The 50,939-nt window shown below is 70.9% G+C and carries 44 protein-coding genes and 2 tRNA genes; 17 read left to right on the top strand and 29 right to left on the bottom strand.

What is annotated here, in order from left to right; all coding sequences use genetic code 11:
* Positions 1 to 427: 427 nt before the first annotated feature.
* The 3 genes from AB1K56_RS16560 to AB1K56_RS16550 are packed head-to-tail and all read right to left on the bottom strand — an operon-like array spanning position 428 to position 3,686.
* Positions 428 to 1,762, bottom strand: a complete 1,335-nt coding sequence (locus AB1K56_RS16560; RefSeq protein WP_371206548.1) for a glycosyltransferase family 2 protein — start codon at positions 1,760 to 1,762, stop codon at positions 428 to 430.
* Complete coding sequence (locus tag AB1K56_RS16555) at positions 1,759 to 2,748, bottom strand: hypothetical protein (RefSeq protein ID WP_371206547.1); 990 nt, start codon at positions 2,746 to 2,748, stop codon at positions 1,759 to 1,761. Before AB1K56_RS16555 ends, AB1K56_RS16560 begins: the two co-directional genes overlap by 4 nt.
* On the bottom strand, positions 2,745 to 3,686 hold the full coding sequence (locus AB1K56_RS16550; protein WP_371206546.1) for a WcbI family polysaccharide biosynthesis putative acetyltransferase: 942 nt from the start codon (positions 3,684 to 3,686) through the stop codon (positions 2,745 to 2,747). Before AB1K56_RS16550 ends, AB1K56_RS16555 begins: the two co-directional genes overlap by 4 nt.
* Before the next feature lie 67 nt (positions 3,687 to 3,753).
* On the opposite strand from AB1K56_RS16550, the gene AB1K56_RS16545 reads away from it, so the two are divergent.
* Genes AB1K56_RS16545 through AB1K56_RS16530 form a run of 4 tightly spaced genes read left to right on the top strand, consistent with a single transcriptional unit; the run spans position 3,754 to position 7,839 of the window.
* The gene (locus AB1K56_RS16545) at positions 3,754 to 4,893 is read left to right on the top strand and encodes a glycosyltransferase (RefSeq protein WP_371206545.1); all 1,140 of its coding nucleotides are present in this window, start codon (positions 3,754 to 3,756) and stop codon (positions 4,891 to 4,893) included.
* Positions 4,893 to 6,026 (top strand): glycosyltransferase, encoded by a 1,134-nt coding sequence (locus AB1K56_RS16540; protein ID WP_371206553.1) that lies wholly within the window; start codon positions 4,893 to 4,895, stop codon positions 6,024 to 6,026. Before AB1K56_RS16545 ends, AB1K56_RS16540 begins: the two co-directional genes overlap by 1 nt.
* Positions 6,023 to 7,027, top strand: a complete 1,005-nt coding sequence (locus tag AB1K56_RS16535) for a hypothetical protein (RefSeq protein ID WP_371206544.1) — start codon at positions 6,023 to 6,025, stop codon at positions 7,025 to 7,027. The genes AB1K56_RS16540 and AB1K56_RS16535 overlap by 4 nt, the downstream gene beginning before the upstream one ends.
* A complete protein-coding gene (locus AB1K56_RS16530; RefSeq protein ID WP_371206543.1) occupies positions 7,024 to 7,839 on the top strand; it encodes a glycosyltransferase family 2 protein in 816 nt (271 codons plus the stop codon). The genes AB1K56_RS16535 and AB1K56_RS16530 overlap by 4 nt, the downstream gene beginning before the upstream one ends.
* A 67-nt stretch (positions 7,840 to 7,906) precedes the next feature.
* Here the strand turns inward: AB1K56_RS16530 and AB1K56_RS16525 are convergent, their stop codons facing one another.
* From AB1K56_RS16525 to AB1K56_RS16505, 5 genes are read right to left on the bottom strand one after another with little or no spacing between them, the layout of a single operon-like run.
* Positions 7,907 to 9,064 carry a serine hydrolase domain-containing protein gene (locus AB1K56_RS16525; RefSeq protein WP_371206542.1) on the bottom strand — a complete coding sequence of 386 codons (1,158 nt, stop codon included), beginning with the start codon at positions 9,062 to 9,064 and terminating at the stop codon, positions 7,907 to 7,909.
* A complete protein-coding gene (locus AB1K56_RS16520; protein WP_371206541.1) occupies positions 9,061 to 10,020 on the bottom strand; it encodes a glycosyl hydrolase family 32 in 960 nt (319 codons plus the stop codon). Before AB1K56_RS16520 ends, AB1K56_RS16525 begins: the two co-directional genes overlap by 4 nt.
* Before the next feature lie 30 nt (positions 10,021 to 10,050).
* On the bottom strand, positions 10,051 to 10,875 hold the full coding sequence (locus tag AB1K56_RS16515) for a carbohydrate ABC transporter permease (RefSeq protein ID WP_264632241.1): 825 nt from the start codon (positions 10,873 to 10,875) through the stop codon (positions 10,051 to 10,053).
* Complete coding sequence (locus AB1K56_RS16510) at positions 10,872 to 11,843, bottom strand: carbohydrate ABC transporter permease (protein ID WP_371206540.1); 972 nt, start codon at positions 11,841 to 11,843, stop codon at positions 10,872 to 10,874. Before AB1K56_RS16510 ends, AB1K56_RS16515 begins: the two co-directional genes overlap by 4 nt.
* On the bottom strand, positions 11,843 to 13,195 hold the full coding sequence (locus tag AB1K56_RS16505) for an ABC transporter substrate-binding protein (RefSeq protein ID WP_136587427.1): 1,353 nt from the start codon (positions 13,193 to 13,195) through the stop codon (positions 11,843 to 11,845). Before AB1K56_RS16505 ends, AB1K56_RS16510 begins: the two co-directional genes overlap by 1 nt.
* Before the next feature lie 178 nt (positions 13,196 to 13,373).
* On the opposite strand from AB1K56_RS16505, the gene AB1K56_RS16500 reads away from it, so the two are divergent.
* Positions 13,374 to 14,396 (top strand): LacI family DNA-binding transcriptional regulator, encoded by a 1,023-nt coding sequence (locus AB1K56_RS16500; RefSeq protein WP_136587426.1) that lies wholly within the window; start codon positions 13,374 to 13,376, stop codon positions 14,394 to 14,396.
* A gap of 164 nt (positions 14,397 to 14,560) precedes the next feature.
* On the opposite strand, the gene AB1K56_RS16495 is transcribed toward AB1K56_RS16500, so the two are convergent.
* Genes AB1K56_RS16495 through AB1K56_RS16480 form a run of 4 tightly spaced genes read right to left on the bottom strand, consistent with a single transcriptional unit; the run spans position 14,561 to position 19,479 of the window.
* Positions 14,561 to 16,243 (bottom strand): glycoside hydrolase family 13 protein, encoded by a 1,683-nt coding sequence (locus AB1K56_RS16495; RefSeq protein ID WP_371206539.1) that lies wholly within the window; start codon positions 16,241 to 16,243, stop codon positions 14,561 to 14,563.
* Positions 16,244 to 16,274: 31 nt separating this feature from the next.
* A complete protein-coding gene (locus AB1K56_RS16490) occupies positions 16,275 to 17,258 on the bottom strand; it encodes a carbohydrate ABC transporter permease (protein WP_371206538.1) in 984 nt (327 codons plus the stop codon).
* Positions 17,255 to 18,169, bottom strand: coding sequence for a carbohydrate ABC transporter permease (locus tag AB1K56_RS16485; RefSeq protein ID WP_264632236.1), 915 nt, complete (start codon positions 18,167 to 18,169; stop codon positions 17,255 to 17,257). Before AB1K56_RS16485 ends, AB1K56_RS16490 begins: the two co-directional genes overlap by 4 nt.
* Entirely contained in the window at positions 18,166 to 19,479 is a 1,314-nt protein-coding gene (locus AB1K56_RS16480) for an ABC transporter substrate-binding protein (protein ID WP_371206537.1), read from the bottom strand. The genes AB1K56_RS16485 and AB1K56_RS16480 overlap by 4 nt, the downstream gene beginning before the upstream one ends.
* A 111-nt stretch (positions 19,480 to 19,590) precedes the next feature.
* Between AB1K56_RS16480 and AB1K56_RS16475 the strand changes: the two genes are divergently transcribed.
* Positions 19,591 to 20,820 (top strand): ROK family protein, encoded by a 1,230-nt coding sequence (locus AB1K56_RS16475; RefSeq protein WP_371206536.1) that lies wholly within the window; start codon positions 19,591 to 19,593, stop codon positions 20,818 to 20,820.
* A gap of 71 nt (positions 20,821 to 20,891) precedes the next feature.
* Complete coding sequence (locus AB1K56_RS16470; RefSeq protein WP_371206535.1) at positions 20,892 to 22,175, top strand: alpha-amylase family glycosyl hydrolase; 1,284 nt, start codon at positions 20,892 to 20,894, stop codon at positions 22,173 to 22,175.
* Between the two features lie 122 nt (positions 22,176 to 22,297).
* Here AB1K56_RS16470 and AB1K56_RS16465 read toward each other — a convergent pair whose 3' ends face one another.
* Both AB1K56_RS16465 and AB1K56_RS16460 read right to left on the bottom strand, forming a co-directional pair.
* Positions 22,298 to 22,948, bottom strand: a complete 651-nt coding sequence (locus AB1K56_RS16465; protein ID WP_264632232.1) for a response regulator — start codon at positions 22,946 to 22,948, stop codon at positions 22,298 to 22,300.
* Positions 22,945 to 24,627: an ATP-binding protein gene (locus tag AB1K56_RS16460; RefSeq protein WP_371206534.1), complete on the bottom strand. Its 1,683-nt coding sequence runs from the start codon at positions 24,625 to 24,627 to the stop codon at positions 22,945 to 22,947. Before AB1K56_RS16460 ends, AB1K56_RS16465 begins: the two co-directional genes overlap by 4 nt.
* Positions 24,628 to 24,742: 115 nt before the next feature.
* Here AB1K56_RS16460 and AB1K56_RS16455 point away from each other — a divergent pair, with 115 nt between their 5' ends.
* Positions 24,743 to 26,269, top strand: a complete 1,527-nt coding sequence (locus AB1K56_RS16455) for a CitMHS family transporter (protein ID WP_371206533.1) — start codon at positions 24,743 to 24,745, stop codon at positions 26,267 to 26,269.
* A 359-nt stretch (positions 26,270 to 26,628) separates the two neighbouring features.
* Here the strand turns inward: AB1K56_RS16455 and AB1K56_RS16450 are convergent, their stop codons facing one another.
* The 7 genes from AB1K56_RS16450 to AB1K56_RS16420 all read right to left on the bottom strand — a co-directional run bounded on the left by AB1K56_RS16450 (position 26,629) and on the right by AB1K56_RS16420 (position 38,714).
* Positions 26,629 to 31,269, bottom strand: coding sequence for a family 43 glycosylhydrolase (locus AB1K56_RS16450; RefSeq protein WP_371206532.1), 4,641 nt, complete (start codon positions 31,267 to 31,269; stop codon positions 26,629 to 26,631).
* 133 nt (positions 31,270 to 31,402) lie between these two features.
* Positions 31,403 to 32,416 carry a LacI family DNA-binding transcriptional regulator gene (locus AB1K56_RS16445; protein ID WP_371206531.1) on the bottom strand — a complete coding sequence of 338 codons (1,014 nt, stop codon included), beginning with the start codon at positions 32,414 to 32,416 and terminating at the stop codon, positions 31,403 to 31,405.
* Positions 32,409 to 33,941 carry a sugar ABC transporter ATP-binding protein gene (locus AB1K56_RS16440; protein WP_371206530.1) on the bottom strand — a complete coding sequence of 511 codons (1,533 nt, stop codon included), beginning with the start codon at positions 33,939 to 33,941 and terminating at the stop codon, positions 32,409 to 32,411. The genes AB1K56_RS16445 and AB1K56_RS16440 overlap by 8 nt, the downstream gene beginning before the upstream one ends.
* A gap of 53 nt (positions 33,942 to 33,994) precedes the next feature.
* Positions 33,995 to 35,014 carry a sugar ABC transporter permease YjfF gene (locus tag AB1K56_RS16435; protein WP_136587417.1) on the bottom strand — a complete coding sequence of 340 codons (1,020 nt, stop codon included), beginning with the start codon at positions 35,012 to 35,014 and terminating at the stop codon, positions 33,995 to 33,997.
* On the bottom strand, positions 35,014 to 36,057 hold the full coding sequence (locus AB1K56_RS16430) for an ABC transporter permease (protein ID WP_371206529.1): 1,044 nt from the start codon (positions 36,055 to 36,057) through the stop codon (positions 35,014 to 35,016). Before AB1K56_RS16430 ends, AB1K56_RS16435 begins: the two co-directional genes overlap by 1 nt.
* A complete protein-coding gene (locus AB1K56_RS16425; protein ID WP_371206528.1) occupies positions 36,054 to 37,661 on the bottom strand; it encodes a sugar ABC transporter ATP-binding protein in 1,608 nt (535 codons plus the stop codon). Before AB1K56_RS16425 ends, AB1K56_RS16430 begins: the two co-directional genes overlap by 4 nt.
* A gap of 72 nt (positions 37,662 to 37,733) precedes the next feature.
* A complete protein-coding gene (locus AB1K56_RS16420) occupies positions 37,734 to 38,714 on the bottom strand; it encodes an ABC transporter substrate-binding protein (protein ID WP_264632225.1) in 981 nt (326 codons plus the stop codon).
* 249 nt (positions 38,715 to 38,963) lie between these two features.
* Here AB1K56_RS16420 and AB1K56_RS16415 point away from each other — a divergent pair, with 249 nt between their 5' ends.
* Entirely contained in the window at positions 38,964 to 39,524 is a 561-nt protein-coding gene (locus tag AB1K56_RS16415; RefSeq protein WP_136587413.1) for a flavin reductase family protein, read from the top strand.
* A gap of 75 nt (positions 39,525 to 39,599) precedes the next feature.
* Here AB1K56_RS16415 and AB1K56_RS16410 read toward each other — a convergent pair whose 3' ends face one another.
* Entirely contained in the window at positions 39,600 to 40,490 is an 891-nt protein-coding gene (locus AB1K56_RS16410) for a DUF808 domain-containing protein (RefSeq protein ID WP_371206527.1), read from the bottom strand.
* Between the two features lie 161 nt (positions 40,491 to 40,651).
* Here AB1K56_RS16410 and AB1K56_RS16405 point away from each other — a divergent pair, with 161 nt between their 5' ends.
* The 4 genes from AB1K56_RS16405 to AB1K56_RS16390 all read left to right on the top strand — a co-directional run bounded on the left by AB1K56_RS16405 (position 40,652) and on the right by AB1K56_RS16390 (position 42,726).
* A complete protein-coding gene (locus AB1K56_RS16405; protein WP_371206526.1) occupies positions 40,652 to 41,242 on the top strand; it encodes a molybdopterin-dependent oxidoreductase in 591 nt (196 codons plus the stop codon).
* Positions 41,239 to 41,976, top strand: a complete 738-nt coding sequence (locus tag AB1K56_RS16400; RefSeq protein ID WP_371206525.1) for a ferredoxin reductase — start codon at positions 41,239 to 41,241, stop codon at positions 41,974 to 41,976. Before AB1K56_RS16405 ends, AB1K56_RS16400 begins: the two co-directional genes overlap by 4 nt.
* Entirely contained in the window at positions 41,976 to 42,236 is a 261-nt protein-coding gene (locus AB1K56_RS16395) for a DUF6510 family protein (RefSeq protein ID WP_136587389.1), read from the top strand. The genes AB1K56_RS16400 and AB1K56_RS16395 overlap by 1 nt, the downstream gene beginning before the upstream one ends.
* Positions 42,237 to 42,336: 100 nt before the next feature.
* Complete coding sequence (locus tag AB1K56_RS16390) at positions 42,337 to 42,726, top strand: DUF2510 domain-containing protein (protein WP_264632220.1); 390 nt, start codon at positions 42,337 to 42,339, stop codon at positions 42,724 to 42,726.
* Positions 42,727 to 42,769: 43 nt separating this feature from the next.
* On the opposite strand, the gene AB1K56_RS16385 is transcribed toward AB1K56_RS16390, so the two are convergent.
* Both AB1K56_RS16385 and AB1K56_RS16380 read right to left on the bottom strand, forming a co-directional pair.
* Positions 42,770 to 42,858, bottom strand: a tRNA-Ser gene (locus tag AB1K56_RS16385).
* A 100-nt stretch (positions 42,859 to 42,958) separates the two neighbouring features.
* Complete coding sequence (locus AB1K56_RS16380; protein ID WP_371206524.1) at positions 42,959 to 44,260, bottom strand: LCP family protein; 1,302 nt, start codon at positions 44,258 to 44,260, stop codon at positions 42,959 to 42,961.
* A gap of 166 nt (positions 44,261 to 44,426) precedes the next feature.
* Here AB1K56_RS16380 and AB1K56_RS16375 point away from each other — a divergent pair, with 166 nt between their 5' ends.
* Positions 44,427 to 44,567 carry a hypothetical protein gene (locus tag AB1K56_RS16375; protein ID WP_371206523.1) on the top strand — a complete coding sequence of 47 codons (141 nt, stop codon included), beginning with the start codon at positions 44,427 to 44,429 and terminating at the stop codon, positions 44,565 to 44,567.
* Here the strand turns inward: AB1K56_RS16375 and AB1K56_RS16370 are convergent.
* The 3 genes from AB1K56_RS16370 to AB1K56_RS16360 form a co-directional block, all read right to left on the bottom strand.
* Complete coding sequence (locus tag AB1K56_RS16370) at positions 44,555 to 44,821, bottom strand: type II toxin-antitoxin system RelE/ParE family toxin (protein ID WP_371206522.1); 267 nt, start codon at positions 44,819 to 44,821, stop codon at positions 44,555 to 44,557. The genes AB1K56_RS16375 and AB1K56_RS16370 overlap by 13 nt on opposite strands.
* On the bottom strand, positions 44,818 to 45,102 hold the full coding sequence (locus AB1K56_RS16365; protein WP_371206521.1) for a type II toxin-antitoxin system Phd/YefM family antitoxin: 285 nt from the start codon (positions 45,100 to 45,102) through the stop codon (positions 44,818 to 44,820). Before AB1K56_RS16365 ends, AB1K56_RS16370 begins: the two co-directional genes overlap by 4 nt.
* Positions 45,103 to 45,412: 310 nt before the next feature.
* Positions 45,413 to 45,497 (bottom strand) — tRNA-Ser (locus AB1K56_RS16360).
* A gap of 119 nt (positions 45,498 to 45,616) precedes the next feature.
* Here AB1K56_RS16360 and AB1K56_RS16355 point away from each other — a divergent pair.
* The gene (locus AB1K56_RS16355) at positions 45,617 to 46,897 is read left to right on the top strand and encodes a DUF2254 domain-containing protein (protein WP_371206520.1); all 1,281 of its coding nucleotides are present in this window, start codon (positions 45,617 to 45,619) and stop codon (positions 46,895 to 46,897) included.
* Positions 46,898 to 47,019: 122 nt separating this feature from the next.
* On the top strand, positions 47,020 to 47,259 hold the full coding sequence (locus tag AB1K56_RS16350) for a PLDc N-terminal domain-containing protein (protein ID WP_371206519.1): 240 nt from the start codon (positions 47,020 to 47,022) through the stop codon (positions 47,257 to 47,259).
* Between the two features lie 21 nt (positions 47,260 to 47,280).
* Here the strand turns inward: AB1K56_RS16350 and AB1K56_RS16345 are convergent, their stop codons facing one another.
* Together AB1K56_RS16345 and serS are read right to left on the bottom strand one after the other, a co-directional pair.
* Positions 47,281 to 48,174 carry an HAD family hydrolase gene (locus tag AB1K56_RS16345; RefSeq protein WP_371206518.1) on the bottom strand — a complete coding sequence of 298 codons (894 nt, stop codon included), beginning with the start codon at positions 48,172 to 48,174 and terminating at the stop codon, positions 47,281 to 47,283.
* Complete coding sequence (serS, locus tag AB1K56_RS16340) at positions 48,171 to 49,439, bottom strand: serine--tRNA ligase (protein WP_371206517.1); 1,269 nt, start codon at positions 49,437 to 49,439, stop codon at positions 48,171 to 48,173. Before serS ends, AB1K56_RS16345 begins: the two co-directional genes overlap by 4 nt.
* A 166-nt stretch (positions 49,440 to 49,605) precedes the next feature.
* Between serS and AB1K56_RS16335 the strand changes: the two genes are divergently transcribed.
* Positions 49,606 to 50,895 carry a diacylglycerol kinase family protein gene (locus AB1K56_RS16335; protein ID WP_371206516.1) on the top strand — a complete coding sequence of 430 codons (1,290 nt, stop codon included), beginning with the start codon at positions 49,606 to 49,608 and terminating at the stop codon, positions 50,893 to 50,895.
* The last annotated feature ends 44 nt before the right edge of the window (positions 50,896 to 50,939 follow it).

Raw genomic sequence — 50,939 nt, 5'->3', positions numbered from 1 at the left:
AAAGGAATTTCTCGCAATCCAACAAAAGTCAGACCGACGAGGAATAAATTGGCATTTGACAAGTGCACGCTGTTGAGTTCTCAAGGAACGGACGCACCCACAGAAACAGTCACCAAGACCTACCCGTGAGGCAGTTCACTACCTACACCACCCACGCACCACGAAACCCACTTCACAGAAGCAGAATCAAGGAGACGCGCCGAGCGGCAGAACCCCAACTGTAGACCAGAGAATCGAAACTCTCAACATCCGATGTCGGGGGCGGTCCGTCACGTGAGGGGCTGCGGGGCCTTCCGGCCGCTCCGCTCTCCCCTGTGGGGCGAACAAGTAATAACTTACGCGGGATCCGACCACCCGTCGAATCCACCCCACCACCCGGGCGTGTCGCGCGGCACCGCACGGCGACCGCGGAGCAAGGAACGGCCGGTCAGACGAACCGTTCGCGGCTCCCCCACCCGCCGACCCACGCCTCGACGTGGGGAGCCTCTCGCAGAGAGTGCATGCCCGCGACCGTCACTCGACGCTCGGCGAGGGTGCGCGTATCCGTCCATCGGCGCGCGCGGTGACGGGCCCGCCGGTTCCCCGCGCGACCGACGCGCACGCCTTCCGGTGAGAACAGCGCAAGCGTGCCCACCTCGGCCTCCCCCAGGGGGGCCAGCGCCTCCACGAACGCCTCGGGATCGAGGACGACGATCGCGGCATCGAGCTCGAGCGTCACGCGCGCATCGAGGGGGTCGGTTCCGGCGCGTACCCGCGCGTCGGCCGCGAGCGCGGTGCCGGGGGGCACGGCATCCATCGTCACCGTCGCCCGCGGGCACGCCGCGAGGATCGAGTCGACGCAGACGAAGGCCACGTCGGGGGCGAGCCCGCGCGGGACGACGACCTCGAGGTCGGGCGTGCGCGGCAGCAGACCGCGGCCCGCGGAGCCGTCGACGGGGATCAGCTGGGAGAGCCGAAGGGTCTGCGCATTCCCCTCCGCCGCCCGGTCGCGACTGTCTCGGCCCGCCCAGTCGGGACCGTCGTGCCACGCGACGGCCTCGGGCACGTGGGCCAGAACCGCGCCGGCCTGCCACGCGCGGTGGGCCCACTCCCAGTCCTCTCCTCCGTACGCGGAGAACGACTCGTCGAACCCGCCGACCTCGTCGAAGAAGGAGCGGGAGCAGGCGAGCACGGCGCTGATGACGTGTCGGTAGGAGCGATCGTTCGCGCGCAACAGGTTTCCGCTGGTCTCGTACGCCTCGCGCAGCCATCGCGGCTCCGGCAGTTCGACCTCCGGGGCGACGCGGGCGACCGGGGCATCGACGGGGATGCCGCGGAAGTCGGCGTGTCGGCGCCGACCGACGGTCACTGCCTCGGTGAGCAGGGCCGGAAGCCGCGTGAGGGCGCGCACGTATCCCGGCTCGGGAGCCGTGTCGGCGTCGAGGAAGCACAGGACGTCACCCGTCGCCACCGATGCGCCGAGATTGCGCGCCGCGGCGGCCCGGAAGCCGCGATCCTCCTGGCGGACGAGCCGGACGCCCTCGGGGACCTCGGGCGCGACGGGGGAACCGTCGTCGGCGACGACGACCTCGAGACGATCGGCCGGGTGGTCCTGCCCCGCGAGAGCGGCGAGGGTGCGGGCCAACTCGGTCGGCTGCGCGTAGTGGGTGACGATCACCGTGACGCGAGGGGGTTCGGGGTCGAGGTGCGCCAGCAGATCCCAGCGGTTGCCCGGGACCCACGGCATCCGGTCGGTCCAACCCTCGGGCACGGCCGCGCTCATCGGCTCACCCCCGACCACCAGCGCAGGTAGGCCGCGGTCGCGTCGGCCCGACCGGCCGGGAGCGCGGCGATGTCATGCCACGTCGTCGCCGCGTCGACCCGGGCCGCGGAGATCGCGGGCGCGAGCTGCTCCGGCTCGACGACCGAGAGCGTGCCGGGGCGCAGGGCCGCCATCTCGTCGACGTAACGGTTGCGCACGGCGACGGGGCGGCGCCCCCACCCGATCCACGACGTCAACGAACCGGAAGCGGACACGTGCCGGTGGGCAATCACGGGCACGGCCACGCGCGCCACGCGGGCCGCCATCTCGTCGTCGTCGAGCCACCCGGTCACCTCGACCTCGACGCCCGCGGCATCCGCCCGGCGCACGAACGCGTCGAGGTCGGCGGCATGCCCCTCCGACGCGCGCCCCAGGACGGTCATGCGCGACATCCCGGCCTCGACGGCGGCGTCCAGCGCCTCGTCGTGCCCCTTGCCGGGGTAGAAGTATCCGAGCACGCCGACGGCGTCGACGGAGGGGGACGGGGCGACGGGCCGCTCGTCGACGGGGAGCGGGATGACGGCGACGTCGCCGTGCCAGACGTCCACCTCGCGCAGCAGCTCGCGCTCGTGCGCGCTGTTCACGGCGACGGCTCGCGCCGCCGCGGTGACCTCGCGATAGAACGCGCGGCGACGCGGGCGGTTGCGTTCGCCGTCGGACGCCTGCGGCACGTCGTGCAGGGTGACCGTGAGCGGATGCCGCGCCGCCAGCCCCACCACGGCACGCGTCGCCTCCTCGGGCGAGGCGCCCCAGAGGCGGTCGGTGACGTGGGCGTGCACGGCCGTGCCGGCGGGGAGGGCGACCAGGGTGTCGGGGGTCGTGATCCGGGCGTCGGCGCGCACGCGCACGACCTCCGCGGCGATCTCGCGCGCGTACACCGCGACCCCGTGCGGGCCGGGATGGACGAAGAGGACCGGGGGCGCGGCATCCGGGAGGGGCGCGGTCATGCGGCGGCCGCCCACGTGGCCAGCAGCGGCGCCATGCGGTCGACGACCGCGGCGAGGAGGGCGGGACGCTCGGCGTAGTACGCGAGATGGGCCTCACGGACGACCTCGGCGGGGAGTCGTTCCCCGCCGACGGTCCAGTCGGGGCGGGGCGCGGTGTCCAGGCCCCAGGCCGCGACCACCCAGTCCTCAAGGGGGGCGCGCACCGAGGCGAGGATCGGCCGGCCGGGGTCGACCGCCCGACCGGGGGCGCCCAGGGCGGTCACGATGCGCTCCCCCAGCGGGAGGAACAGCGCATTCCCGGGATGGTTCACCGTGCGGGCGAGGTCGTCGACGACGGGGGCGAAGAGGTCGGATGCCGCGACGTCGAGACCGCGCGCCTCACGGCGCCGGAGCTCGGCACGGGACCCCTCGGCGATCTCGCGCACCGTCTCGGCCCCGAGGACGCGGGGCACGCGCAGGCCCGCGGCCTCGGCGACGGTGCGCACGTTGTGGTACGCCACGAGCGGCGGATCCTCGGGGAACGCGGGGAGACGCAGCACCGCCTGGAACGGGTGGAGCCCCGCGAAGCGGACGGCCGGGACGGTCACGACGCGCGCGCCGGGCGGCAGGGACGCCCGCAGCTGAGCGGTGCCCAGCGCGAGCCCCCGGTAATCGTCGCGGATGGGCTGGGCGACCAGGAACGAGGCGCCGCGCAGAAGAGCGTGCAGGCGCTCCGCGTCATCGGCGGACAGCTCGTGCACCGCGGGCACGCGCACCGCCGGCAGGGCGTCGGACGAGATGACCAGGCGCAGCGACTCCGCCTGGCAGTTGCCCACCACGACGCCGTATCCGGCGGGCGGCTCGGCCTGTCCGAAGAACTCGGCGTAGTGCGCCCGGCGCGCTATCACCGCCTCGCCGTGGTCCGCAAGGCTCTGCAGTCGCGCCGTCTCGCCACTCATGATGTGAACGTATCCGTCGGTGTCATCGTCGTCCCAACCGCCCCGTTGCATTGCGATGTGCCTGGCGATGCGGTACGCGCACCGCCATGCCCGCCTGCACGAGGAGGAAGAGAAGATCGTCGCCAGCACCGTCCCCCCGGTCCGGATCGCCGCCGTCCCCTCGGCGCATCCCTACGTCACCGCCGTCGCGGATCCCGCGAGCATGCGCCTGCTCGCCGATCCGCCGCCCCCGGGCGCTCCCGAGGGCCAGTGGTGGCCCCCGCAGGTGCTCCTCCCCGCGTGGCTGCGCGAGAACGCGGACGACTTCGACCTGGTGCACGTGCACTTCGGCATCGAGTCGTACTCCCCCGCGGAACTGGCCGAGACCGTCGCGGCGCTGCGGGCCCTGGGACGACCGCTCGTCTACACCGTGCACGACCTGGAGAACCCCCAGTTGCTGTCGCAGGACGCGCACCGGGAGTCGCTGGCCGTGCTGGCCGAGGCGGCCGACGAACTGATCACCCTCACCGGCACCGCGGCCGACGAGGTGCAGGCCCTCACCCGGCGCCGCCCCGCGGTCATCCCGCACCCCACGCTGCTCGACGACGCGGAGCGCCCCACCGGGACCTCCGACGGCGTCACGCGCGTGGGCGTGCACCTGCGCGACCTGCGCCCGAACATCGACGGGGTCGGGACGACGGCGACCCTCGTCCGCGCCGTCGCCGACCTCCGCGCGCAGGGTGCGCGCGTCGAGGGCGTGGTGCGGATGAACGACAGGGTGCGCGACGCCGAGGCGGCGGCATCCATCGATCTGCTCGCGCGCGACGCCGAGGGGGTCACCGTCGAACGCGGGGAGCGTCTCGACGACGACGCCCTCTCCCGGTGGCTCGCCGACCTCGACGCGTGCCTGTTGCCCTACCGGCACGGAACGCAGTCCGGCTGGGCGGAGCTCTGCTACGACCTCGCCGTGCCGGTCGTGGGCACGCGCGTCGGACACATCGCCGCGCAGCATCCCGACGACTTCCACCGCTTCGACGTGGGCGAGCCGCTCTCGCTCGCGCGCGCGATCGTCGACGCCACGGATGCCGCGTGGTCGACGCCCGGCTCCGCCGCGCGCGCGGCCGAGGTCGAGCGCCGACGCGTCGACCGGCTCGCCGAACGCGAGGCGGTGCGCGCCGCGCACCTCGCGCTCTACCGACGAGCGATGGCGAAGGAGGAGGCAGCGTGATGCGACCGCCCACGGTTCTGCGCGTCCTCGTCGTCGCCCCCTCGCGGTACGCGCTGCGCCAGCCCCACGCCGGGGGGCTCGAGGCGTGCGTGTGGGACCGGGTGCGCTGGCTGCGCGCGCGGGGCCACGAGGTCACCCTGTGCGCCGCCGACGGCTCGGACTACCTCGGCGACGTGCCCGAGTTCCGCCTGCCGACGCCCGAATGGACCCGCCCGGAGGAGTCCTCCGACACCGAATACCCGGCCGGCTACGCCGCCGCGGTCGACGCGGCGTACGACGCGGCGCTCGAACGCCTCATCGCGGACCGGCACCTGTACGACGTGGTCGACAACCACAGTCTGCATCCGGCCCCCATCCGGTGGAGTCGGGATGCCGGCATCCCGGTCGTGACGACCCTGCACACCCCTCCGCTGGAGCCGATGCTCGAAGCGGCGACCGAGGTGCGCGACAGCCCCCACCGCTTCGTCGCGGTGAGCCAGGCCACCGCACGCGCGTGGTCGGTCGAGGGCGTGGACGCGTTCGTGTTCCCCAATGGCATCGACACCGACCAGTGGACCCGCGGTGCGGGCGGAACGTCGTGGGTGTGGTCGGGACGCGTCGTGCCCGAGAAGGCTCCGCACCTCGCGATCGAGGCGGCGCGCGAGGCCGGGGCGCACATCGTTCTGGCCGGTCGCATCGGCGACGTCGACTACTTCGAGCAGGAGATCGTGCCGCGCCTCGGCGTGCACGCCCGCTACGTCGGTCCCCTGCACCAGAGCGACCTGTGCCGGCTGGTCGGCTCGTCGGCCGTGGCTCTGGTGACGCCGATGTGGGAGGAGCCGTTCGGGCTCGTCATCGCCGAGGCGCTGGCCACCGGCACCCCCGTCGCGGCGTTCGACATCGGCGGCGTCTCGGAGGTGCTCGCGGGGATGCCGGGATCGGCCACGGTCACGGCGGGCGACGTCGTCGCCCTCGCGAAGGCGGCGGCGCAGCTCGCCGCGGAGGGCGCCCGCGAACCGCTCACCCGCGTCTGGACGCGCCGCGCCGCCGTGCGACAGCATTCGCTGGCGCAGCGCTACCGCGAGGTGGAGCGCGTGCTCACCCACACCGCGCAGCCGGTCTCGGCGCGCCGCGCGCCGGCGGTGGCGTGGTGATCGGCTGGTACGTCCACCACCACGGCCACGGTCACGTCGCACGGTTCCTCGCGGTGCAACCGCACCTGCGCACACCCGTCGTCGTGTTCTCGTCGATGCGTCGTCCGGCCGCCCTGGCGTCGGAGGTCGAGTGGGTCGAGCTGCCCACCGACGCCGACGGCTTCGAGGACCGCGACGGGGTGCTGCGCGACCCGCGCGACGCCGACCCCACCGTGCGGGGTCACCTGCACTGGGCCCCGCACGGGCACCCCGGACACCGGGCGCGGCTCGCGGCCATCGCCGCGGCATCCGTCACCCGCGAACTCCAGGCGTTCGTCGTCGACGTGAGCGCGGAGGTCGTCGCGTTCGCCCGCCTTCTGGGACTGCGCACCGTCGCGGTGACCCAGCCCGGCGCCCGCACCGACACCCCGCACGCCCTCGCCTACGCCCTCGCCGACCGCATCGTCGCCCCGTGGGCGCACGGCGCCGTCCCCGCGACAGGGCTGTCGGCGCACGGCGACCGCGTCCTGTGGACGGGCGGGATCTCGCGCTACGACGGACGGACCCCGGACGGGGCGCGCGAGCCCCGGTCGCTGCTCATCCTCGGCCGCGTCATCGACGACGACGTGCGCGAGCAGGTGACCGCGCTGCTCCGCGCGCACGGGTGGGAGGTCACCGCCGTCGGGCACGACGCCGCCTCGCGCGTCGACGATCCCTGGCCGCTGCTGTCGCGCAGCACCGTCGTGCTCAGCGCCGCCGGGCAGAACAGCGTCGCCGACCTCGCCGCCGCGGGCGCCCGCGCGGTGGTCATCGCCCAGGAACGCCCCTTCTGCGAGCAGGACCACACCGCGGACGCCCTGGAACGCTGGGGCCTGGCCCGCCGCGCCGACGCGTCGACCTCGGCCGCGGAGCTCGTCGCGCTCGTCGAGGCCGCCTCCGAGGACTCCCCCGACTGGGCGCGCTGGCAGGTCTCCGGCGGCGCGGGGCGCATGGCCGCCGCGGTCGAGGCGATGCTGCCGTGAGGACCGCGGTCATCACGGTCGCCTCGCGGGCCCGGAGCGAGCATCTCTCGCGCCAGCGTCGCGTGCTGGCGGAGGTCGCCGACGACATCGTGCGGGTGGAGGCCTGGCTCGACGAGTCGCCGCCGTCCGGCATCCCGGATGCCGGGACCCTGACGCTGCACGTGCCCCCGGGGCCCCTCGGACTGCGCGTCGGCGAAGGTCGCAACCGGGCCGCCGCCGCGGCCGTCGACGCGGGCGCGGAGCTGCTCGTGTTCCTCGACGTGGACTGCCTCCCGGGTGAGGAACTCCTCACGGCGTACCGCTCCGCGGCGCACGCGCACCCGGAGGCGATCCTGGCCGGAGCGGTGACCTATCTCGCGAGCGTGCAACGCCCCGAAACCGCTGCGGACCTGCCCTTCCTCATCCGTCCGCATCGCGCGCGACCGGCGCTGCCGGCGCGCGAGACGCGCGCGGCGACCGCGGCGGAGTACGACCTCTTCTGGTCGCTGTCGTTCGCCGTCACCCCCGCGACCTGGGAGAGGATCGGCGGCTTCCACGCAGGCTACGAGGGCTACGGCGCGGAGGACACCGACCTCGCCTGGACCGCTCGAGCCGCCGGCGTCGAGATGCGCTGGGTCGGCGGGGCCGATGCCTTCCACCAGTGGCATCCGGTGTCTTCTCCCCCGTGGCAGCACCTCGACGACATCCTGCGCAACGGCGCGACTTTCCACGCGCGGTGGGGATCGTGGCCGATGGGCGGATGGCTCGACGCCTTCGCCGCGGCCGGGGCGATCGAGCAGCGCGACGGCGTGTGGGTGCGCACGGGCGCGTGAGGCGCCGAGAATTGCCGCTCCGGGGTGCCCGGAAGCGACAATTCTTGGCGGGTCGCGCGGCCCAGGATCAGACCACGGAGCGGAGGGCGTCGACGATGCGCGTGGCGCGGGGGTCGTCGGCCTCCATCCAGTTCGTGACGAACGCGAAACCCACACGGGCCGCGCGGTCGGCGAACGCGACCTGGCCGCCCGCCCCGTCGTGCCCGAAGCTCGTCGGCCCGAGGTAGCGACGCGCAGCCGAGTCGAGCTGGAAGCCGGCCGCCCAGCGCGGCCACGGTGCGGGTGCGGCGAAGACCGGAGCACCCGCGGTCCGCTCGCGCGTGACGACGTCGAGCGTGTCGTCGTCGAGGAGGCGGATGCCGTCGGTCTCGGCGACCGTGGCCGACCACATCGCCGCGACCGCGCGCGCGGTCGCGACGGCTCCCGCGCCCGGGATCACCGCGGCGCGCACGTCGTCGGCGTTGAACCCGTCGTCGTCCGTGACCAGCGTGGCCGGAAGCACGCCGCCGAGGGTCATCGCCCGGTCCAGCCAATCGACCGCACGCGGATCACGCTCGGCCGCCTGCCGCTCGACGAGGGCCGAGAGCGTCGGCCCCACGCGGAGGTGCGCCACGGATGCCGCGATCTCGGCCGGCATGCCCAACCAGGCCCCGCCTCCCACGGCCTCGGCCATCGCGGCGAAAGCGACCTGCGGGGCGACGCCACCCGCCCGACGCACGATCTCGCCCGACAACCAGCCGTGGGTGAGCGCGTGATACGCCCACCCGGCACCCGGCTCCCACAGAGGTTCCTGCGCGGCGACGAGGCTCGCCATGGCGTCGACGTCGAGGAGCTGCGCGCGCGTGACGTCGACCCGCGGGGCCGAGACGCCCGCCCGGTGCGCGAGGGCGTCGCCGACGGTCACGCGGTCCTTCCCCTGCGCCGCGAAGTCCGGCCAGATCTCGGCGAGCGGTCGGTCGAGGTCGAGCGTCCCGTCTGCGACGAGTCGCGCCGCCAGGATCGACATGAGTCCCTTCGTGCACGAGAACACCACCGAGGGCGTGTCGCGCTCCCAGGGCCGGCCGTCGCGGCTGTCGGCCGTGCCGCCCCAGACGTCGACGACCGTCTGCCCGCCGACACGGACGGCCAGGGCCGCGCCCATCTCGGGCAGTCCCTCGAACGCGGCGTCGAACGCCTCGCCCACCGCCTCGAAACCGGGGGCGACGACGCCCTGCACCGCGGTCATCGGACGACCTCCGCGACGGCGAGGCGATCGCCGTCCCAGTGCAACGGCAGCGGATCGGACAGCGTCCCGACGAAGGCCCCGTCGGTCGTGACGTTCTCGAAGGCCAGCATCACGGCGCGCCCGTCGGCGTCGTCGGCGACGACGCGACCGCTGTACAGGCGCTCGTCGGCGACCAGGGTCGCCCGCTCCACCGGGTACGGACCCCGCGGGTCGTCGAGGGCGACGGCCCAGATCCCTCCCGCCCGACCGGCGCGATCGCCGGCGAGATGGGTCGCGTCGCACGAGAAGATCAGGGCCCACCGGCCCTCGATCCGCACCACCTGCGGAACCTCGAGGTGCGCGAAGCCCGCGCCCGGCGCGCTGAGCGGGGGGCGGACCTCCCAGCGGCGCAGGTCGGCGGACCACGCGTGGCCGATGACCCCGCGATCGCGTTCGATGCCGTCGCGCGCGCGGGCCGTCACGAGCATGTGCCACCCGTCCCCGTCGGGATCGGCGAACACCCACGGGTCGCGCCACGCCTCCTCGTGCCACGTGCCGTCGAGAAGCGTCTCGTACCAGCGCGGGTCCGCGGCGACGACGACCTCGGGATCCTTGACCCACGTCGCGAGATCGCCCGACGAGGCCGCGAGGACCGTCTCGACGTTCGTGATCTCGCCGTCTCGCAGGAAGCGCGAGCCGGTGTAGAACATGCGCCAGTCGGCATCCGCCCCGACGATGCTCCCCGTCCACGTCGCCGTGGCATCCGGAGCGTCTCCGCCGGAGGGCTCGAGAACCGTGCCGTGCACGGTCCACGAGCGCAGGTCGTCGCTCGTGGCGTAGCCGACGCTCGCGTTGCGGTGGCGCAGGTCGGGGTCGCCCAGGCTCGTCGGCGCCTGGAGGAACATCATGTGGTGGGTGTCGCCGTCGCGGGCGAGCCAGAAATCCCAGACCCAGTGGTCGGGCAGCGTGAACGTCATGAGATCCGTTTCGAAAGGAGAGGGGGCCGATCAGCCCTTGACCGCGCCCTGCACCAGGGCACGGATGAACTGGCGCTGGAACACGAGGAACAGCAGCACGGCGGGCGTGATGATGATCAGCGCTCCCGCGTTCAGCAGCGGGATGCTGAGCGAGTACTGCCCCTGGAAGAACGTCAGCGCGCCGGCCACGGTGCGCTGCAGCGGGTCGGCGATGAGCACGACCGGGAGCAGGAACTGGTTCCACGTCCAGATGAACAGCAGGATCGCGAGTGCCGAGAGCGCGGGAGCCGCGAGCGGCAACTGGATGCTGCGGAACTCGCGCCACAGCGACGCCCCGTCCACGCGCGCCGCTTCGGACAGCTCGCGCGGCACATTGATGAAGTGCGCGCGCATCCAGAACACGCCGAACGGCATGTAGAGCCCGATGAGCGGGAAGATCACCGCCCACGGGGTGTTCACGGTGCCCATCGACTGCGCCTGGTAGTAGAGCGGGATGATGAGCGCCTCGAACGGGATCGTCAGCCCCAGCACGAAGAACACCAGGATGCCGCGGCCGAAGCGCACCTGGAGGGAGCCCAGCGCGAAGCCCGCCAGGGTGGCGGCGACCAGGCTCAGCGGCACGACCCCGAGCACGATGACAAGGCTCGAGCCCATCAACTGCCAGACGTGACCGGTCTCGAAAGCGGTGGCGAAGTTTCCCCACTGCGGGTCGGTCGGCCACGTCAGGCCGGTCGGGTTCTGGTCGGCGGGTTGCAGCGCCGCGGAGAACATGCTGATCAGCGGGAGCAACGTCACGATCGCGGCGACGCTGAGCAGGAGGATGCCGAGCACGCGCTCGGTGCGGCTGGCGATCACGAGTCGCTCGCTCTCGAAAGACGTTGGATGGGGAGCACCACGATCAGCACGAGCACCATGAGCACGATGCCGAAGGCCGAGGCCAGGCCCACGTCGCTCTGGGTGAAGCCGATGCGGAAGATCGACAGGCCCGGCACGAGGGTCGCGCGGCCGGGGCCGCCCTGGGTCGAGGTGTAGATGATGTCGAAACTCGACAGGGCGGCGATGACGGTGACGGTGACGAGCACCGCGATCTCCTGCCGCAGGCCGGGGAGGGTGATCGTGAAGAACTCGCGCCACCATCCGGCGCCGTCCAGGCGGATGGCCTCGTACAGCGAGACGTCGATCTTGCCGAGACCGGTGAGCAGCAGCACGGTGCACAGCCCCGTGAGCACCCACGACCCGATCAGACCCACGGCCGGCAGCGCCGTGCCGTAGTCGGCGAGCCACGGCCGGGTGATCCACCCGAGCCCGACCCAGCCGAGGATCTGATTGACCGCACCGGTCTGGGCGTACATCCACGACCAGGCGATACCGGCCGCCGCGAGCGGGATGATCTGGGGCAGGAACAGCACGGTCTGCGCCGCGGCCGCGAAGGCCTTGTACCGGATGCCGCGGATGAGGGTCGCGAGCACCAGCCCCAGCCCCACCGGGATGAAGGTGAAGAACGCGATCAGGATGAACGCGTTGCGGATCGCGCCGAGCAGATCGGGGTCGGTGAACACAGTGAGGTAGTTCTCGACGCCGACCCAGCGGGCGACGCCGATGCCGTTCCAGTCGTAGAACGAATACTGCACGCCCTGGAACAGGGGCCAGATGACGAATCCGATGTAGAAGGCGAGCGCGGGAAGCAGGAGGACCCACCCGGCGAGGGTCGCCCGCCGGGCCGCTGTGCGTGCAGCGGCCCGGCGAACGGGTGCGGTCGCCGTCGCCGAGGGGGCGTCGTCGGGTCGAGGGGCCGCCGCGACGGCGACCGCACGGTCGGTCATTACTCGCCGACCTCGCTCTCGTAGAACTTCTGCACGCGGTCGACGAACTCCTTGCCGGTGATCTGGCTGGTCACCAGCAGCTGCGACTCGGGGATGATCGAGCCCGCGTAGATACCGGCGGTGGTGTTGGCCATGAAGTCGACCTGGCCGTTCTCGGCGCCGATCTGGGCGGACATCTTCAGCGCGTTCTCGATGAGCGAGCCGGCCTCGACCGAGGGCAGCTCCTGCGCCGGGTCGCCGCCGGGCGAGGCGCCCGTGACATCGACGATGATCTGGCGCGCGGTGGGGTCGGTGTGCACCCAGTTGAGGAAGTACGCGACCTCGTTGATGTGCGGCGACTTCGCGGCGACCGAGAACGAGTTCGCCGCCCCCATGGCCACGTGGTCGGCCCCGGCCTCGGCGGGCGGCACGAGGAAGAACTCCACGTTCGAGCCGAGCGCCTTCTGGTAGTTCGCCGCCTCCCAGTTGCCGTTGAAGGTGAACAGTCCCTCGCCCGCCGAGAAGCGGCTGGTGAAGGTGAAATAGTCGATCGCGTTGATGTCGGACGGGAAGTACCCGGCATCCGCCCACTTACGCACGAGCTCGGCACCCTCGACGTTGCCGGACTCGTCGTAGCGCGCCCCGGGCTCGTTGAACATCCACGACAGGAACTGGTCCTTGTCGACGTACTGGTTCATCGCCGCCTGCACGACGAAGTTGACGACGCCGTCCTTGTCGCCGGCCATGATCGGCAGCACACCGGCGGCCTTGGCCTTCGCCATGTCTTCTTCGAGCTCGGCGAGCGTCTGCGGCGGGGCGTCGATGCCCAGCTGGTCGGCGAGCGTGGTGTTCATATAGATGCCGGTGATGCTGTAGCCCAGGCCCAGCTGGTACAGCGAACCGGAACCGCGGACGCCCTCGTCGGTCATGCGCAGCGGGGCGAGCTGCGAGGCCGGCCACGCGTCCCAGCCGTAGGCGTCGAAGTAGGGGTCGAGATTGGCCACGAGACCGTCGCGCACCGTGTCGCCCAGGGTGGGGAGACGGATCAGATCGGGCGGCGTGGAGCTGGCGAGCAGCTTCGGGGCGTTCGCGGTCAGGTTCTGGAACGTGTCGCGGTTGATGGTGAACGTGACGTTCGGGTGCTGCTTCGTGAACTCCTCGGTCAGCTTGTCGGTGACCGGGAAGCCCGTCTCGTCGGCGATCGTGAGCTGGACCGGGTCGGAGGTCAGCTCGGTGCTCACCTCGACGTCGTTCTGCGCGGTCGGTGCGGCGCTGCCGGGGGCGCACCCGGTCAGAGCGGCGCCGGTGAGTCCCGCGATGGCGATCAGAGCGAGGGATGCCCCTCGACGCCGGCGGGGGATGCGGGTGTTCATGTCGACTCCTTCGTCTGTGCTGCGTGCCGGCGCTCGGGCTGTTCCGGCGGCGGACTGCTGGTGCGCTAATCTTTGCTGAAAGGATTTAGCACGATCATTTACGCAGACGCGTCGAGCGCTGTCAAGATCGCTGCGAAGATCGTGACCGCGGCGCCGATGCCGCAGAACGGGGACACCGATGGGCAAGAGGGTCACGCTGGCCGACGTCGCCCGCCGCGCGGGACTGTCTCCCGCGGCGGCCTCCATGATCCTCAACGGCCGCCCCGACACCCGCCTCTCCCAGGACGCGCACGAGCGGGTGCACGCCGCCGCCGCGGAGCTGGGCTACCGCCCCAACATGTCGGCCCGGGCGCTGCGCACCGACACCTCGCACACGGTCGGCTTCGTGTCGGATCTCGTCGCCACCACCCGCTTCGCGAGCGGCCTCATCAAGGGGGCGCTCGGCGCGGCGGAAGCCGCCGGCCAGGTCGTGCTGGTGGCGGAGACCGGCGGGGAGCCCGAGAGGGAGGCCGAAGCGGTCTCCGCCCTGCTCGATCGTCAGGTCGACGGGATCATCTTCGCGTCGATGCGGGCGCGCGAGACCTTCGTGCCCGCCCTCCCCACGGGACTGCGCACGGTCATGCTCAACGCCACGAACGATCTGCACCGCTGCAGCGTCCTCCCCGACGAGGAGACGGGCGGACGCCGGGCGGTCGAGCTGCTCCTGGAGGCGGGGATCCGCGACGGCATCCTGCTGCTCGGCTACGACGCGGAGGCGGAGCGCGATCTGTTCCGCTCCGCCACGGTGGCGGCCCGCGTCCGCGGGATCTCCGCGGCCATGGCCGACGCGGGCGCGACCTTCCTGCACGAGGAGTCGATCTGGCTGTGGGAACCCGCCCCCGGATACGAGTTCACGGCGCGACTGCTGGCGCAGGGACTGCGGCCGCGGGCCATCGTGTGCCTCAACGACCGACTGGCGTTCGGCGCTCTGCAGGCGCTGGGCGACGCCGGTCTGCGCGTGCCGGAGGACGTGTCGCTGGTGTCGTTCGACAACGACGAGCTCGCCGCCTATCTGCGCCCGGGGCTGACGACCATCGGTCTCCCCCACGAGGACATGGGCCGCCGCGCCGTCGAGCTCCTGCTCGCGCCGGGAGGTCCGCCCGAGGGTCAGCACCTGGTCGAGATGCCGGTGGTGATCCGCGACTCGATCCGCCGCGCGTGAGGCGCGCGGGGCGACGTCGAGTGTCCACGACATCCGGGCCGCTTTCGGATCCGTCCGGGTGTTTCGGACACTCGGCGGTGGGGGTGGGCGGATGCCGTGCACGGCCCATCAGCGACGCGCGAAAGCCCCGGCGCACGAGGGCGCCGGGGCTTTCGGGCGGCGGGTCAGGCGCGTCGCATCCAGACGGTCGTCTCGCCGGGGAGCCGGCCGTCGTCGAGCGCGCGGCTCGACAGCAGCACCTCACCCGCGGGAAGCGCGACCGCCTCGGCGCCGAAGTTGGTCACGACGCTCCAGCCGTTCGGGCGCTCGTACGCCACGACCTCGGCGCTCGACCCGTCGGTCCAGGTCAGCTCCTCGGCGGCCTGGAGCTCGTGCCGCAGCGCGAGGGCCCGGCGGTACAGCGACAGCGTCGACGCGGGATCGCCGTCCTGGACGTCGGCGGCGTAGGTCTCGAACCAGTCCGGCTGCGGCAGGTGCGCCCCGGCATCACCGAAACCGAACGACCCGCCCGAAGCGGTCCACGGCAGCGGCACGCGGCATCCGTCTCGCCCGAGATCGACGCCCGGGCTGCGGAAGAACGTCGGGTCCTGCCGTTCGGCGTCGGGGATGTCGGCGACCTCGTGCAAGCCGAGCTCCTCGCCCTGGTACAGGTACGCCGAGCCCGGCAGCCCGAGCAGGAAGAGCGCGGCGGCGCGGGCACGACGCTCGCCCCGTTCCGCGTCGAGCGCCGGTTCCGTGCCGCCCGAGAGCAGCCACTCGTTGCCGTGCTTGAGGGTGGGGCGCCCGTCGGCACCACGCTGCGCGTCGGGGAGCCCGTAGCGGGTGGCGTGGCGCACGACGTCGTGGTTCGACAGCACCCACGTCGTCGACGAGCCCGACTCCGCCGCCAGGGCGAGGTTGTCGGCGACGATGCGGCGGAACTGCCCGGCGTCGAAGTCGGCCTCGAGCAGGTCGAAGTTGAACGACTGGCCGAGGCTCGCCGCGCTCGCGTACAGAGGCACGCGCGAGGGGTGCACCCACGCCTCGGCGACCGCGGTGCGCGGCGGGTCGTACTCGTCGAAGACCGCGCGCCACTCGGCGTAGACCTCCTGCACGTCGTCGCGGTCGATCAGCGGGTGGTTCCCGTCGATCGGCATCGCGTCGAGCTCGGCCCGCGAGGGCAGCGGCTCGCTGAGGTCCTTGGTGAGCATGTGGGCCACGTCGACGCGGAAGCCGTCCACCCCGCGGTCGCTCCAGAACCGCAGCGTCGTGAGGAAGTCGGCGCGCACCTCGGAGTTGGCCCAGTTCAGGTCGGGCTGCGACACGTCGAAGTTGTGGAAGTACCACTGCCCGTCGGCGACCCGCTCCCACGCCGATCCGCCGAACACCGAGACCCAGTCCGTGGGCGGCTCGGAGCCGTCGGGGCCGGTGCCCTCGCGGAAGATGTACCGCTCGCGCGCGGCGGAGCCACGACCGGCTGCCAGGGCCTCCTGGAACCACGCGTGCTTGTCGGAGGTGTGGTTCGGCACGATGTCGACGATGACCCGGATGCCGTGGGCGTGCAGCTGCGAGATCAGCTCGTCCATGTCGGCCAGGGTCCCCAGCCGCGGGTCGACGTCGCGGTAGTCGGCGACGTCGTAGCCTCCGTCGGCGAGGTCGGAGGGGTAGAAGGGGCTGAGCCAGACGGCATCCACCCCCAGCTCGGCGAGGTACGGGACCCGCGAGGTGATGCCGGGGATGTCGCCCAGACCGTCGCCGTTCGTGTCGGCGAAGCTGCGGGGATAGACCTGGTACACCACGGCCTGACGCCACCAGTCGGGGGCGTCGGAGAGTTCGCGGGCGTGCACGGAGGGTGCGGCGATGGTCACGGAGGGTCCTTTCAGGGAGGGGATGGTCTGCTCAGCCCTTGACGGCGCCCTGCGTGACGCCCGCCATCACCCAGCGCTGGGTGAACAGGTAGGCGACGATCGCGGGGGCCATGGCCATGAGGTACGAGGCGAAGGCGACGTTGTAGTTGTTGCTGAACTGCGTCTGGAACAGGTCCTGGCGGACGGGGAGCGTCTGCAGCGCCGGGTCGCTGATGATGAGCGAGGGCATCATGAAGTCGTTCCACGCATAAAGGAAGGCGAAGATGCCGACCGTCGCGCTCATCGGCGCGAGCAGGGGGAAGATCAGCCGCCAGAAGGTCTGCCACGTCGTCGCCCCGTCGATGCGGGCGCTCTCCTCGAGCTCGAGCGGGATGGACCGCAGGAACGCGGTGAACAGCAGCACGCTGAAGCTGAGCTGGAACATCGTGGCGAGGATGATCACCCCCGCCGGGTTGTCGAGCCCGAGGCGCCCCGTCAGCTGGATCTGCGGGAGCGCGATCACCGGGAAGGGGATGAACATCGCCGCGAGCAGGTAGAAGAACGAGTAGCGGAAGAGCTTGCGGTCCCAGTTGCGCGCGATCGCGTACGACGCGAAGGCGGCGAGGATGATCGTCGCCGCGACCGTGCCGGCCGTGACGAGCAGCGACATCGCGAGTCCCACGGGGAACTTCGTCAGGGTCCACGCCTGCACGAAGCCGTCGAAGCTGATCGGCGACGGGAGCGAGAACGCGTTGCCGTCGACCACCTGCGTGCCGCTCTTCAGCGCCATCGAGACGGTCACGTACAGCGGCAGGAGCACGGTCAGCGAGCAGAGCACCAGGATGGTCGTCGTCGACCAGCTGAACCTCTCCGCGCCGACGCGGCGGAAGCGCGGACGCCGGGCGGGGGCGGGGCCGTCGGCGGCGCCGGTGCCGGTGCCGGTGCCGGTGCCGGTGCCGGTGCCGGTGCCGGTGCCGGTGGCGATCGGGAGTTCGGCCTGCTCGAAAGCGAGCGCGGGCTGGTTGAGAGCGGTCATGACAGGGTGTTCCTTCCGCGGGTCACCGAGAGCTGCAACAGCGAGATGACGACGGCGACGACGAAGAAGAGCGCGGCGTTGGCCATCTGGTAGGCGTAGTCGCCTCCGTTGAATCCGAGGATGATCGACATCGCGACGCTGCGGGTCGCGGTGCCGGGGCCTCCTCCGGTGAGGCCCACGATGATGTCGTAGGCGTTCAGGAAGCCCTTGAATCCGAGGATGACGTTGATCACGACGTACCCGGCCACCAGCGGCAGCGTGATGCGCAGCAGCTGCTGCGTCTTGCTGGCACCGTCGAGTCCCGCGGCCTCGTACACGTCGCCCGGGACCGAGAGCAGCCCCGCGATGTAGATCAGGAGCGTGCCCGGGATCGCCTGCCAGGCGGTGACGATCACGATCGCCACCCACGCGAGGTCGGGGTTTGCCAGCAGGCTCGTCTCGAGCCACGGGATGCCGAGGGCGGCTCCGGCCTCGGGCACCGAGTTGCTGAAGAGGAAGTTGAAGACGTAGGCGATGATGATGCCCGAGATCACCATCGGGATGACGAAGACCGTCCGCAGTGCCTTGGTGAAGCGGATCCGCGCCGTCAGGCCCACCGCGAGCAGGAAGGCCGCGATGTTGACGACGATCACGGTCGCGACCGAGAAGCCGAACGTGAACAGGTAGGCCTGGAGGATCGCGGGGTCGCTGAAGATGGCGATGTAGTTGGTGAGCCCCGTGAAGCTCCACTCCCCCAGCCCGATCGAGTCGGTGAAGCTGAAGAAGATGCCGATCATCCCGGGGATCGTGATCGCGAGGGTGAACAGGGCGAGCGTGGGGAGCAGGAACAGGTAGTAGATCGGCTCGACGCGGCGGGTGCTGCGACGCGCGGTCGCCTTGCCTCCGGTGACGATCGTCGTGGTGGTGGTCATCGCGCGGCCTCCTCGCCAGCGGCATCGTCGGTCGAGGCCGGCGGCTGACGGAACGCCAGTCGCGACCAGTCCTCGTCCATGGTGCGCAGCGTGCTCTGCGGAGAGGCGCCGAAGATCATCGCCTGCGCGTAGTTGAAGGTGGGGATGGTCTTGGGCAGCAGCACGGAGGCGCCTTGGTAGATGCGCCCCTCGTCGTAGTAGGGGATCATCCCGGCCACGCGGGGGTCGCTCGGCGAGGGGGCGTCCGTGGTCGGCGCGAAGCCCAGCTGCGACTCGTTGTAGGCCTCGATGATCTCGGGCTGGTAGAGGTACTCGAGGAAGTCGCGCGCGGCATCCTTGTGCCGGGACGCCTCGGGGATGATGGCCGCGAGGTCCATGTTCACGCGCACCTTGAGGTCGGCGGGGTCGTCCGTCATCGGCAGGGGGAAGGTGCCCACGGGAAGGTCGGGCGAGGTCTTGGCGATCTCGCCGAGCGCCCACGGTCCCTGCAGGTACATCGCCGCCTGCCCCTGGGCGAAGGCGAGGTTGCCGTCGCCGTAGGCCCGGCTCTCGGCATCCGCGTTCGTGTAGTCGCGGGCGAGCTCGAGCATGCGGTCCATCGGCTCGGTGAAGTCCTTGGCGAACGAGACCGTCGAGTCCGGACCCACCTGGTCGCCCTCGGCGGCGAGGGCGTCGAAGAAGTCGATGACGTCGATCGACCCGCCGACGGAGTAGTCGTACCAGCCCTGCGCCACGGTCCAGTCGTCCTTGAAGGTTCCGTAGAAGGGCGTGATGCCGTTCTGCTTCAGCGTGTCGGACACCTGGAGGAGCTCGTTCCACGTGGTGGGGACCGAGAGCCCCAGCTGCTCGAAGATCTGCGTGTTGTAGATGACGGATGCCGCCATCACCGAGTACGGCAGGGCGCTCGTGCGCCCCTCGCACGAGCCGTACTGGTTCATCAGCGGCTGCAGGTCCTCGCGGACAGTGCTCGCCGCCGTCGTGTCGGAGAGGTCGCTGAGCGCGCACCGCTGCACGAAACGGGCGACCTCGTAGTTGTAGTTGGCGAGCATGATGTCGGGCGGGTTGCCGCGCACGAAGCTGGCCGAGACGACATCGACGCCCGAGGCGTCCATCTCGACGCGCACCTTGTCCTGCGAGGCGTTGTACCGGGCGACCACGTCGTTCATGAACGACAGCGCCTCCCGCTTGCTGAAGGTGAAGCGGATGGTCTCGCGCCCGTCGGCGGAGCACCCGGCGAGCAGACTCGCCCCCAGCACCCCCACCGCGGCCGCCGCGACCCACCGCCGCACCGCTCTCGTCTTCGTCGACACTCGTGTCCTCCTCGCCGCACTGCGAATATGTTGTGTCACTGAGTAAATTTACTCGCCAAATCAACTTGGTGAGGGCAGTATTGCATCGGACGCGAAGGGGGTCAAGATCTGATGACGGATGCCATGTCAGCCGCGGCCTCCCTGCGTCGGCGCAGCCTCGAGACCGTTCTGGCCCACGCCTGGGACGCAGACGCATTCACCGCCAGCGACGTGATGGCCACGGTCGGGCTCACCCGCTCCACGACGATCGACGTGCTCGACGAGCTCGTCGCGCGCGGCCTGCTCGCCGAGATGCCGAACGCCCGCACCGTCGGCGAGTACTCCAAGGGCCGCCCCGCGCGCCGCTTCGCGTTCCGCCCGGAGGCGGCGGTCGTCGTCGGCGTCGACGCCGGTCGCGGTCACCTGACCGCCACGGTCGCCGACCTGCGCGGACGCACCCTGGGCAGCTCGCGACTCGCGGTGGACCCCGAGCAGGACTCGGCCGCCCGCCGTCGGCGCGCGGCCGAGGCGACGGTGGCGGCCGCCCTGACCCGCGCACACCGCGACCGCTCCGACATCGCCGCCCTCTGCGTCGGCGTCCCCGCACCGGTCGACCGATCGGGCAGATCCCCCGTGCACCACGACGGCTTCTGGGAGCGCATGAACCCGGGGTTCATCGACACCTTCGCCGACTGGGCCCCCGTGGTCCGCGTCGAGAACGACGCCTCGCTCGCCGCCGTCGCCGAGCAGGCCCGCGGCGCCGCGGTGGGCGTCGAGGACTTCATCGCCCTTCTCGCCGGCGAGCGATTCGGCGCCGGAATCTGGGTCGACGGCCGGTTGCTGCGCGGAGCCCACGGGGGAGCGGGCGAGACCGTCGCCTTCGACCGCGTCGCCGGCGTCGGAAGCGCCGAGGGGCTGGCGCCCCGCTGCGTCGACGCGGCCCGCGCCGCGATCGCCTCCGGACGCCTGCCCGCCACCTCCGCGCTCGCGGAGATGGACCCCGCCACCCTCGACGCCAAGACCGTGCTCGATCTCGCCGACCGCGGCGACGAGGGCGCCCTCGAGGTCGCGCGCGAGGTGGGGGCAGCCCTGTCCATCGTCGCCGCGACCTTCGGCAGCCTCTTCGACGTACGCACGGTCGTCGTCTCGGGAGCGATCGCCGCCGGCGCGGCCCCCATCATCGCGGCGGCCCGCGCCGCCCTCCCCCGTGCCCTCGACCTTCCGGCGCCCGACATCGTGGCATCCCCCCTCGGCGCCGACATCGTCTCGATCGGAGCCGTCGCCGCGGCCGTCGACGCGGCCCGCGCGAGCGCCCTCGACCTCGCCGCCTTCGCCCACCCCGAAGAGCGCGCGCGGGCGTGACCGCCTTCGACCACCTCGACCCGCACCGCAACCCCGCTCCGCAACCGCCCACCCCCCGATAGCGTCGGCTCATGCCCGAATGGCCCGAACACGTCATGTGGTGGCACGTCTACCCGCTGGGATTCGTCGGCGCGCCCATCCGCGACGGCGTCGATCCGGATGCCGCGCCGGCGCACCGGCTGGACCGGCTCGAGCCGTGGCTGGACCACGTCATCGAGCTGGGCCTGAACGGCCTGCTGCTCGGACCGGTGTTCGCGGCCGAGACGCACGGGTACGACACGGTCGACCATTTCCGCATCGACCCGCGGCTGGGGGACGACGCCGACTTCGATCGTCTCGTGTCCGCGGCGCGGGAGCGTGGCATCCGGATCCTCCTCGACGGGGTCTTCAACCACGTCGGGCGGGCGCACCCGGCGTTCCGCGACCAGACCGAGCACGGCCCGAGACTGTTCCGCGGGCGGTGGGTCGACGGTCGGTTCGAGGCCGACGTGTTCGAGGGGCACGACGCCCTCGTCGCTCTCGACCACTCCTCCCCCGCCGTCGTCGACCTGGTGGTCGAGGTGATGTGCCATTGGCTCGAGCGCGGGATCGACGGCTGGCGACTGGATGCCGCTTACGCGGTGCCCCACACCTTCTGGGCCGAGGTGCTGCCCCGGGTGCGCGAACGTTTCCCAGAGGCGTGGTTCTTAGGCGAGGTGATCCACGGCGACGCGGCGCGGATCGTGCACGAATCGACGATGGACGCGCTCACGCAGTACGAGCTGTGGCAGGGGATCTGGCACGGTCTCGCCGACGGCAACCTGTTCGAACTCGCGCACGCCGTGGAGCGGCACGACGAGCTGCTGCGCGTCTTCGTGCCGCAGACCTTCGTGGGCAATCACGACGTCACCCGCATCGCCTCGGCCGTGGGCGCCGACCTCGTTCCGCACGCGCTGGCCGTGCTGTTCACGGTGGCGGGGACCCCCTCGGTCTACGCGGGCGACGAGTTCGGCTGGACGGCCGTGAAGGAAGAACGCCTCGGCGGCGACGACGCGGTGCGACCGGAGTTCCCCGCCGGCCCCGGAGATGTCGACGCCGACGACCGCATCCTCGCGGCGCACCAGGCGCTCATCGCGCTGCGACGCCGCAAGCCCTCGCTGTGGCGCGCGCACACCGACGTGGTCGACCTCGCGAACACCGCGGCCGTGCTGCGGACCGCGACCGGCGACGACGCCGTGGTGGTGGCCCTGAACCTCGGCGACGATCCGGTGTCGCTGCCGGCCGCCGACGCCCGCGCGGTCGTCACGGGTGACGGGACGCTCGCCGGATCGCGGGTCGAACTGCCCCCGCGCGGGTGGGCCGTGCTCGAGGCCTGACCCCCTCGTCCCACTTCTGGCCGGTGCGCGTCCCACTTCTGGCCGGTGCGAGGCGCCGACACCCCCCACACCTGGGACGAGGGTGCGTCGCGCCGACGCGCGAGGGCCGCAGTGCGGGACCCTCAGCCGCCGGCGCGGAACCGGTGCTCGGGGCGGCCTGTGGAGCCGTAGCGCAGGCTCACCTGCACGAGTCCCCGCTCCGCGAGCGCCGTGAGGTGACGCTGGGCCGTCGCCCGCGAGACGCCGATGCGCTCGGCCACCTCGGTCGCCGAGGCCTCGTCGCCCGCGAGGGCCGCGAGCACCGTCTGCTCGGTCGCGGACCGCGCGAGCGACGGGCCCTCGCGCTCGCCCCGCAGGAGGGATGCCGCGCGGTCGATGTCATCCTGCGAGAGAGGCCGCGCGCTGCCGAGCAGGTTACGGTACCGGGCGTAGCGCTCGAGACGCTCGGCGAGCACGCGCGTGTCGAACGGCTTGACGAGGTACGCGAGCGCGCCCGCGGCGAAGGCGCGGCGCACGGTCGCGGCATCCGTCGCCGCCGACAGCACGAAGGCGTCTATCTCGAGCGAGCGCACCAGGTCGATGCCGTCCCCGTCGGGTAGGTAGACATCGGCCAGCACGAGGTCGGGGGCGTGCGCGGCGATCGCCGTCCGCGCCTCGCCGACCGTGCGCGCGGGCTCCAACGCGACGAACCCCGCGCGCGCGGCCACCGCGTCGCGGTGCAATCCCGCCACGCGGAAGTCGTCGTCCACCACCAGAACCCGGATGCCGCTCACGTCTCGTTCCTCTCCCGCACGGTGCCGGCGCGCCGCACGCCCGGCAGCCGGGCCGCGACGATCGCGCCGCGCCCGTCGCCTCCCGCGTCGACCACCCACACCTCGCCGCCGCGACGCCGCGCGAATTCGCGCGACAGGGGCAGGCCGATGCCGAGGCCGTGCACAGCATCCGGATCGTCGTCCCGCTCGCGCGGGGCGAAGACCGCCTCGCCGTCGGCGATGCCCGGGCCGGTGTCGGCGACCGTGACGACGACCGCGTCGGCGTCGTCGAGCACGCTCACCTCGACCTCCCGCGGTGCGGGGGCCGCGGCCGCCGCGGTGATCGCGTTGTCGATGAGGTTCCCCAGCACCGCGACGACGTCTTCGACCTCGTCGATCGGCGCGGTCGAGAACGTGTCGTCGGCCACCCGCAGCGCGACCCCCCGCTCGCGCGCCGCGAGGGCCTTGGCCCCCAGGAACGACTGCAGCATCGCGTCGCCCACGAGCTCGATGCCCGGAACCGCCCAGTCGACCGATCCCCGATCGACCAGGTCGGCGAGGAACGCCCGCGCCTCGACGACCCGTCCGGCATCGAGCAGCCCGACCGCCGCGTGCAGGCGGTTGGCGTTCTCGTGCCGCTGCACGCGCAGCGCATCGCCCATCGCCCGCACGCTGTCGAGGCGCCCCGACAGGGCCATCACGTCGGTGCGGTCGCGCAGCACGGCCACGCGGCCGAGGGCCCGCGCCCCGCGGCGCACGGGTCGGACGTCGACGAAGACGACCCGGTCGCCCACCGGAAGTCCTGTCGGAGCGCCCCCACCCGCCAACGCGCCCGCGACCACCGGCGGCAGGCCCAGCTCGGCGAGAGGTCGACCGACGGCACCGGTCACCCCGAGCAGACGTTCGGCCGTCGCGGTGCACACGCGCACGATGCCCGTGTCGTCCAGCGCGACGACGCCCTCGTCCGCCCCCTCGAGCACGGCGGTCTGGGTCTGCACGAGGGCGACCAGCTCCTCGGGCTGCACGCCGAGGGTCAGTCTCTCGAGGCGGCGGCGCATGAGCAGCGCCACGACGGCGCCGATCGCCACGGCGAGCGCGACGGCCGCCGCGATGCCCGCGATCAACGCGGGAAGGTCGTCGAAGACGCTCGCCCGCTCGAACCCCACGCTCACCTCGCCGACCGGGGCTCCTCCCCCGGGCGGATAGATCGGCACCTTCGCCCGCGCCGATTCGCCCAGCGTGCCGGTCTCCCAGGTGACCACCTCGCGCCCGGCGAGGGCGTCGGCGAAGCTCGTGCTCACCACCTGGCCCAGTCGGTCGGGGTCGGGATGGGCGAGTCGGATGCCGTGATCGTCGGTGATCACGACGAACAGGCCCCGGGTCCGCGCGGTGACGTCGGCGGCGTACTCCTGGAGTTCGCCGTCGCGCAGGGCCGCGGCATCCGGGGTCCCGGGGTCGGCCGAGAACGTCGTGACGAGGGAGCGCACGTCGGGGGCCTCGGCGACCGAGCGGGCGATGTTCAGGGCCGACGAGTCGGCCTCGGCCTTCAGCTGCTGCACCCCGAGCCAGGCGAAGATCCCCGTGCACACGGCGACCACGACGATCTGGGTGGCGACCTGCACCACGAGCATCCGGGTGGCGAACCGCATGCGCACCTCCCGGTCGGCGACGTCGTCGTGCGCGAAATGCGCAGAAGACACGGTACGCGCATAACGGCGCTCAATGCGAGCAAGCGCGCGCTCGGACCCTCGGCATCCGTACGGTCGGCAGATCGCTGGCGCACCGGGCGCCGACATCCACGACGAAGGAGTCGCGATGACCCCCTTGATCCTTGCGGCGGAGGCCGAAGAGTACGCGGTGGCCTACACGCCCGCCGACGGTGTGCTCGTCGCCCTCGGCTTCCTGATGGTCCTGTCGTTCATGGCGCTGATCATGACGCGGCGGATGACCCCGATGGTCGCCCTCATCGTCGTGCCGACCGTGTTCGGGCTCATCGCCGGCGCCGGCTTCGGCCTGGGCGACATGGTCATCGACGCGATCGGCAAAATGGCGCCCACGGCGGCCCTGCTGCTGTTCGCGATCATGTACTTCGGCATCATGATCGACGTCGGCCTGTTCGACCCGCTCATCCGCGTGATCACGCGCTTCCTCGGCGACGACCCGGCGAAGATCGTGCTCGGCACGGCGATCCTCGCCGGCGCGGTCTCGCTCGACGGCGACGGCTCGACGACCTTCATCATCACGACCTCGGCGATGCTGCCGCTGTACCTGCGGCTGGGCATGAGCCCCGTCGTCCTCACGTGCGTCGCGGGCCTGATGAACGGCACGTTGAACATCGTCCCGTGGGGCGGCCCGACCGTCCGCGCCGCGACCGCCCTGGGCCTGCAGCCCACCGACGTGTTCGTACCGATGCTCCCGTCGCTGCTCGCCGGCCTGGTGGTCTCCCTCGCATTCGCCTGGTTCCTCGGCCTGTCGGAGCGCAAGCGCCTCGCGGGCTCCGTCGACACGTCGAAGATCGACGGTCCCGGCGGCTTCGGTCGCCTCGGCGCCCCGAAGATCTTCCGCGGCGCGGAGCACAAGCCCGGCGCCCTCGCGTCGCTGCGCACCGGCAACATCGTCACCGTCCGCGGGGGCAAGGGGACGGTCGCCGCCCCGCAGCTGGTCGAGGCCGCCGACACCGCGATGGCCGACACCATGCTCGACCCGAACCGCGCGACCCTTCGACCGAAACTCATCTGGTTCAACCTGGTGCTGACCGTCGCGGTGATGGTGCTGCTGGTGATGGACATCTTCCCGCTCGCGTTCGTGTTCATGGTCGGCGCCGCCCTCGCCCTGATCGTGAACTTCCCGAAGCTGCGCGGCCAGGCCGACGAGATCGTCGCCCACGCCCCCAGCATCGTGGGCGTGGTCTCGATGGTGCTCGCCGCGGGCGTGCTGGTGGGCGTGCTCAACGGCACCGGGATGGTCTCCGCGATGGCCGCGTGGATCACCGAGGTCATCCCCTCGTCGATGGGTCCGTTCCTCGCCGTCATCACCGGGATCCTGTCGATCCCGTTCACCTTCTTCATGTCGAACGACGCGTTCTACTTCGGCATCCTCCCGGTTCTCGCCGAGAGCGCCGCGAACTACGGCATCGCCCCGGTCGAGATGGCCCGCGCCTCGATCACCGGCCAGCCGGTGCACCTGCAGAGCCCCCTGGTCCCCGCGATCCTGCTGCTCGTCTCGCTGGCCGGCGTCAACCTCGGCGACCACCACAAGAAGGTGCTCTGGCGCGCGACGATCGTCTCCCTCGTGATGCTCGCCGTCGGCGTGCTGGTGGGGGCGGTGCCACTGCTGGGCTGAGCTCGCCACGTCACAAGGGCCCCGGATGCCACGGCATCCGGGGCCCTTCCGTCGTCTGGCACTCGGCCAGGCCGCGCCGCCGGGCCGAGTCGTTCCGGTTCACCCGGACCTGACCGGCGAGACGCGCTGTGACGCATCCCGTCGCCCCGTGGAGGCGATCCGTGCACAGCGTGTTCAGCGTCCTGAATCGCCTCCCCGCGTGCCGCTGCCGCGTCGGCGCCCGCTCCGATCCCGCGCAGACGGCCACCGGCCGGACCCGTGCGGACGGCCCACGAACGGTTCCACCCCGGTGTCCCGCGGGCAGACACGAGAAGACCCCGGATGCAAGGGCATCCGGGGTCTTCTCTTCTTTCAGCGGATCAGGCGTCGGTGCGCCGAGGGCGACGCATCGTCCACACCACGCCACCGGCGACCAGCAGGAACGCCGCGAGCAGACCCGCGCCCAGGGGCGCCTGCGCGCCCGTCGCCGCGAGCTGGCCCGCGGCCACGACGGTGATCGACACCGTGCGGATCACCGAACCGTCTGCTCCGAAGACGACGATCGAGTGCGCGCCCGCGGCCAGGTCGCCGGGGATCTGCACATCGAAGGTCACGCGGCCACTCGCATCGGCGACGGGGATGCCGGCGATGCGGATCGGGTTGCTGCGCAACTCCGCCGTGACCTGCTCCCCCGCGGCGAGACCAGCGACGCTCACGCGCACGATGCCCCCACGCTCGACCGTGGTCGTCGACACCGACACCGAGGGAACGGCACCCGCAACGCTCGAGGGCGAAGCGGACGGGCCGTCCGTGGGTGCGACGGTCGGTTGCGGCGTCGCGGTCGGGGTCGCCGACGCGGTCGGTCGCGGCGTCGCCGTCGGAGACGACGTGGGCGGCGGAGTCATCGTCGGAGACGACGTCGGCGCCGGCGTCGGCTCCGTCCTGTCGGGCACCTCGCGCGGAGCGACGCTCGAGAGCGTCGGCTTCACGGCCTGGAAGAGCCCGTCCGCACCGACCTCGAGGCGATCGATCGTCGTCTCACGGTTCGTCCCGCCACCGCCCGGGATCGCGAACCGGTGGTACGCGATGTACCACTCGTCCGTGCCCGGCACGTTGACGATCGAGCTGTGGCCCGTTCCGAGGATGCCCTGCGAGACGTCCTTGGCCAGGATCACGCCGCGGTACGTCCACGGACCGTCGATGCTCGTCGCCGTCGCGTAGCCGACGCGGTAGTCGGCCGAACCGGTGTCGTCGATCGAGTACGTCAGGTGGTACATGCCGTCGCGGTAGTTCACGAACGTCCCCTCGCGGAAGTCGTTCAGCCCCGAGATCGGCTTGATCGTGCCCGCCTTGATGCTCTTCATGTCATCGGAGAGCTCGCCGTAGACCGGGCTGCCGTTGCCCCAGAACAAGTAGTACTTCCCCGTCTTCGGGTCCTGGAACGCCGCCGGGTCGATCGCCTGTCCGCTGTGGACGCTCTCGCCGTTGGTGATCATGGGCTGCGACTCGGCGGCGAACGGCCCCTCGGGGCTGTCGGCCACGGCGACGCCGATCTCCTTGCGGTCGTCCTGCGGGTTGTGGCCGCTGAAGTAGAAGTAGTACTTCCCGCCCTTCTCGATGATCGTCGGAGCCCACGCGTTTCCGGTGGCCCACGGGACGTTGCCGTTCGCGCCGTCCAGCGTCAGGAAGGGCTTGTCGGAACGGGTCCAGGCGACGAGGTTCTTCGACTTCCACACGGAGAACGTGTTCCCGCCCCAGCCCGGGACGCCGTCGGTCGTGGCGTAGATGTAGTACGTGTCGCCGAACACCGCGATGTTCGGATCGGCGTACAGCCCCGGCAGCACCGGGCTCTTCATCTCCACGGCCTTGAACGTCCAGACCACGTCGGACAGCCCCTCGGTCTTCAGCGTCACCGTGATCGGCGTGCTCAGGTTGCGCACGGTCCCGGACGCCGGGGTGGCCGTCGTCCCGGATGCCGTCGTGAACGTGGGGCGCAGCTTCGCCAGGTCCGTTCCCGGCACGACGGGGAACAGCACCGTGCGGTTCTCGGCGTCGACGATCGGGGCGACCTTCAGCGCAGCGGCATCCTGCAGACCGACGCCTGTGAGCAGACCCGGGTTCTGGGCCGCGATCTCCTCCGGGCTCAACGCGCGGTTGAACAGCGCGAACTCGCGCATCTGGCCGCGGAAGAGGTTGTCGTCGTTGTACACCGACTTGCCGAGGTAGTTCGCCAGGGTCTTGCCCCCGCCGATGTCACCGGGGCGAACCGTCACGTTGGTGTTCTCGGCGACTTTCTGGCCATCGAGGTACAGTCGCGCGGTGTTGCCGCTCAACGTGTAGGTGAGGTGCACCCAGCGGTCGCGTGGCAGGGCGCTGGCGGCGGACGCGTTCTGCTCGCCGGTCCAGTTGCCCGTGGTGATGGCACCGCGGTACTGGCCGTTGCCGGTGGAGAACAGGTAACCGTTCCCCTTCCCGTCGCTGCCGGTGTTGCCGAACCCGTACAGGAAGTAGGGGTTCTTCTGCGCCGGGTCGATCCGTACCTCGGTGTCGATGGTGAAGTCGGTGACCCCCGTCAGCATGTTGTCGGGCAGATCGACGTAGTCGTTGCTGCCGTCGAAGGCCAACGCACCGTCCGAGAACGTCGCTCCGCCCTGGATCTGCGCGTCGCGGCCCGCACCGGAGCGGTCGTGCAACGTCGTGCCCGATCCGTCGGTGAAGTCGTACCGCAGCACCTCGCCCTTGTCGTTGGCCGTGACCGGGGTCACGGTCGGCTCGGTCGGGATGTTCTGGCGCAGGGCCGCGAGCTCCTCCGCGGTCACGGGCATGACGGTGCCGTGGCGCGGGCTGCTGGGCAGCTTGTAGTTGGCGGGGACCTGCCAGTTCGGGTTGGCGATGTCGGTGGTGGCCAGCGGGATGTAGCCGCGCCCGCCGTACTCGTCGACGAACAGGTAGTACTTGTCGCCGTTGACGTCACCCGGGTTGGACGTGAAGATGGTCGGGCCTTCGACCGCACCCGTGCCGGCGTTCTTTCCGATGCACGAGGTGACCTGCGTCCAGTCCTTCAGGGGGGCGGTCAGCACCGCCGAGCTCTCCTGGATGATGTCGCTGCAACCGGTGGTGCCCGCGCCCTCGTCCTTGGTGAAGCGCTGGTAGACGCCGTTCGCCTTGATGACGGTCGAGTCGATGCGGGAGATCCCGCCCTGCCAGACCTGCGGCTCGCTGAACGTCACGAAGTCGCGCGTCGTGGCGTACATCATGCTGTTGGGCACGTTCGCGGTGTGGTTCGGGTCGTCGGAGGGGTAGATCTTCGAGGCCCAGAACACCACGTACTGGCCGAGGCTCTCGTCGTAATACGCCTCCGGCGCCCAGGTGTTGCCTGCGGTGTCGGGCGAGACCCGCACGTGGCGCTGGTCGCTCCAGTTCACGAGGTCGTGCGATTCCCACACCTCGATGTACTTCGAGCCGACGGTCTGCGAGTCACCCCAGGAGGTGCCCCCGCCGATCGAGAGGTCGGTGGCGATGAGGTAGAACGTGTCCCCCTCGGGCGAGCGGATGATGAACGGGTCGCGCAGACCCTTCTCGCCGTACTTCGAGGTCAGCAGCAGCTTGCCGCCGTTGAGCTCGGTCCACGACAGCGCATTGTTGCCGTTGCTCGCGGCGAAGTAGATGTTCTCGCCCTCGACGGTGTTCCCGGTGAAGTACGCGAACGTGTAGCCCTCGAAGGCTCCGAGGTGCACGGCTTTGCGGACGTTGACGTCGATGTCGCGCGTGCGCGTCGCCGAGCCTTTCGTCACGGATGCCGTGAGCGTGACAGTCGTGTCGGCCTCGGGGCGCGAGACCACACCGGTGGTCGACACCACGGCCGGGTTCGAGCTCGTCCACGTCACCGCGAGACCGTCCGCGGTGGTCGGCAGGGTCAGGTTGCCGCGCGCATCGTCGGCGTTGACCACCGTGATCGCGGCGAGCGCCTTCTGCGCGGCGCCGGGGTCGTCCGGCATCGCCGGGACGGTCACGGCGAAGGTCGCGGTGTCCGTGGCCGAGCCGCGCGTCAGCGTGCCCGTCAGCGTGACCGTGGCATCCGCCTTTCCGGCCGCGGGGCGCGTGACGGCGCCCGTGGTCGACACGACCGACGGGTCGGACGAGGACCACGTGATCGTGGAGCCGTTCAGCCCGCTGCCGGGGAGGGCGAGGTCGGTCGTGACGGCGCTCAGGGCGCCGAGATCGAGCGCCGCCTTGTCGCGCGCGACGCGCTGCTGGTCGGTCGCGACGAGCGTCGTCACCTCTTCGGAGGTGAGGGCGTGGTCGTAGAGGCGGAAGTCGCGCAGGCTGCCGGCCAGACGCTTGTCGGGCGTGTAGTTCGAGCGCCCGAGATAGTTGGCCGTGGTCTTGCCCCCGCCGATCGAGCCGGGGGTCGTCGTGGTGTTGGTGTTCTCGGCGACCTTGACGCCGTCGAGGTAGAGGCGCGAGGTCTTGCTGCCCGCGTCGAGCGTGTAGGTGAGGGTCTTCCAGACTCCGCGGTCCAGGTTCGCCGAACCGCGGGTCTCCTGCTCGGTGGACCAGTTCCCGCTGGCGATGCCGGCGCGTGCCGGGTTGCCGGTGGCGAAGAGGTACCCGTTGCCGTACCAGTCCGTGGTGTTGCCCAGACCCCAGATGAAGTAATTGCCGGACTGCTCGGGGCGCACCAGGACATCCGTGCTCACCGTGATCGACGTGAGCCCCTGAAGGACGTCGTTGGGAAGGCTCACATAGTCGTCGGCGCCGTCGAGACGTACGCCGCCGGCACCGGCCAGCGCGGGTCCGCCGACGAAGGCACCGTCTCGACCGTTGCCGGACGCGTCGTGGGCGACGGATCCCGACGTCTCGTCGAGCGGGTAGGACACGACCAGCCCGGTCGTGGGGATGGCCGCATCCGCGGCTGTGGGAAGGACGATCGGCGCCGCGACCAACGCGGCGACGACCGGGACGGCGAGCGCCCAGGACGGGAGACGGCGGGGGAGCGCCGTCCGGGGGACGGTAGGCACGGGGGTGCGGGTCCTCTCGCGAATGCAACGTTGCATGGAGCCGTCGACGACGACCCCCAAATGTTAGCGCTCACACACCTGTTGACGTCAACACGATTTTCGGCGCGATGGCGCCTGGCGGACGTGCGCTCCGTCAGGTGCGCAGCGGGGCCGAGTCGCGCACGATGAGCCGCGTCGGCAGCGGGGTGCTCTCGCTGACGGTGTCGGGCTCCTCGACCATCAGCAGCACCTTCTGCATCAGGATCTCGCCCAGGGCGGCGAAATCCTGGCGCACCGTGGTGAGCGAGGGGAACAGGAAGGGAGCTTCGGGGACGTCGTCGAACCCCACCACGCCGATGTCCTCCGGCACGCGGAGTCCGCGCTCACGCAGGGCCGAGAGCACTCCGATCGCCATGTGGTCGTTGGCGACGAAGATGCCCTCGCCGGGGCTGAGGTCGGTCTCTGTCGCGATGCGGTAGCCACTCGCGGCCGACCAGTCCCCGTGCACGGGCGGTGTGGACTGCGCGCGGGCGGAGGCGACCTCCTCGCGCCAGCCGCGCAGGCGCTCGACCGCGTCGGGATTGCGCGCCGGACCGGCGATGTGGCGGACCGTGCCGTAGCCCGATTCGAGCAGGTGCCGCACCGCCGCGCGGGCGCCACGGTATTGATCGATCGCGACCAGACGCGGGTGGGGCCGACTGGTCGTGGCCGCGGCCACGATGGGCACGTCGATCTCGATCGCCTGCACCGCCGCGAGCACTTCGACGTCGACGACGATGAGCACGATGGCATCCACGCGCTGTTTGAGGAGTCCATCGATCGCCGCGCGGACGGCGGCGACGTCGTTCTGCGGCGAGCTGATGGCGTCCACGTTGTAGCGGGCGGCGCGGGCGGCGAAGTTGAAGTTCATCGCGATCGACGAGGGCCCGTAATCGACCGTGCCCGGGGTGACCAGACCGATCGTGCGCGTGCGCCGCGTGACGAGGGCGCGGGCCGCGGGCGACGGGCTGTAGCGCAGCTGCGCGATCGCCTGCTCGACGCGCGCCCGCGTCGCCGGGCGCACGTTCGGCATGTCGTTGAGCACGCGCGACACGGTCTGGTGCGACACACCCGCGAGGCGGGCGACGTCGAAGATGTTGGCGGTGCGCGAGGCCTTGTCTTCAGGCACCGGCGCCCCCGTCGGATGTCGTGTGGCCGGCGACGAGCGCGAGCAGCGCGTCGGAGGTGAGGCCCGTGGCCGGAACGATCTGCGCGAGCACCCCGTCGCGCATGACGGCCACGAGGTGGGCGACGCGGAGTACCTCGTCGAGCTCCGCCGAGATGTAGACGATGGAGAGGCCGTTGTCGCTGAGCTCCCCCACCAGCCGCTGGATCTCGGCTCTCGCCCCCACGTCGATCCCGCGCGTGGGCTCGTCGAGCACGATGAGCCGCGGCGACAGGGCCAGCAGGCGCGCGAGGAGCACCTTCTGCTGATTGCCGCCCGACAACGTCGAGACCGGCCGGTCGATGTCGGCGGGGCGGATGTGCAGCGCCTCGACCCAGCTGACGGCGAGTTCGCGGCGGCGCGCCGTGCTGAGCCGGTGGAAGATCCCCCGCTGCGCCTGGAGCGCGAGCGTGATGTTGTCGAGCACGCTGAGGTCGCCGATGATGCCCTCGGTACGGCGGTTCTCGGACGAGTAGGCCACCCGGCGACGGATGGCGTCGCGGGGCGATGAAAGGGGGGCCGGATCCCCGTCGACCGTCACCTCGCCCGCGTCGGGACGATCGACGCCCGTGAGAGCGCGCGCCAGTTCGCTGCGCCCCGAGCCGAGCAGACCCGCGACGCCGATCACTTCGCCCTCGGCGATGTCGAGGTCGGCCTCGCGCAGTCGAGTCCCGGATGCCACGCCGCGGGCGCTCAGCACGCTCGGGCCCTCGGCGGGCTCGACGAGGCGTTGGCCGAGCGGGGCGAGCGCGTCGGCCGCCGCTCCGAGCATCTTCTCGACGAGGTCGATGCGCAGCAGCTCGCGCGTGCCGTACTCGCCGACGAGCCGCCCTCCGCGCAGGACCGTGACGCGATCGCAGATCTCGTACACCTGGTCGAGGAAGTGCGAGACGAACACGATCGCGATGCCCTGCGCTTTGAGGTCGCGGATCACGCGGAACAGCTCGGCCACCTCGTCGGCATCCAGGCTCGAGGTGGGCTCGTCGAGCACGAGCACCTTCACCTCGGTCGAGACGGCGCGGGCGATCGCGACGAGCTGCTGCACCGCGAGGGGATGCGCCGACAGCACCGAGGACGGATCGACGTCGACGCCCAGGGCGGTCAACGCCTCGACCGCGCGCTCGCGCATCGCCCGATGGTCGATGACGCCCCACCGGCGGGGCTCGCGGCCGAGCGAGATGTTCTCGGCCACCGTGAGGTTGGGGAGGAGGTCGATCTCCTGGTAGACGGTCGAGATGCCGACCGCCTGCGCGTCTGCCGGCGACGAGAACCGCATCTCCTGACCGCCGAGCTCGATCCGACCGGAATCGAGGCGGAGGGCGCCCGTGATCGCTTTGATCAGGGTGGACTTGCCCGCGCCGTTCTCCCCCATGAGCGAATGCACCTCGCCCGGGTACAGCCGGAAGTCGACGTCGGACAGCGCCGATTCGACCCCGAAACGCACCGTCGCTCCGCGCACCTCGAGGAGGGGCGGAGCGACGGTGGACATGGGGTCAATCATGCCCGGGTGACGCGGTGATCGCTAACACGGCACGGGGGGCGTCACCGGCTGAGCGCGGAGCGCGACACGATGATCCGCTGCACCACCACGAACAGCAGGAGCAGGGCTCCGACCGTGATGCGCGTCCACGACTGCTCGGCGCCCGAGAACGAGATGATCGTGCGGATCAGGCCGTAGACGAACACGCCGATCATGGAGCCGAGGACGAAGCCACTGCCTCCGGTGAGGAGCGTGCCGCCGATGACGACCGCCGCGATCGTGTCGAGCTCCGTTCCCACGCCGTTCAACGGGTACCCCGCGCCGGAGTAGGCCGTCAGCACGATGCCGGCCAGCCCCGCGCACACGCCGCTGATGACGTAGACCGACAGCTTCGTCCGCACCACCGGCAGGCCCATGAGCCGAGCCGACTGCTCGTTGCCGCCGACCGCGTAGACCGTACGGCCGAAGCGCGTGTAGCGGAGCACGAACGCCGCGATCGCGACGGTCAGCAGGGCGATGACGCCCGTCGGGGTGATGTACCAGCCGGCGAAGGAGAACCTCGTGGACTGCAGCCACAGGATGCCGTCGTTCTCGACCTTGATCGACTCCAGGCTCACCACGAACGCGAGGCCGCGGGCGAGGAACATCCCGATCAGCGAGGCGATGAACGGCTGCACGTCGAAGAACTGCACGAGCACACCGATGAGCAGACCGATCGCGGCCCCGATGAGCACCATCGCGGGAACGGCCACGACCACGGGAACCCCGTCGCCGAGCAGCTTCGCGCACAGGATGCCGGTGAACGCCATGACCGCACCGACCGAGAGGTCGATGCCCCCGGTGAGGATGACGAAGGTCATCCCCACGGCCAACACGAGCAGGTACGCGTTGTCGAGCAGGATCGACGACATGATGCGCGGCAGCTGGAAGTTGGGGAAGGAGGCCATCGCACCGGCGATCATGATGATCAGGATGGCCACGGCGGCGAACACCGGGACCCACGAGATGTGACGGCTGAGGAAGCGACGGTACGCGCCGGCCGACGGCGCGGAGCTGCGCTCCGGGGCGGTGAGAGTGGTCATCAGGACAGCACCTTTGCGTCGGGACGGCGGGTGAGCGGACGGGAGGCGGAGCGGCCGGCCGTCCAGAAGAACGAGCGGAACCGCGGCGACTGCAGCAGCACCACGATGAGCACGGCCGCGGCCATGAAAACGGGGCTGACCGCGGGAGGGACGCCGAGGAAGGTGATCGTGCTCTTGAGCGTCTGGATGGTGAAGACGCCCACCACGGTGCCCGCGATGCTGAACTTCCCGCCCGCGAGCGAGGTCCCGCCGAGGACGACCGCGAGGATGGCATCCAGCTCGATGTAGAGCCCCGCCGCATTCGCGTCGGCCGCCATGATGTTCGAGCTGTACAGGATGCCGGCGATGCCCGCGAGCGTGCCGCTGGCGATGTAGGCGCCCCAGATGATGCCGCGCGACCGGACGCCGGCGAGGCGGCTGGCCTCGGGATTGATGCCGACCGCTTCGGTGAGCATGCCGAGCGCCGTCCGCCGCTCGAGGACGCCGACCACGATGACCGCGACGATCGAGACGTAGAACGCGAAGGGCAGGCCCAGCACGTATCCCTGCGCCATGAACTGGTACGGGTCGCTGTTGATCGTGGTGATGAAGCCCTTGGTGATGAGCAGGGCGACACCGCGGCCCGCGAGCATCAGCACCAGGGTGGCGATGATCGGTTGGATGCCGAGAACCGAGACGAGGAAGCCGTTCCAGACGCCGAGCAGCAGGGCAGTGCCGACGGCGGCGACGATCGCGATCATCACGACCCCGAGATTGCCTGGCTCGGGCGAGGCTTCGATGATCGTGAGCGCCACCGCGCCGGAGACCGCCATGATCGCGCCGACCGACAGGTCGATGCCGCGCGTCGCGATGACGAGCGTCATGCCGAGGGCGACGAGCATGAGCGGTGCGCTGTTGCGCAGGATGTCGATAAGCGACCCGTAGAGCTGGCCGTTCTGCACCGTGACGCTGAGGAACGACGGCCGCGAGATCGTGTTGACGGCGATCAGGGCGATGAGCGCCGCGATCGGCCAGACGAGGCGGTGCGTGAGGAGCTTCTTCATGCGATCTTCTCCCGATCGGACGGCGATGTCTCGGGGGCGGCGGAGGAGGTCGTCTCGACCTGACCTTCGGCGATATAGGTGACGAGGCCGTCGAGGTCGACGTCCTTCGTGGCCAGCTCGCCGATCTTACGACGGTCGCGCAGCACGGCCACGCGCTGGGCGAGGCGCAGGACCTCTTCGAGTTCGGACGAGATGAAGATGACCGAGAGACCCTTCTCGGCGAGTTCGGCGACCTTGCGCTGGATGTCGGCCTTCGCGCCGACATCGATGCCACGGGTGGGCTCGTCGAGGATGAGCAGCTCGGGCGCGGTGGCGAGCCACCGCGCCAGCAGCACCTTCTGCTGATTGCCCCCGGAGAGGTTGCGGATGAGGGCGTTCGGATCGGCCGGGCGGACCCCGAGTGCGGTGATGTACTCGTCCACGATGGCCTGCGTCTCCGCTGCTCCGACCCTGCGGAGCGCCCCGCGCCGGGCCTGCACCCCGAGGATGATGTTCTCGGCCACGGTGAGATCGCCGACGATGCCCTCGGCGCGACGGTCCTCCGACGAGAAGGCGATGCCGCGATCGAGTGCGTGACGGGGCGATCCTGTGCGCGCGGAGGAACCATTCACTTCGAGGGAACCACCGTCGGTGCGGTCGGCGCCGGCGATCAGTCGCGCGAGCTCGGTGCGCCCGGAGCCGAGGAGTCCCGCGAGCCCGACGACCTCGCCCCCGAAGACGTCGAGGTCGACGGGCTCGAGGGTGTTCTTGCGGCCGAGGCCGAGCGCGCGCAGCACCGGGGTGCCGGAACGGTCGACGGGTCGCTCGGCACTGGCGGAGATGGCATCCAGCTCGCCGAGCTCCCGCCCGATCATCTTGGCGACGAGTTGCTCGCGACCGAGGTCTTCGACGGGGTACTCCCCCACGAGCGTGCCGTTGCGGAGCACGGTCAGGCGGTCGGAGATCTCGTAGATCTGGTCGAGGAAGTGCGAGACGAACAGGATGGCGACACCGCGGTCGCGGAGGTCGCGGAGGTCGCGGATGACGCTGAAGAGCTGCTCGACCTCTCCGCGGTCGAGGCTGGAGGTCGGCTCGTCGAGAACGAGGACCTTGGTGTCGACGACCATCGCGCGACTGATCGCCACGAGCTGCTGGATCGCGATCGAGTGGCTCGCGAGGATCGACCGAGTGTCGATGCGCACACCGAGCTCGGAGAGATGACGCTCGGCGGCCGCGTGGGTCGCCTTCCAGTCGACCATGCCGGCACGTCGGATCTCCTGACCGAGCATGACGTTCTCACCGACGGTGAGGTTCTGGCAGAGATTGACCTCTTGATAGACGGTCGCGATGCCCGCCGCCTGGGCGTCGGCGGTGGCGCGGAAGAGCCGCTGCTCCCCGTCGACGCGGATGGTGCCGGCGTCGATGCCATACACACCGGTGAGGGCCTTGATGAGCGTGGACTTGCCGGCGCCGTTCTCACCCATCAGGGAGTGGACTTCGCCGGGGTAGAGGGTGAAGTCGACCCCGTCGAGGGCCTTCACTCCGGGGAAGGAGATGCTGATTCCTCGCATCTCCACCACGGCGGCCCGCGGGCTCGAGACCGCGGCAGCACGTTCGGATGTCATGCTCGATCGCTTTCTGGAATGCCGGGGGTGTGCGGGGCCGGGGTCGGCCCCGCACACCCGGGGACGGAGTGATCAGTACTTGCGGTCGGGCAGAGCGGCCTTGGCCTGCTCCTGGTCGAACGCCTGGTCCTCGACGATGTAGCTCTTGTCGACGGACTCCCCGGCCACGACCTTCTTGACCACCTCAGCGACCTTGTCGCCGAGCAGCGGGTTGCACTCGACGATGTAGTTGAACTCGCCGTCGGCCAGGGCCGTCATGCCGTCCTTGACCGCGTCGATCGTGACGATCTTGATGTCGGTGCCGGGCTTCAGGCCGGCGGCCTTGATCGCGTCGAGGGCACCGAGGCCCATGTCGTCGTTGTGGGCGAACAGCAGGTTGATCTGCGAGCCGTACTTCTGGAGGAAACCCTCCATGACCGTCTTGCCTTCGGCGCGGGTGAAGTTACCCGTCTGCGAGTCGAGCAGCTTGACGTCGGTGCCCTTGATGGCGTCGTCGAAGCCGGTGGCGCGGTCGGTCGCCGCCGACGAACCCGTGGTGCCCTCGAGGACGACGAGGTTGGTGGGCGTCTTGCCGAAGTTGTCGGCGACCCAGGTGCCCGCGGTCTCGCCCTCCTTCTTGAAGTCGAGACCGACCCAGCTGGCGTAGAGATCCTCGGATGCCGAGACCGTGCGGTCTTCGAGGATCACGGGGATGTTGGCGTCCTTCGCCTCCTTCAGCACGTCGTCCCAGCCGTCGGTGACGATCGGCGCGAGCACGATGGCGTCGACACCCTGGTTGATGAAGCTGCGGACCGCGGCGATCTGCGCCTCGGGCTTGTTGTCGGCCGCGTTGAAGATGAGGTTGAAGCCGTTGGCCTCGCTGAACGCCTCCTTCATCGACTCGGTGTTGGCGCTGCGCCATCCGCTCTCGGAGCCGGTCTGCGCGAAGCCGACGGTGATGACCTTGTCGTCGCCGCCCCCACCGGCACCGCTGCCGCCACCGGCGCAACCGGCCGTGGTCAGGGCGATCGCGCCCACCAGAGCGAGCCCGGCAAGAATCTTCTTCGCCTTCATGTTGAAACCTCCTCGTTTCGCCGGCACCGCTGCCGGTTCATGTGATGCAGCCCCTCGGGCGGGCTAACCCCTGAATGTTAGCGCTCACACAATCAGCCATGTCAAGGATCGTTTGCATCGTGAGTGTCGCGAATCGGTAAATGTGAAGCTTCACACCGGGCGCCGAGGATCATCGTCGACCGATCGGAGCGTGTCGCCGTGTTGCGCCCGACGACGCCCCGTGCCGCAGAAGCGCCTAGCGTTTGAGGTATGACTTCGCTTCCGCACGGCAACCCGGAGAGCACCCCCGCGATCGGCACCACGGTCTCGGCGGACGACTTCAAGCGCGCGTTCCGCGGCCACCCCGGCGGCATCGCGGTCATCACCGCCTACGGCGAGAACGGCCCCGTCGCCCTCACGGCCTCGAGCGTGTCGTCGGTGAGCGCCGACCCGCCGCTGCTGATCTTCTCGGTGTCGGCGCTGTCGTCGGCGACGCCCACGATCATCGCGGCCGACACCATCGTGGTGCACCTGCTCGACGCTGAAGACATCGGCCTCGCCCGCACCGCCGCCACCAGCGGCCTCGACCGCTTCGCCGACACCTCGACCTGGACGCGCCTGGCCACCGGCGAACCCGTGTACCACGGCGTGCGCGCGTGGCTGCGCTGCAAGATCGTCAGCCGGATGGATGCCGGCGGCTCGACCGTCATCGCCGCTCAGGCCCTGCAGGTCGACGTCGAACGCGACCTCGAGCCGGGCGAGCCCGGCGCGGCGCTGGTTTACCACAACCGCACCTGGCACCGCCTCGGCGAGCACTCGCGGCTCGACTGAACGGCGGGCGCGCGGCGCCCGAGCAGACGCCGCGGCGGCCGGATCGCGTGGTCGGGCCCATTCGAGCCGAGCCGATCAGTGCGCGGCGGGTTGCCCGCGGCGGACGAGCCGCTGCACGCCCGTGACCACCCCGACGATGATCAGGCCGAGCACGAGACCGAAGACCGCCGACATGGCCGTCTCCACGATCCACACGATCACCGGCCCCGCCGCCTCGATCGCGTGCGTGACCAGGTGGACGAGCTCGTAGGGTCCGGCCCAGAACGTCTCCTCGAGGTTCTGCAGCACGAGGTGCCCACCGACCCATAGCATCGCGACCGTCCCGATGACGCTGATCACGCGGAACACCGCGGGCATGGATGCCACGACCCGCACCCCGAAGCGCCGAACGCCGCGCGAGGGGCTCTTCATGAACCGCAGGCCGATGTCGTCGACCTTCACGAGGAGGGCGACGGCCCCGTAGACGACGAGCGTCATCGCGAGACCGATGACCAGGAGTGCGGCCAACGTCATCCAGATGCCCAGACCGGGATCGAGGCTGGAGAGGGCGATCAGCATGATCTCTGTACTGAGAATCAGGTCGGTGCGCACCGCACCGAGCACGAGCTTCTTCTCGTCGCGCGGTTGGTCGGCGTCGTGCTCGCCGTGACTCACCCCGAACCACTCGAGCACCTTCTCGGCCCCCTCGAAGCAGAGGAAGCAGCCGCCGATGATGAGCAGATAGGGCAGCACCCACGGTGCGAATGCGGTGAGCAGCAGCGCGATCGGGATGATGATCACGTACTTGTTGATGATGCTGCCGAGCGCGATCTTCCACACCACGGGCAGCTCACGCGCGGGAGAAAGCCCCTGCACGTACTGCGGGGTCACGGCCGCGTCGTCGATGACGACGCCCGCGGTCTTGGCACTCGCGCGCATGGCGGCGCTGAGGATGTCATCGACGACGGCGAGCAGACCGACCGACATGTGCGTATCTCCCGGGGGTGAGGATGCGACGCGTGCACGCCGCGGGACGACACTAGCGGGTGCCCCGGCACGTCGTGGCGGCTGGCGCCGGGGCGCCCTCCCCTGTCGATGCGCGTCGGGCCTGGCTAGGGTGAGGCTCACGGCATCGACAGGGAGAGCGCATGTCCTTCATCACGCGGGGTTTCGGCGGTCGACGGCGCGAGCGCGATCCGCGACTACCCCCGGGGCAGACACTCGTGTCGGATTGGCCGGTGCTGTCGGCGGGCCCCACCCCGTCGGTCGACACCGCCGACTGGGAGTTCGCGATCGGCACCGAGAACGGTGTGCACCGCTGGAATCTCGAGGAGTTCCAGGCCCTGGGCATGGAGGACGTCACGGTCGACATCCATTGCGTGACCCACTGGACCAAGCTCGACATGCCCTGGCGCGGCGTCTCGCTCGATCGCGTGTTCGCCGAGGTCGAGACGAGCCACCGCTACGCGATGGTGCACTCCTTCGGCGGGTACACGACCAACCTCGCCCTCGACGACCTGCTCGGGGGCAGGAGTTGGATCGCCTTCGAGGCGGACGGCGCCCCGCTCACCCCGGAGCACGGCGGGCCCGCTCGCCTTCTCGTACCGCACCTGTACTTCTGGAAGAGCGCCAAATGGGTGCAGGGACTCATCACGATGCCGGCCGACAAGCCCGGATTCTGGGAGCAGAACGGCTATCACCTGCACGGCGACCCCTGGCGTGAGGAACGATACGGGTGAGCCGGCGGGCGGCATCCTGGCACGTCGCGACCGTCGTCGAGACGCGCCCCGAGACCTCGACCGCGCGCCGCATCACGCTCGAGGTGCCAACCTGGCCGGGCAACGACGCGGGCTCGCACGTCGACGTGCGGCTCACCGCGCCGGACGGCTACCAGGCGAGCCGGTCGTACTCGCTCGCGTCGTCGGGCGAGGGCACGCGTCTCACGCTCGCGGTCGACGAGGTCCCCGACGGCGAGGTGTCGCCGTTCCTCGTGCGGGAGCTCCGCGAAGGCGACCGGATCGAGGTGCACGGGCCCCTCGGCGCCTACTTCGTCTGGACCCCCTCCGGCGACCCGACCCCCGTGCACCTGATCGCCGGCGGGTCGGGAGTGGTGCCCCTGTACGCCATGGCGGCCGCGCACGCCGAGAGCGACGATCCGGCCCCGTTCCGGCTGCTGTACTCGGTGCGCTCACCGGACGACATGTTCTTCCGCGCCGAGGTGGAGGCCCTCGCCGAGAGCGATGACCGTTTCGATCTGCAGGTCGTCTACACGCGACGCGCACCGGCGGGAACGACGACTCCTCCCGGGCGCCTGACCGCGGAGCGGCTGCGTACGGCCGTTCCCCCCGCCACCGCCTCCCCGCGCCTCTTCGTGTGCGGGCCCACCCCTTTCGTCGAGGCGGTCGCGGGATGGCTGGTCGAGGAGGGACATGCACCCGGCCGGGTGCGCACCGAGAGATTTGGGGGTTCGTGATGACACGTCTCGACGGCAATGCCCTCGCCGGCCGTTTCGCCGACCTCATGGGGTGGGATGCCACGGCCTCCGAGGTGCGCTGCACGCACTGCGGCATGCGGGGGCTCCTCGCGACCGCCGCGGTCTACATCTCCGCAATGGGCGCCGTCGTGCGATGCCGATCGTGCGACGCGGTCCTGCTCACCCTCGTCGACGCCCCGGACGGGCGCTCGTGGATGGGGATGCCGGGGCTGAGCGCGCTGGAGCTGAGGCGCGGGTGAGGCGCCGCGGGTGATTGCGTCTGCGCTCCGGGCGCGACCATACTCGCCCGAGGGGCGTCGCGCCGACCGTGCGCGAGACCGCGGACACGAGGGGTGGGCGATGGCAGCTGCAGAGCCGGGCTGGTACGACGACGGGTCGGGACGGATGCGCTGGTGGGACGGCGCGCAGTGGACCGACCGATTCCAGGAACCGACGGCGCCGCAGCCGGGCATCGCCGGCATGGTCGCGCGAGCTCAGGCCGACGCGGTCGCCGGGGCGCAACCCCGTCCCGCTCAGAACGGCTGGAACTACGTCGTCCTCCAGGTCGTGCTGAAGGAGAAGTTCTTCGGAACCGGTTCGGGCAACCTCACGGAGCTCGAGAACGTGATCAATCGGCAGGCCGCCCTCGGCTACCGCCTGCACACGATCACCACCGCCTCGTCGGGCAGCACCGGTTTCGGGGGCGGCGACCGTATTCAAGCCACGATGGTGTTCGAGCGCCAGGGGTGACACCCGTGACCAGAAAAGCCCCGGCGAACCGGGGCTTCTTCTGCGGAGACGGAGGGATTTGAACCCTCGGTCCCCTTACGGGGACTCCACCTTAGCAGGGTGGTGCACTAGGCCTGACTATGCGACGTCTCCAGGCGCCCGACCTTGCGGCACGAGCACACCGGTCCATACTAACCGGATGCCACCCGGCATCCGAAACCGAAGTCCGGATGCCGGGTGTCGCAGCCGCGCGTCACTGACGCACGTTGCCGTTCGAGCAGGTCGCCTGCGCGGCGGTCTGCCCCGCGATGCCCTCGGGCAGCACGACCGCGTCGGACGTGGGCGCAGGGCTCGCGGTGGCGTCGGCGCCCGCGGTCGGGGCGTCGGTCGGGGCGTCGGTCGGCGCGGGGGTGGCGGTGTCGACCGGAGCAGGGGTGGCGTTGGCGTCGGCGATCACGCCGTTACCGTCGCTCAGGTTGCCTGACAGCTGCAGCGGCTGGTTCGCGGCGAGCGCGGCCCACAGGGTGTCGGCATCCTCAGAGTCGGGGACGACGCGGTTCGGGTTCGACGGGTCGGTGTAGGTCGGGTACTGGATGAACACGATCTCGCTGAAGGGGACGTCCTTCACCGCGGAGGCGATCTGCACGAGCGTCAGCGGGTTGGTGAGGGAGGTCGAGGGGTCGACGTTGCGCAGCGCGGTCGAGGCCAGCTTGTACAGCGTCGCCGGGTTCGACAGCACCTCCTGGCTCTTCAGCTTGTTCGCCAGTCGAGACATGTACTGCTGCTGGTTGGAGATGCGACCGAGATCGCCGCCGTCGCCCACGCCGTGGCGCGTGCGCAGGAACTGCAGCGCGTCGAGACCGACGACGGTGCGCATGCCGGCGGGCCAGTCGATCCCGGTGTACGGGTCTTTGATGCCGTTGGCGATGCAGACGTCGACGCCGCCGATGGCATCCGTGATGTTGATGACGCCGCCGAAGCTCACCTTCGCGGCGAAAGGGATCTCGAGCCCGCTGAGATCGGAGATGGTCTCGACCACGCAGGAGAGACCGCCGTACGAGAACGCGCTGTTGATCTGCTGCTTGCTCATCGCGGAGTGCTCGACTCCGTCTTTGTCGGTGCACGACGGGATGGGGACCATGAGGTCGCGCGGGAACGAGATCACGGTCACACGGCGCGGCGCGTCGGAGATGTGCACGAGCATGTTGACGTCATTGAGGCTGCCCTCGGAGTCGGCCCCGGTGCACCGGTCGCCGAACAGCTGGGCGAAGTCGGGCTCGCACTCGTCGGTGCCGATGAGCAGCATGTTCACGCCGCCCTTGAGCTCCCCGAGGTCCGGGGGAACGGCCGGCTGGTTCTTCAATTCGACGGCGTCGGCCGTGAAGCTGCGGGTCAGGTCGATCGCAGCGTAGGCCAGCACCGTCCCACCCGAGACGAGGAGCACGGCGAGCGCGATCGCGAGTCCGCGGAACAGCTGGCCGAGCGGGCCGGGAGACCGCAGCCGCCCGTGGCGCGCGACGGTCCTCTGACCGCGCGGGGTGTTCGTCTTGCTCACTCGGGTCCTTTCACGACGGATGCCACCGGCCCGGCAGCACGTCGACTCCGGCGCGGCAGTCCGAAGTCGCAGCAATACTAGGGATCCGCGGCTGTGAATGCCGTGAGGACCGGGCGTTTCAGCCGTTCAGCCGGGCGACATCCGCGCGTCGGCGGTGGCCGGTGGCGTGCGCCGACGAAAGAAGGCGGGCGCGTGGACGACGCTCTCGACGTTCGCGGGCCTCATCATCCTCCTGGTCGCGACGAGCCTGATGGGCCTCGCGGCGGCCCTCCGCAATCGCGACCGAGCGGAGGATCAGGGTCGATAGGCGTCACGACGATGGGTGATCGAGACGATCTCGATCAAGACCCGGTGATCGATGATGCGGTACAGCACGCGATACTCGCCCCGACGAGCCGAGAACAACGGGGCGAGCGGCTCCCGGAGCGGCTTGCCGAGCCGTCGCGGGTTTTCGGCCAGCACACCGACGATGAACTCGAACGCGGCGGCCGCGACCTTCTCCGGGAGGTCGATCTCGAGTGCTCGACGCGCACCCCGCGTGAAGACGACCTCGTAGGTCATCGCGAAAGACGACCGCGGGCGACCATCGCAGCCCTCACCTCGTCCGCCGTCGACACGTCGCCCGCAGCCAGGTCGGCCAACCCCTCCCGAACCGCGGCGACCTCGTCGGGGCGGCTGAGCACATCGACCGTCTCGATCAGCGCGTCGTAGTCGTCAGCGCTCATCAGGACGGCGACATGGTCGCCGTTCCGCGTGATGTCGAATCTTTCGTGCGTCGTAACGGCGGACTCGACGAGCTTGGACAGGTTGGCTCGCGCCTCCGCGAGCGGCAGCGTGGTCATGTACAGAATTGTAGCGTTCGAGGTCGTTCGCGTCTGGCCCGATGGACATCCGCGACGCGCGGAGCCTCCGGCGGCGTCGGCCCAACTCCGTTCGACTCCCGCTCGACCGGTCATAACGAGAGAACGCGGACCCCTGCGGGGCCCGCGTTCTCTCGTGGCGGAGGGTGTGGGATTCTCCCCACCGCCCCTCCACGCGCCGCTCCGCGACGCGCGGAGCCTCCGACGGCGGGGGCCCAACTCCGTTCGACTCCCGCTCGACCGGTCATAACGAGAGAACGCGGACCCCTGCGGGGCCCGCGTTCTCTCGTTGCGGAGGGTGTGGGATTCGAACCCACGGGACATTGCTGCCCACTGGTTTTCAAGACCAGGTCCATCGGCCGCTCGGACAACCCTCCCGAACGAGCCGAGTCTACCGAGCCCCGCCGACCGGTTCGCGCGAGGCCGCCCGGTGGAGACGACGGGCTCCCCGTCCAGCCCCGGTCGCGGGCCGTCGCCCCCAGCTAGCGTCGACACCATGTCCCTCGCCACGCGCAGCCCCCTGGCATCCTTCTTCCTCCGCCTCGGGAGGCAGGTCTGGGTGCGGGCGGCGATCTTCACGCTCATCGCGATCGCGGTGGCGCTCGCGGCGCGCTTCATCGGTCCGCTGCTGCCGTTCACCTTCGGCTTCGACCTCGCCGACGACTCGGTGGGCTCCCTGCTGCAGATCATCGCGACGGCCATGCTCACGGCGAGCACGTTCTCGGTGACGGCGATGGTGACGGCCTTCTCGTCGGCGACGACGACGGCGACGCCCCGGTCGACGCAGCTGCTCATCGCCGACCCGACCTCGCAGAACGCCGTCTCGACGTTCGTCGGCGCGTTCGCCTATTCGCTGGTGGGGATCGTCGCGCTCTCGACCGGGTACTACGGGAGCCAGGGCCGCACGATCCTGTTCGTGTCGACCCTCGTCATCATCGCGATCGTCGTGGTCACCCTCCTGCGGTGGATCTCGCACCTCGCCACCTTCGGCCGAATGGCCGACGTGATCGATCGCGTCGAGAACGCCGCGACGACCTCGCTCGAGGCCTACGCGCACTCCCCCGCGCTCGGAGCGCGCCCCGCGATCGACGTGCCGGCGGATGCCACGGCGATCCATGCCGAACGGGTGGGATACGTCACGCACGTTGACGTGGCCGGCCTGCAGCGGCTCGCGCAGCAGCACCACGTCGACATCCACGTGCGCGCGACGCCCGGGCGCATCGCGGACGCGCGCGTGCCCCTCGCCGCGGTCGTGGGAGACGCGGATGACGACGTGAGCGAGGCGGTGCGCCGCGCCTTCCGCATCGAGCACCACCGCACCTACGAGCAGGACCCGCGGTTCGGCGTGATCGCCCTCACCGAGATCGGGAGCAGGGCGCTGTCGTCCGCGACGAACGACCCCGGGACCGCGATCGAGGTGATCGCGTCCCTGCAGCGCGTGTTCGCGCGCGCGCTCGCGGTCGATCGCGACGACGAGGTCAGGCACGATCGGGTGTTCTTCCCCCCGGTGCGCCTGAGCGACCTCGTCGACGACGCCTTCCGCCCCCTGGCCCGTGATGGCGCGGACAGCATCGAGGTGCAGGTGCGCCTGCAGAAGTGCCTCGCCTCGCTCGCGGCATCCTCCCCCTCTCGCGCGGAGGTGTTCCAGGATGCCGCCCGCTCCGCGCTCGAGCGAACGCGGCGGACGCTGCCGCGTGGCGACCGGGCGACGCTGCACGACGCCGCGCGGACGGCGTGGGGTCAGCCCTCGCGGCGCCCGCTCGGTCGGCGCCGCTGAGAGCCGCCTATGCCCGCGGTATCCATCCGCCACGCACCCGCGCCGGCGCCCGCCGACCGGAGTAGACCGGACCTCATCAGCCCACCACGACCCGTCGGGCCGTCTGAGATGAGGAGGCACTCATGATCGTCACCACCCTGTCTTCGCAGATCGTCCTGGCGGTGTTCGCGCTCGTGTACGCGGCATCCGTGCTCGCCACCGTCGTGGCTCTGCGCGACCCGCACAACACCGTCGGCCTCAAGGCCACGTGGGCCGTCGCCCTGCTGCTCCTGCCGCCGGTGGGACTGGTGGCGTGGGAGGCGTCGCGCATCGTGGACCACCGCGAAGACGCCGTGCGCGCCCGGCACGCGGCGCACGTCTGAGACGCGGTCCCGGATCCGGGATCACAGCGCGCGCAGGACCGCCGCGACGCCGCCCTCGGTGACCGACAGGCCCACCTCGCCCGCGGCCGCGTGCACCTCGGGCGGGCCCTGGTGCATCGCGATCGCGCGACCGCCGTTGCGGACAGCCCACTGCATCATCTCGATGTCGTTGCGGCCGTCGCCCATGACCAGCACTCGCTCGGGAGCGATCTTCAACCATCCGCGCACCCGTTCGAGCGCCGTGGACTTGTCGACGCCCTTGGGCGCGATGTCGAGCCACGCGGTCCAGCCGATCGCGTACGACACCTGGGTCAGGCCGATGCGCTCGACGAGCTCGAGGAAGTCCTTGTCGGTCTGCTCGGGCGCCACCACCACCACGCGGCACACCGGCTGCGCCGACAGCTCGGCGAAGAGGACTTTGTCGGCCTGCTCGAGGTTCCAGTCGTCGAGGTAGTCGGTGAAGAGCCTCTTGCCGTCGGGCAGCTCGACGAGGAAGTGCGCCCCGGCGAGGTGCTCGCCCAGCAGCGTCAGCACCTCGGTGGGGTCGAAGGTCTCGACGTGGGCGCGTCGATAATCGCCGTCCTCGCCGTCGCGCTGCATCACGATCGCACCATTCGAGCACACGGCGTACTCGGGACGGATGCCGAGACGATCCATGATCGTGTGGGTGCTGTCCCAACTGCGACCGGTGGCCAGCATGACCTCGTGGCCCGCCGCCTGCGCGTGGGCGACGGCCTCGACAACCCCGGGGCTGAGAGTGTCGTCTTCGAGCAGCACGGTGCCGTCGATGTCGAGGGCGATCAGCATCCGCCCGACGCGGGCGTCGTCGGCCAGCTCGGCGACGGCGTCGGCCGCCTCCTGCTTCGGGGCGCTTTCGACGGCGCCGGTGGCGGGCAGAGCGGCCTCGTCGCTCACGCGATCGGCTCCATGACCTCGAGGCCGCCCAGGTAGGGCCGCAGCACCTCGGGCACGAGGACGGATCCGTCTTCGCGCTGGTGGGTCTCGAGCAGCGCGACGATCCAGCGCGTGGTCGCCAGCGTGCCGTTCAGCGTCGCGACCGGCTGCGTCTTGCCGCCGTCGGCGGGGCGGAACCGCGTCTCGAGACGCCGCGCCTGATAGGTCGTGCAGTTCGAGGTGCTCGTGAGCTCGCGGTAGGCATCCTGCGTGGGCACCCAGGCCTCGATGTCGAACTTGCGCGCCGCGCTCGAGCCGAGGTCGCCGGCGGCGACGTCGATCACGCGGTACGCCAGCCCGAGGTCTTGCAGCATGCCCTCCTGCATCGCGACGAGACGGTCGTGCTCGGCCTCGGCATCGGCGGGGTCGGTGTAGACGAACATCTCGAGCTTGTTGAACTGGTGCACGCGGATGATGCCGCGGGTGTCCTTGCCGTAGGAGCCCGCCTCGCTGCGATAGCACGTCGACCACCCGGCGTAGCGCTTGGCGCCGCGCTCCAGGTCGAGGATCTCGTCCATGTGGTACCCGGCGAGAGGAACCTCGCTCGTCCCGACCAGATAGAGGTCCTCCTTGGGCAGGTGGTACACCTCGTCGGCGTGCTGGCCGAGGAAGCCGGTGCCGCGCATGACCTCCGGGCGCACGAGCGTCGGCGGGATCATGGGCGTGAACCCGGCCTGCAGGGCCCGGTCGAGGGCGAGCGTCATGAGGGCGAGCTCGAGGCGGGCGCCGATGCCGGTGAGGAAGTAGAACCGGCTCCCCGAGACCTTCGTGCCGCGCTCCATATCGATCGCGCCGAGCAGCTCGCCGATCTCGAGGTGATCGCGCGGGGTGAAGTCGTAGGTCGGGACCTCTCCGTGGGTGCGGAGCGTGACGAAGTCGTCCTCACCGCCCGCCGGCACGCCCTCGAGGACGATGTTCTCGATCTTCGACAGCGCGGCGTCGGCCGCGGCCTCGGCCTCGGTCACCGCGTGCTGCGCGGCCTTGACCTTCTCGCTCAGCTCCTTGGCCTCGGCCACGAGAGCGGCCTTCTCGTCTTTCGGGGCCTGGGCCACGCGCTTGCCGTGGGCGTTCTGCGCCGCGCGCAGCTCTTCGAAGTCCGTGATGGCTTTGCGCCGACGGCGGTCGGCTTCCAGCGCATCGTCGACCGACGCGGGCGATTCCCCACGGGCGATCTGGGAGCGCTTCACGAGCTCGGGATCTTCACGCAGCAGAGTCAGGTCGATCACGCGTCCATCCTACGGTCGTGCCCGACCGCGTCCGGGCGCCGGGCCCGGCCCGCCCCGACCGCGGAACGGCGGGCGACACGCGCGGCGCATGCGTCCGCGGCATCCTGTCGTCAAGCCCACCCCTCGGGCCGGTTCGCGGGCTTCGCGCGGTCCTATGGTGGATGCCATGGCCGCCCCTGACGAGCCGCGTGACGACGCGGAGTCCCCCGAGAACCTCCCCGCCGACGCCCCCGCCGAGGTGAAGGCCGACGCCGCCGCCGCGGACGGCTCCCACGAGCACTTCGATGCGGCGCGCCTCGGCGACGACGTCGCGGACCACCCACGCAAGGACGTGCCGCATCCCAAGGACGCCGCGGAGCCCGACGACGTCATCCGCCAGCCCGAGGACATCGGCCCCGACTCCTCCGCCGACCTGCCGGGCAAGACGCAGCGCGTCGACGCCGAGGGCGACGAGAAGCCGATGGATGCCGAGACGACGTCGAAGAAGCGCGCCGCCCTCGTCTACAACCCCACGAAGGTCGACCCCGAACAGCTGCGGTCGCGAGTGGCGGAGCTTTCGGAAGAGGCCGGTTGGGCCGAGCCCCTGTTCTACGAGACCACCGTCGACGACCTCGGCGACGACGCCACGCGGGCCGCGCTCGACGAGAAGGTGGATGCCGTGCTCGTGGCCGGCGGGGACGGAACGGTTCGGGCCGTCGCCGAGGCGCTGACCTCGACCGGGGTGCCGCTCACGATCCTGCCCAGCGGCACCGGAAATCTCCTCGCCCGCAACCTGAACCTGCCGCTGACCGACACCGACGCGATGATCCGATCGACCTTCGACGGCGACGTCCACTCGATCGACACCGGGCTGGCCCGCATCCGCCGCGCCGACGGCGCGGTCGAGGAGCACGGGTTCTCGGTCATGGCCGGCATGGGCCTGGACGCCGCGATGATCCAGAACACGCGGGACGACCTGAAGAAGCAGGTCGGCTGGGTCGCGTACGTCGACGGCGCCGCCCGCTCCCTCGTGAACGCGAAGCCGTTCCGCGTGATGTATCAGCTGAACGGGCACCGCCTGCACTCGGCCAAGGTGCACAGCGTGCTCTTCGCGAACTGCGGTGCCCTGCAGGGAGGTGTCGCCCTCGTCCCCGACGCGTCGATCGCCGACGGTCGCCTCGATGTGGCCGTGCTCCAGCCGACCGGATTGCTGGGCTGGCTGGGCGTGTGGCGCAAGATCGTGTGGGACAACTCCGTACTGCGCAAGTTCCGCGCCGGCCGACGGGTGCTCGAACGACGCAAAGACACCTCGGTGCGCTACCTGCGGGGCACGGGCATCGAACTCGCGACCGCGCCCGCGCAGCCGATCGAGCTCGACGGCGACGAGTTCGGCGAGGCGACGCGCATCTACACGCGCATCATCGCGGGCGGTCTCATCGTGGCACTGCCCAAGGGACACGACACCTCGGCGCTCTAAGGCGCGGTGCCCGCGGCATCCGTCGCCGTCGTCACCGTCGGGGC

This window comes from Microbacterium sp. BWR-S6Y (assembly GCF_041379845.1).
GTDB classification, from domain to species: domain Bacteria; phylum Actinomycetota; class Actinomycetes; order Actinomycetales; family Microbacteriaceae; genus Microbacterium; species Microbacterium hydrothermale.
This window is presented reverse-complemented; position numbering and strand designations above follow the sequence as displayed.

Bases quoted from the DNA above. Each gene is read 5' to 3' on its own strand.
- AB1K56_RS16560 (WP_371206548.1), bottom strand. From the start codon at position 1,762: ATGAGCGCGGCCGTGCCCGAGGGTTGGACCGACCGGATGCCGTGGGTC.
- AB1K56_RS16555 (WP_371206547.1), bottom strand. From the start codon at position 2,748: ATGACCGCGCCCCTCCCGGATGCCGCGCCCCCGGTCCTCTTCGTCCAT.
- AB1K56_RS16550 (WP_371206546.1), bottom strand. From the start codon at position 3,686: ATGAGTGGCGAGACGGCGCGACTGCAGAGCCTTGCGGACCACGGCGAG.
- AB1K56_RS16545 (WP_371206545.1), top strand. From the start codon at position 3,754: ATGCGGTACGCGCACCGCCATGCCCGCCTGCACGAGGAGGAAGAGAAG.
- AB1K56_RS16540 (WP_371206553.1), top strand. From the start codon at position 4,893: ATGCGACCGCCCACGGTTCTGCGCGTCCTCGTCGTCGCCCCCTCGCGG.
- AB1K56_RS16525 (WP_371206542.1), bottom strand. From the start codon at position 9,064: ATGACCGCGGTGCAGGGCGTCGTCGCCCCCGGTTTCGAGGCGGTGGGC.
- AB1K56_RS16520 (WP_371206541.1), bottom strand. From the start codon at position 10,020: ATGACGTTCACGCTGCCCGACCACTGGGTCTGGGATTTCTGGCTCGCC.
- AB1K56_RS16510 (WP_371206540.1), bottom strand. From the start codon at position 11,843: ATGACCGACCGTGCGGTCGCCGTCGCGGCGGCCCCTCGACCCGACGAC.
- AB1K56_RS16505 (WP_136587427.1), bottom strand. From the start codon at position 13,195: ATGAACACCCGCATCCCCCGCCGGCGTCGAGGGGCATCCCTCGCTCTG.
- AB1K56_RS16500 (WP_136587426.1), top strand. From the start codon at position 13,374: ATGGGCAAGAGGGTCACGCTGGCCGACGTCGCCCGCCGCGCGGGACTG.
- AB1K56_RS16490 (WP_371206538.1), bottom strand. From the start codon at position 17,258: ATGACCGCTCTCAACCAGCCCGCGCTCGCTTTCGAGCAGGCCGAACTC.
- AB1K56_RS16485 (WP_264632236.1), bottom strand. From the start codon at position 18,169: ATGACCACCACCACGACGATCGTCACCGGAGGCAAGGCGACCGCGCGT.
- AB1K56_RS16475 (WP_371206536.1), top strand. From the start codon at position 19,591: ATGACGGATGCCATGTCAGCCGCGGCCTCCCTGCGTCGGCGCAGCCTC.
- AB1K56_RS16470 (WP_371206535.1), top strand. From the start codon at position 20,892: ATGCCCGAATGGCCCGAACACGTCATGTGGTGGCACGTCTACCCGCTG.
- AB1K56_RS16455 (WP_371206533.1), top strand. From the start codon at position 24,743: ATGACCCCCTTGATCCTTGCGGCGGAGGCCGAAGAGTACGCGGTGGCC.
- AB1K56_RS16440 (WP_371206530.1), bottom strand. From the start codon at position 33,941: ATGTCCACCGTCGCTCCGCCCCTCCTCGAGGTGCGCGGAGCGACGGTG.
- AB1K56_RS16435 (WP_136587417.1), bottom strand. From the start codon at position 35,014: ATGACCACTCTCACCGCCCCGGAGCGCAGCTCCGCGCCGTCGGCCGGC.
- AB1K56_RS16430 (WP_371206529.1), bottom strand. From the start codon at position 36,057: ATGAAGAAGCTCCTCACGCACCGCCTCGTCTGGCCGATCGCGGCGCTC.
- AB1K56_RS16425 (WP_371206528.1), bottom strand. From the start codon at position 37,661: ATGACATCCGAACGTGCTGCCGCGGTCTCGAGCCCGCGGGCCGCCGTG.
- AB1K56_RS16420 (WP_264632225.1), bottom strand. From the start codon at position 38,714: ATGAAGGCGAAGAAGATTCTTGCCGGGCTCGCTCTGGTGGGCGCGATC.
- AB1K56_RS16415 (WP_136587413.1), top strand. From the start codon at position 38,964: ATGACTTCGCTTCCGCACGGCAACCCGGAGAGCACCCCCGCGATCGGC.
- AB1K56_RS16410 (WP_371206527.1), bottom strand. From the start codon at position 40,490: ATGTCGGTCGGTCTGCTCGCCGTCGTCGATGACATCCTCAGCGCCGCC.
- AB1K56_RS16405 (WP_371206526.1), top strand. From the start codon at position 40,652: ATGTCCTTCATCACGCGGGGTTTCGGCGGTCGACGGCGCGAGCGCGAT.
- AB1K56_RS16395 (WP_136587389.1), top strand. From the start codon at position 41,976: ATGACACGTCTCGACGGCAATGCCCTCGCCGGCCGTTTCGCCGACCTC.
- AB1K56_RS16390 (WP_264632220.1), top strand. From the start codon at position 42,337: ATGGCAGCTGCAGAGCCGGGCTGGTACGACGACGGGTCGGGACGGATG.
- AB1K56_RS16370 (WP_371206522.1), bottom strand. From the start codon at position 44,821: ATGACCTACGAGGTCGTCTTCACGCGGGGTGCGCGTCGAGCACTCGAG.
- AB1K56_RS16365 (WP_371206521.1), bottom strand. From the start codon at position 45,102: ATGACCACGCTGCCGCTCGCGGAGGCGCGAGCCAACCTGTCCAAGCTC.
- AB1K56_RS16355 (WP_371206520.1), top strand. From the start codon at position 45,617: ATGTCCCTCGCCACGCGCAGCCCCCTGGCATCCTTCTTCCTCCGCCTC.
- AB1K56_RS16350 (WP_371206519.1), top strand. From the start codon at position 47,020: ATGATCGTCACCACCCTGTCTTCGCAGATCGTCCTGGCGGTGTTCGCG.
- AB1K56_RS16335 (WP_371206516.1), top strand. From the start codon at position 49,606: ATGGCCGCCCCTGACGAGCCGCGTGACGACGCGGAGTCCCCCGAGAAC.